51 protein-coding genes are annotated in these 57,424 nt (G+C 62.9%); 24 read left to right on the forward strand and 27 right to left on the reverse strand.

Features of this window, described 5'->3' with window-relative positions; genetic code table 11:
* Positions 1-199: 199 nt before the first annotated feature.
* Positions 200-1,420 carry a CaiB/BaiF CoA transferase family protein gene (locus tag DGA31_RS25635; protein WP_109514410.1) on the reverse strand — a complete coding sequence of 407 codons (1,221 nt, stop codon included), beginning with the start codon at positions 1,418-1,420 and terminating at the stop codon, positions 200-202.
* 21 nt (positions 1,421-1,441) lie between these two features.
* On the reverse strand, positions 1,442-2,623 hold the full coding sequence (locus DGA31_RS25640) for an acyl-CoA dehydrogenase (RefSeq protein ID WP_109514411.1): 1,182 nt from the start codon (positions 2,621-2,623) through the stop codon (positions 1,442-1,444).
* A 156-nt stretch (positions 2,624-2,779) separates the two neighbouring features.
* Between DGA31_RS25640 and DGA31_RS25645 the strand changes: the two genes are divergently transcribed.
* The 10 genes from DGA31_RS25645 to DGA31_RS25690 all read left to right on the forward strand — a co-directional run bounded on the left by DGA31_RS25645 (position 2,780) and on the right by DGA31_RS25690 (position 12,629).
* Positions 2,780-3,697, forward strand: a complete 918-nt coding sequence (locus DGA31_RS25645) for a LysR family transcriptional regulator (protein ID WP_056840833.1) — start codon at positions 2,780-2,782, stop codon at positions 3,695-3,697.
* Positions 3,698-4,111: 414 nt separating this feature from the next.
* Positions 4,112-5,233, forward strand: coding sequence for a Re/Si-specific NAD(P)(+) transhydrogenase subunit alpha (locus tag DGA31_RS25650; protein WP_056840834.1), 1,122 nt, complete (start codon positions 4,112-4,114; stop codon positions 5,231-5,233).
* Positions 5,234-5,244: 11 nt separating this feature from the next.
* Positions 5,245-5,562 carry an NAD(P) transhydrogenase subunit alpha part 2 gene (locus DGA31_RS25655; RefSeq protein WP_056840835.1) on the forward strand — a complete coding sequence of 106 codons (318 nt, stop codon included), beginning with the start codon at positions 5,245-5,247 and terminating at the stop codon, positions 5,560-5,562.
* Complete coding sequence (locus DGA31_RS25660) at positions 5,559-7,004, forward strand: NAD(P)(+) transhydrogenase (Re/Si-specific) subunit beta (RefSeq protein ID WP_109514412.1); 1,446 nt, start codon at positions 5,559-5,561, stop codon at positions 7,002-7,004. Before DGA31_RS25655 ends, DGA31_RS25660 begins: the two co-directional genes overlap by 4 nt.
* Before the next feature lie 179 nt (positions 7,005-7,183).
* On the forward strand, positions 7,184-8,677 hold the full coding sequence (locus DGA31_RS25665) for an acetyl-CoA hydrolase/transferase family protein (protein WP_109514413.1): 1,494 nt from the start codon (positions 7,184-7,186) through the stop codon (positions 8,675-8,677).
* A 320-nt stretch (positions 8,678-8,997) separates the two neighbouring features.
* Complete coding sequence (locus DGA31_RS25670) at positions 8,998-9,210, forward strand: DUF1127 domain-containing protein (RefSeq protein ID WP_056840838.1); 213 nt, start codon at positions 8,998-9,000, stop codon at positions 9,208-9,210.
* A 397-nt stretch (positions 9,211-9,607) separates the two neighbouring features.
* A complete protein-coding gene (locus tag DGA31_RS25675; RefSeq protein ID WP_056840839.1) occupies positions 9,608-9,925 on the forward strand; it encodes a DUF2388 domain-containing protein in 318 nt (105 codons plus the stop codon).
* An 87-nt stretch (positions 9,926-10,012) separates the two neighbouring features.
* Complete coding sequence (locus DGA31_RS25680; protein WP_109514414.1) at positions 10,013-10,318, forward strand: DUF2388 domain-containing protein; 306 nt, start codon at positions 10,013-10,015, stop codon at positions 10,316-10,318.
* A gap of 32 nt (positions 10,319-10,350) precedes the next feature.
* Positions 10,351-10,671 carry a DUF2388 domain-containing protein gene (locus DGA31_RS25685; RefSeq protein WP_056840841.1) on the forward strand — a complete coding sequence of 107 codons (321 nt, stop codon included), beginning with the start codon at positions 10,351-10,353 and terminating at the stop codon, positions 10,669-10,671.
* Positions 10,668-12,629 (forward strand): DUF7844 domain-containing protein, encoded by a 1,962-nt coding sequence (locus tag DGA31_RS25690; protein WP_109514415.1) that lies wholly within the window; start codon positions 10,668-10,670, stop codon positions 12,627-12,629. Before DGA31_RS25685 ends, DGA31_RS25690 begins: the two co-directional genes overlap by 4 nt.
* Positions 12,630-12,891: 262 nt before the next feature.
* Here the strand turns inward: DGA31_RS25690 and DGA31_RS25695 are convergent, their stop codons facing one another.
* The 4 genes from DGA31_RS25695 to DGA31_RS25710 all read right to left on the reverse strand — a co-directional run bounded on the left by DGA31_RS25695 (position 12,892) and on the right by DGA31_RS25710 (position 14,795).
* Positions 12,892-13,272 (reverse strand): helicase, encoded by a 381-nt coding sequence (locus tag DGA31_RS25695; protein ID WP_109514445.1) that lies wholly within the window; start codon positions 13,270-13,272, stop codon positions 12,892-12,894.
* A gap of 156 nt (positions 13,273-13,428) precedes the next feature.
* The gene (locus tag DGA31_RS25700) at positions 13,429-13,869 is read right to left on the reverse strand and encodes a hypothetical protein (RefSeq protein ID WP_109514416.1); all 441 of its coding nucleotides are present in this window, start codon (positions 13,867-13,869) and stop codon (positions 13,429-13,431) included.
* Positions 13,870-14,096: 227 nt separating this feature from the next.
* Complete coding sequence (locus DGA31_RS25705; protein WP_056840844.1) at positions 14,097-14,372, reverse strand: HU family DNA-binding protein; 276 nt, start codon at positions 14,370-14,372, stop codon at positions 14,097-14,099.
* A 255-nt stretch (positions 14,373-14,627) separates the two neighbouring features.
* Positions 14,628-14,795, reverse strand: coding sequence for a rubredoxin (locus DGA31_RS25710; protein WP_056840845.1), 168 nt, complete (start codon positions 14,793-14,795; stop codon positions 14,628-14,630).
* A 134-nt stretch (positions 14,796-14,929) separates the two neighbouring features.
* Here DGA31_RS25710 and DGA31_RS25715 point away from each other — a divergent pair, with 134 nt between their 5' ends.
* From DGA31_RS25715 to DGA31_RS25735, 5 genes are all read left to right on the forward strand, one after another.
* A complete protein-coding gene (locus tag DGA31_RS25715; RefSeq protein ID WP_109514417.1) occupies positions 14,930-15,490 on the forward strand; it encodes a chorismate--pyruvate lyase family protein in 561 nt (186 codons plus the stop codon).
* Positions 15,490-16,380, forward strand: coding sequence for a 4-hydroxybenzoate octaprenyltransferase (ubiA, locus tag DGA31_RS25720; protein WP_109514418.1), 891 nt, complete (start codon positions 15,490-15,492; stop codon positions 16,378-16,380). Before DGA31_RS25715 ends, ubiA begins: the two co-directional genes overlap by 1 nt.
* Before the next feature lie 91 nt (positions 16,381-16,471).
* Positions 16,472-17,161, forward strand: a complete 690-nt coding sequence (phoB, locus tag DGA31_RS25725; RefSeq protein ID WP_056840848.1) for a phosphate regulon transcriptional regulator PhoB — start codon at positions 16,472-16,474, stop codon at positions 17,159-17,161.
* Positions 17,162-17,245: 84 nt separating this feature from the next.
* Complete coding sequence (gene phoR / locus DGA31_RS25730) at positions 17,246-18,532, forward strand: phosphate regulon sensor histidine kinase PhoR (protein ID WP_236709472.1); 1,287 nt, start codon at positions 17,246-17,248, stop codon at positions 18,530-18,532.
* A 111-nt stretch (positions 18,533-18,643) separates the two neighbouring features.
* On the forward strand, positions 18,644-19,984 hold the full coding sequence (locus DGA31_RS25735) for a hemolysin family protein (RefSeq protein WP_056840850.1): 1,341 nt from the start codon (positions 18,644-18,646) through the stop codon (positions 19,982-19,984).
* A gap of 265 nt (positions 19,985-20,249) precedes the next feature.
* Here DGA31_RS25735 and DGA31_RS25740 read toward each other — a convergent pair whose 3' ends face one another.
* The 9 genes from DGA31_RS25740 to DGA31_RS25780 all read right to left on the reverse strand — a co-directional run bounded on the left by DGA31_RS25740 (position 20,250) and on the right by DGA31_RS25780 (position 36,013).
* Complete coding sequence (locus DGA31_RS25740; RefSeq protein WP_109514419.1) at positions 20,250-21,152, reverse strand: peptidoglycan DD-metalloendopeptidase family protein; 903 nt, start codon at positions 21,150-21,152, stop codon at positions 20,250-20,252.
* Positions 21,153-21,269: 117 nt separating this feature from the next.
* Positions 21,270-26,477 (reverse strand): deaminase domain-containing protein, encoded by a 5,208-nt coding sequence (locus tag DGA31_RS25745; protein WP_109514420.1) that lies wholly within the window; start codon positions 26,475-26,477, stop codon positions 21,270-21,272.
* Between the two features lie 102 nt (positions 26,478-26,579).
* Positions 26,580-27,452, reverse strand: a complete 873-nt coding sequence (locus tag DGA31_RS25750; RefSeq protein ID WP_056840853.1) for a response regulator — start codon at positions 27,450-27,452, stop codon at positions 26,580-26,582.
* 308 nt (positions 27,453-27,760) lie between these two features.
* A complete protein-coding gene (gene phoU, locus DGA31_RS25755; RefSeq protein ID WP_056840854.1) occupies positions 27,761-28,522 on the reverse strand; it encodes a phosphate signaling complex protein PhoU in 762 nt (253 codons plus the stop codon).
* 70 nt (positions 28,523-28,592) lie between these two features.
* The gene (pstB, locus tag DGA31_RS25760) at positions 28,593-29,426 is read right to left on the reverse strand and encodes a phosphate ABC transporter ATP-binding protein PstB (RefSeq protein ID WP_056840855.1); all 834 of its coding nucleotides are present in this window, start codon (positions 29,424-29,426) and stop codon (positions 28,593-28,595) included.
* A gap of 68 nt (positions 29,427-29,494) precedes the next feature.
* The gene (gene pstA / locus DGA31_RS25765) at positions 29,495-31,111 is read right to left on the reverse strand and encodes a phosphate ABC transporter permease PstA (RefSeq protein WP_109514446.1); all 1,617 of its coding nucleotides are present in this window, start codon (positions 31,109-31,111) and stop codon (positions 29,495-29,497) included.
* Positions 31,112-31,217: 106 nt separating this feature from the next.
* Positions 31,218-33,479 carry an ABC transporter permease subunit gene (locus DGA31_RS25770; protein ID WP_109514421.1) on the reverse strand — a complete coding sequence of 754 codons (2,262 nt, stop codon included), beginning with the start codon at positions 33,477-33,479 and terminating at the stop codon, positions 31,218-31,220.
* 99 nt (positions 33,480-33,578) lie between these two features.
* Positions 33,579-34,574: a phosphate ABC transporter substrate-binding protein PstS family protein gene (locus DGA31_RS25775; RefSeq protein ID WP_109514422.1), complete on the reverse strand. Its 996-nt coding sequence runs from the start codon at positions 34,572-34,574 to the stop codon at positions 33,579-33,581.
* Between the two features lie 149 nt (positions 34,575-34,723).
* Positions 34,724-36,013: an MFS transporter gene (locus DGA31_RS25780; RefSeq protein ID WP_056840858.1), complete on the reverse strand. Its 1,290-nt coding sequence runs from the start codon at positions 36,011-36,013 to the stop codon at positions 34,724-34,726.
* Between the two features lie 388 nt (positions 36,014-36,401).
* On the opposite strand from DGA31_RS25780, the gene DGA31_RS25785 reads away from it, so the two are divergent.
* Together DGA31_RS25785 and DGA31_RS25790 are read left to right on the forward strand one after the other, a co-directional pair.
* On the forward strand, positions 36,402-36,800 hold the full coding sequence (locus tag DGA31_RS25785) for an acyl-CoA thioesterase (protein WP_056840859.1): 399 nt from the start codon (positions 36,402-36,404) through the stop codon (positions 36,798-36,800).
* A 129-nt stretch (positions 36,801-36,929) separates the two neighbouring features.
* Positions 36,930-37,829, forward strand: coding sequence for a D-hexose-6-phosphate mutarotase (locus DGA31_RS25790; protein WP_109514423.1), 900 nt, complete (start codon positions 36,930-36,932; stop codon positions 37,827-37,829).
* A 192-nt stretch (positions 37,830-38,021) separates the two neighbouring features.
* On the opposite strand, the gene DGA31_RS25795 is transcribed toward DGA31_RS25790, so the two are convergent.
* The 4 genes from DGA31_RS25795 to purE form a co-directional block, all read right to left on the reverse strand.
* Positions 38,022-38,555 (reverse strand): DUF3299 domain-containing protein, encoded by a 534-nt coding sequence (locus DGA31_RS25795; RefSeq protein ID WP_056840861.1) that lies wholly within the window; start codon positions 38,553-38,555, stop codon positions 38,022-38,024.
* Between the two features lie 80 nt (positions 38,556-38,635).
* The gene (locus tag DGA31_RS25800; protein ID WP_056840862.1) at positions 38,636-38,884 is read right to left on the reverse strand and encodes a GlsB/YeaQ/YmgE family stress response membrane protein; all 249 of its coding nucleotides are present in this window, start codon (positions 38,882-38,884) and stop codon (positions 38,636-38,638) included.
* Between the two features lie 118 nt (positions 38,885-39,002).
* Positions 39,003-40,085: a 5-(carboxyamino)imidazole ribonucleotide synthase gene (locus tag DGA31_RS25805; RefSeq protein WP_056840863.1), complete on the reverse strand. Its 1,083-nt coding sequence runs from the start codon at positions 40,083-40,085 to the stop codon at positions 39,003-39,005.
* Positions 40,086-40,095: 10 nt separating this feature from the next.
* Positions 40,096-40,587: a 5-(carboxyamino)imidazole ribonucleotide mutase gene (gene purE, locus DGA31_RS25810; protein WP_056840864.1), complete on the reverse strand. Its 492-nt coding sequence runs from the start codon at positions 40,585-40,587 to the stop codon at positions 40,096-40,098.
* Between the two features lie 689 nt (positions 40,588-41,276).
* On the opposite strand from purE, the gene DGA31_RS25815 reads away from it, so the two are divergent.
* Positions 41,277-41,939 carry a zinc metalloprotease gene (locus tag DGA31_RS25815; RefSeq protein WP_109514424.1) on the forward strand — a complete coding sequence of 221 codons (663 nt, stop codon included), beginning with the start codon at positions 41,277-41,279 and terminating at the stop codon, positions 41,937-41,939.
* 17 nt (positions 41,940-41,956) lie between these two features.
* On the opposite strand, the gene DGA31_RS25820 is transcribed toward DGA31_RS25815, so the two are convergent.
* Complete coding sequence (locus DGA31_RS25820) at positions 41,957-42,877, reverse strand: LysR substrate-binding domain-containing protein (RefSeq protein ID WP_056840866.1); 921 nt, start codon at positions 42,875-42,877, stop codon at positions 41,957-41,959.
* Between the two features lie 165 nt (positions 42,878-43,042).
* Between DGA31_RS25820 and aspA the strand changes: the two genes are divergently transcribed.
* From aspA to DGA31_RS25835, 3 genes are all read left to right on the forward strand, one after another.
* Positions 43,043-44,467: an aspartate ammonia-lyase gene (gene aspA / locus DGA31_RS25825; RefSeq protein ID WP_056840867.1), complete on the forward strand. Its 1,425-nt coding sequence runs from the start codon at positions 43,043-43,045 to the stop codon at positions 44,465-44,467.
* Between the two features lie 302 nt (positions 44,468-44,769).
* Positions 44,770-46,221 (forward strand): alanine/glycine:cation symporter family protein, encoded by a 1,452-nt coding sequence (locus DGA31_RS25830; protein WP_056841494.1) that lies wholly within the window; start codon positions 44,770-44,772, stop codon positions 46,219-46,221.
* An 18-nt stretch (positions 46,222-46,239) separates the two neighbouring features.
* A complete protein-coding gene (locus tag DGA31_RS25835) occupies positions 46,240-47,241 on the forward strand; it encodes an asparaginase (protein WP_109514425.1) in 1,002 nt (333 codons plus the stop codon).
* 255 nt (positions 47,242-47,496) lie between these two features.
* On the opposite strand, the gene DGA31_RS25840 is transcribed toward DGA31_RS25835, so the two are convergent.
* From DGA31_RS25840 to pdxR, 5 genes are all read right to left on the reverse strand, one after another.
* Positions 47,497-48,603 (reverse strand): DUF2314 domain-containing protein, encoded by a 1,107-nt coding sequence (locus DGA31_RS25840; protein WP_109514426.1) that lies wholly within the window; start codon positions 48,601-48,603, stop codon positions 47,497-47,499.
* Positions 48,604-48,645: 42 nt separating this feature from the next.
* On the reverse strand, positions 48,646-49,551 hold the full coding sequence (locus DGA31_RS25845) for a hypothetical protein (RefSeq protein WP_109514427.1): 906 nt from the start codon (positions 49,549-49,551) through the stop codon (positions 48,646-48,648).
* 211 nt (positions 49,552-49,762) lie between these two features.
* Positions 49,763-50,656, reverse strand: a complete 894-nt coding sequence (locus DGA31_RS25850; protein WP_056840871.1) for a bestrophin family protein — start codon at positions 50,654-50,656, stop codon at positions 49,763-49,765.
* A 96-nt stretch (positions 50,657-50,752) separates the two neighbouring features.
* Positions 50,753-51,964, reverse strand: coding sequence for a YeeE/YedE family protein (locus tag DGA31_RS25855; RefSeq protein WP_109514428.1), 1,212 nt, complete (start codon positions 51,962-51,964; stop codon positions 50,753-50,755).
* A gap of 254 nt (positions 51,965-52,218) precedes the next feature.
* Positions 52,219-53,805, reverse strand: a complete 1,587-nt coding sequence (gene pdxR / locus DGA31_RS25860) for a MocR-like pyridoxine biosynthesis transcription factor PdxR (protein ID WP_109514429.1) — start codon at positions 53,803-53,805, stop codon at positions 52,219-52,221.
* Between the two features lie 91 nt (positions 53,806-53,896).
* On the opposite strand from pdxR, the gene DGA31_RS25865 reads away from it, so the two are divergent.
* Genes DGA31_RS25865 through DGA31_RS25875 form a run of 3 tightly spaced genes read left to right on the forward strand, consistent with a single transcriptional unit; the run spans position 53,897 to position 55,671 of the window.
* A complete protein-coding gene (locus DGA31_RS25865; protein WP_056840874.1) occupies positions 53,897-54,520 on the forward strand; it encodes an FMN-binding negative transcriptional regulator in 624 nt (207 codons plus the stop codon).
* Between the two features lie 10 nt (positions 54,521-54,530).
* Positions 54,531-54,977 (forward strand): GNAT family N-acetyltransferase, encoded by a 447-nt coding sequence (locus tag DGA31_RS25870; protein WP_056840875.1) that lies wholly within the window; start codon positions 54,531-54,533, stop codon positions 54,975-54,977.
* Positions 54,978-54,993: 16 nt separating this feature from the next.
* On the forward strand, positions 54,994-55,671 hold the full coding sequence (locus DGA31_RS25875; RefSeq protein WP_056840876.1) for a GNAT family N-acetyltransferase: 678 nt from the start codon (positions 54,994-54,996) through the stop codon (positions 55,669-55,671).
* Between the two features lie 15 nt (positions 55,672-55,686).
* Here the strand turns inward: DGA31_RS25875 and DGA31_RS25880 are convergent, their stop codons facing one another.
* Entirely contained in the window at positions 55,687-55,965 is a 279-nt protein-coding gene (locus DGA31_RS25880) for a helix-turn-helix transcriptional regulator (RefSeq protein ID WP_056840877.1), read from the reverse strand.
* Entirely contained in the window at positions 55,962-57,287 is a 1,326-nt protein-coding gene (locus DGA31_RS25885) for a type II toxin-antitoxin system HipA family toxin (protein WP_109514430.1), read from the reverse strand. Before DGA31_RS25885 ends, DGA31_RS25880 begins: the two co-directional genes overlap by 4 nt.
* Positions 57,288-57,424: the final 137 nt, after the last annotated feature.

A 57,424-nucleotide genomic window follows, 5' to 3' on the forward strand; every position in this document is an offset into this window, starting at 1 on the left:
CACCCCCTCGCCGATTTCTTATCCAACTCATTGATATTCAAGGAGTTTTCAGTTTCTTCCGCGGCGGGAATGGTGCGCATTATAGAGCGCTGAGACAGGGCGTCAACACTTAATTTCAATAATGTGAAATTAACGGTTAATCGCGTCCTGAAAGAGCTTCTCTTTATATAGAAGACGATGGACCACCCTATGGACACCTCTATAGAACCTGCCCTTCACGCAACAAGGCGATCGCCTCATCGCTCAGGCCCAATACATCGCGCAACACCGCCTGGGTATGTTCGCCCAACAAAGGCGGCGCCCGACGATACTCGACTGGCGTCTGCGACAAGCGTATAGGGCTGGCCACCAACGGTACGGTCCCGCCCAATTCATGAGGCAGTTCGATCGCCAGCCCTCGCGCCACCACCTGAGGATCGGCAAACACTTGAGCCAGGTCATTGATCGGCCCACAGGGCACGCCGGCCGCCTCCAGCTCGGCCACCCATTGCACTGTGGTCTTGAACACCGTGACCTGGCGAATCAACGGAATCAGTTCGGCGCGATGAGCCACGCGCAATGTGTTGCTCTTGAAACGCGGATCGTCAGCCCACTCGGGCCGACCCGCCACTTCGGCGAATTTCCTGAACTGACTGTCGTTGCCCACCGTCAGGATGAAGTCGCCATCGGCGGTCGGGAAGTCCTGATAAGGCACGATGTTCGGATGCGCATTGCCCAGCCGACGAGGCGCCACCCCGGTGCTCAGGTAGTTCATCGCCTGATTGGCCAGGCACGCCACCTGCACGTCCAGCAAGGCCATATCGATGTGCTGCCCCTCACCGCTCTGATCGCGATGCGCCAGGGCCGCCAGAATGGCCGTGCTCGAATAGAGCCCGGTCAGGATATCCGTCAACGCCACGCCCACCTTGACCGGCCCCGCCCCCTCTTCTGCCTCGGCGCGCCCGGTCAGGCTCATCAGCCCGCCCAGGCCTTGAATCATGAAGTCGTAGCCGGCACGCCTGGCATAAGGCCCGCTTTGTCCGAACCCGGTGATAGAGCAATAGATCAGTCGAGGATTGATCGCCTTGAGCGTCGGATAGTCCAGGCCATAGGCCGCCAGCCCGCCCACCTTGAAATTCTCGATCAACACATCAGAGCGGGCCGCCAGCTCACGCACCAGCGCCTGCCCCTCGGGCCGGGTAAAATCGATGGTCACCGACTGCTTGTTGCGATTGGCCGACAGGTAATAGGCCGCCTCACTGGTGTCGTGCCCGTTTTCATCCCTGAGGAAGGGCGGCCCCCACGCCCGGGTGTCGTCGCCGCTGACCGGGCGCTCGACCTTGATCACATCGGCGCCCAGGTCGGCCAGGATCTGCCCCGCCCAGGGACCGGCCAGTACCCGCGACAGGTCCAGCACTCGAATATGCGACAGCGCACCCATGGCCAGCCCCTTGTGCGTCTATTAATAGAAAGCCTGAATACCGGTCTGCGCACGCCCCAGAATCAGCGCGTGCACGTCATGCGTACCCTCATAGGTGTTGACCACCTCCAGGTTGACCAGATGCCGCGCCACGCCGAACTCATCGCTGATGCCATTGCCGCCCAGCATGTCACGCGCCAGCCGTGCGACCTCCAGGGCCTTGCCGCAGGAGTTACGCTTCATGATCGAGGTGATTTCCACCGCCGCAGTACCTTCATCCTTCATCCGCCCCAGGCGCAGGCAGCCTTGCAGGGCCAGGGTGATTTCGGTCTGCATGTCGGCCAGCTTTTTCTGGATCAACTGGTTGGCCGCCAGCGGACGTCCGAATTGCTTGCGATCCAGCGTGTACTGTCGCGAGGTGTGCCAGCAGAACTCCGCCGCCCCCAGTGCTCCCCAGGCGATGCCATAACGAGCAGAGTTAAGGCAGGTAAACGGCCCCTTGAGCCCGCGCACATCAGGAAAGATGTTCTCTTCAGGTACAAAGACATTGTCCATCACGATCTCGCCGGTGATCGAGGCGCGCAAGCCCACCTTGCCATGAATGGCCGGCGCACTGAGCCCGGTCCAGCCCTTCTCCAGGATAAAGCCACGAATATCCCCGGCGTCGTCCTTGGCCCAGACCACGAACACATCGGCGATCGGGCTGTTGGTGATCCACATCTTGGCGCCGCTCAGGCGATAGCCACCCTCGACCTTGCGTGCCCGGGTCACCATCGCACCCGGGTCGGAGCCATGGTCGGGCTCGGTCAGGCCGAAACAGCCGATCCATTCACCATTGGCGAGCTTCGGCAGGTACTTCTGCTTCTGCGCTTCGGAGCCGAACTCGTTGATCGGCACCATGACCAGCGACGACTGCACGCTCATCATCGAGCGGTAGCCGGAGTCGATACGCTCGACTTCACGGGCAATCAGCCCATAACACACATAGTTGAGGCCGCTGCCGCCGTAAGCTTCGGGGATGGTGGCGCCCAGCAGGCCGATCTCACCCATCTCACGGAAAATACGCGGATCGGTCTGCTCATGACGAAAGGCCTCAAGCACGCGTGGCGCCAGCTTGTCCTGGGCAAACTGCTCGGCGCTGTCGCGCACCATGCGCTCTTCTTCGGTCAGTTGCTGATCCAGCAACAGCGGGTCGATCCAGTTAAAGCTTGCCTTGCCACTCATGATTGATGCCTCGCCCGAAATTCAATGTCGTGGCACAAGCGTAGTCGTGCATCGCGCAGCGGACAAACGACGATTATGCAAGCTGTTGTGCTAATTTCTCACTCCGTAAACCCTTCAGCCTTTTGATTACTGACTGACCAAGTGAGGACTTTGTATATGCGGCGCAAAATTCCCAGTACGGCAGCGCTGGTCAGCTTCGAATCGGCCGCCCGCCATGAAAGCTTCACCAAGGCCGCCCAAGAGCTGTCGCTGACCCAGAGTGCCATCTGCCGGCAGATCGGCAGCCTGGAGCAGTTTCTCGGCATCGAGCTGTTCAAGCGCTCCAGGCGCGGGGTCAAGCTCACCGACGCCGGCCTCTCCTACAGTCGTCGGGTCGCGGCGCAACTCGATGCGGTCGAGCGCGACACGCTGTCGGTCATGGGCCAGCAAGGCGCCAGTGTCATCGAGCTGGCCGTGGTGCCCACCTTCGGCACGCAATGGCTGCTGCCCAGGCTCAAGGACTTCCAGCGATGCCACCCGGAAGTCACCGTCAACCTGACCAACTGCACGCGTCCCTTCCTGTTTGCCGACACCGACTTCGATGCCGCGATCTATTTTGGCGACGCCGACTGGCCCGGCACGCAGGCCTACCGCCTGATGGGTGAAAACCCCATGCCCGTCTGCAGCCCTGCACTGCTGAACGGCCAGGCCAGCCTGAGCGCCGCGCAGATTGCCGAACGGCCCTTGTTGCAACAGACCACCCGTCCCTATGCCTGGCGACAGTGGTTCAACGATCGTCAGTTGCAGGTGCCGCGGGACATGACGGGGCCGCGCTACGAGCTATTCTCGATGCTGGCCCAGGCCGCCATGCACGAGATGGGCATTGCCCTTATTCCGCCTTTCCTTATTCAGCGCGAACTGCGAGAACAGCGCCTGGTCATCGCCAACCCCCATGAATTGACCAGCATAAAGGCCTATCACCTGATGATTCCGGAGCGTAAAACCCAGACTGTATCGCTGCAGGCCTTTCGCAACTGGCTGATCGACCAGGCAAAGCGTTACAGATTGCCGCAAGAGCAGGACGAAAATCGGTAGTAACACGCAATAAAGCACTACAGATATAACAAATTGTCGCTATTTCAAATCTGTCATCAGACCACTCTTAAAACCGGCCACAGGCCTTTATTTACAAGGCTTTCAGCCCGTTTTTCCATTGCACTTTGGTCGTGAACGAAAAATTATTGTTTTCCACAATAACTTCATGGAATTTGCTGCAAGCCTTACAAATAAAGGCGTCCAGCAAAGTGTTGCGACAATAGGTCACAGGATGACTTGTAGTTAATTTCCAGTCTCGTTACAGAATGTGTTGAAGGCCCGCTATTCTCAGCGGCACAATGCGCCGCGCCCGGCCTGCCGGGGCCAAAGCTCATTGTTACCCGCCGTCAACGCACCCGCCGCAGTTCGTTGGCCCACTCATGAAGACAAGAAAGATCGCGCAGGAGACTTGCCGTGCATATTGGTGTTCCTCTTGAAACCCATGCGGGCGAAACCCGGGTCGCCGCCACCCCGGAAACCATCAAGAAACTGATTACCCAGGGCCATACGCTGACGGTCCAACAGGGCGCCGGAATGTGTGCCGGTGTCACCGACAGCGCCTATGAAGCCGCCGGTGCCGTGATCGGCGGTGCCAGCGACGTGTTCAGTGCCCAACTGATTCTCAAGGTGACCCCACCCGACGATCAGGAACTGGCGCTGATTCAGCCTGGCACCGTGTTGATCGGCATGCTCAACCCGTTCAGCAACGAGACCATTGCGCGCATGAACGCACGGGGCATCACGGCCTTTGCCCTGGAAGCCGCCCCGCGCACTTCCCGCGCCCAGAGCCTGGATGTGCTGTCGTCGCAAGCCAACATTGCCGGCTACAAGTCGGTGCTGCTGGCCGCGCACCATTACCCGCGCTTCATGCCGATGCTGATGACCGCCGCCGGCACCGTAAAGGCCGCCCGGGTGCTGATCCTTGGTGCCGGCGTGGCCGGCCTGCAGGCGATTGCCACCGCCAAGCGCCTGGGCGCCGTCGTGGAAGCCTCCGACGTGCGGCCGGCGGTGCGCGAGCAGATCGAGTCACTGGGCGCCAAATTCATCGATGTACCCTACGAGACCGATGAAGAACGCGCGTGCGCCGAAGGCGTCGGCGGCTATGCCCGGCCCATGCCGGCCAGCTGGATGCAGCGCCAGGCCGTTGCCGTGCACGAACGCGCCCGGCAATCGGACATCGTCATCACCACCGCACTGATTCCCGGCCGCAAGGCACCGGTGCTGTTGAGTGCCGACACCGTAGCGCAGATGAAACCCGGCTCGGTGGTCATCGACCTGGCCGCCGCCCAGGGCGGCAACTGCCCGCTGACTGTGGCCGACCAGGTCGTGGTCGAGCACGGCGTGACCCTCGTCGGCCACACCAACCTGCCGGCACTGGTGGCCGCCGATGCCTCGGCGCTGTATGCCCGCAACCTGCTGGACTTCATGAAGCTGCTGTTCGACAAGGACGCCCAGCTCTCGATCAACCTCGAAGACGACATCGTCGCCGCGTGCCTGATGTGCCGCGACGGCCAGGTCATCCGCAAAAACGGCTGAGAACAATCACCATGCAAGAGCTGATCTCCCCCGGTATCTACAACCTGATCATTTTCGTCCTGGCCATCTACGTGGGTTACCACGTGGTCTGGAACGTCACCCCGGCCCTGCACACGCCGTTGATGGCGGTCACCAACGCCATCAGCGCCATCGTGATCGTCGGCGCCATGCTCGCCGCCGCCCTGACCGTCACGCCGCTGGGCAAGGTCATGGGCACACTGGCCGTGGCCCTGGCGGCGGTCAATGTGTTCGGTGGCTTCCTGGTCACCCGGCGCATGCTGGAAATGTTCAAGAAGAAAGCCAAGGCCAAGGATGAGGTGCAGAAATGAGCATGAACCTTGTCACCCTGCTGTACCTGGTTTCGGCGGTGTGCTTCATCCAGGCGCTCAAGGGCCTGTCGCACCCGACCACCTCGCGTCGCGGCAACCTGTTCGGCATGCTGGGCATGGGCCTGGCGGTCCTGACCACCATCGGCCTGGTCTACAAGCTGGCCAGCACCGTGGGCACCAGCGCCGGCATCGGCTACATCCTTGTGGGCCTGCTGGTCGGCGGCACCGCCGGCTCGATCATGGCCAAGCGTGTCGAGATGACCAAGATGCCGGAACTGGTGGCCTTCATGCACAGCATGATCGGCCTGGCGGCGGTGTTCATTGCCATCGCCGCGGTGGTCGAGCCCCAGTCACTGGGCATTGTGGCCCATCTGGGCGACGCCATCCCGGTCGGCAACCGCCTGGAACTGTTCCTGGGCGCAGCCATCGGCGCCGTGACTTTTTCAGGTTCGGTCATCGCCTTTGGCAAGCTCTCGGGCAAGTACAAATTCCGTCTGTTCCAGGGTGCACCGGTGCAGTTCGCCGGGCAGCACAAACTGAACCTGGTCCTGGGCCTGGCCACGCTGTTCTTCGGCCTGACCTACATGTTCAGTGGCAACCTCACGGCGTTTGCGATCATGCTGGTACTGGCCTTTGTGATTGGCGTGCTGCTGATCATCCCCATCGGCGGGGCCGACATGCCGGTGGTGGTGTCGATGCTCAACAGCTACTCGGGCTGGGCCGCAGCCGGCATCGGTTTCTCGCTGAACAACTCGATGCTGATCATCGCCGGCTCGCTGGTCGGCTCCAGCGGCGCCATCCTGTCGTACATCATGTGCAAGGCCATGAACCGCTCGTTCTTCAACGTGATCGGCGGCGGCTTCGGTGCGACGGCCGATGCCGGTGCCAGCGCTGGCAGCCAGGAACAGCGTCCGGTGAAGTCAGGCTCGGCCGATGACGCCACCTTCCTGCTGACCAATGCCGACACGGTCATCATCGTCCCCGGCTACGGCCTGGCCGTGGCCCGCGCCCAGCATGCACTCAAGGAACTGACCGAGAAGCTGGTGCACCATGGCGTCACGGTGAAATACGCCATTCACCCGGTGGCCGGGCGCATGCCGGGGCACATGAACGTGCTGCTGGCCGAGGCCGAAGTGCCTTACGACCAGGTGTTCGAGATGGAGGACATCAACTCCGAATTCGGCCAGGCCGACGTGGTGCTGGTGCTGGGCGCCAACGACGTGGTCAACCCGGCGGCCAAGAACGATCCCAAGTCGCCGATTGCCGGCATGCCGATTCTGGAGGCCTACAAGGCCAAGACCATCATCGTCAACAAGCGCTCGATGGCCAGCGGCTATGCCGGCCTGGACAACGAACTGTTCTATCTGGACAAGACCATGATGGTCTTCGGTGACGCCAAGAAGGTCATCGAAGACATGGTCAAGGCCGTCGAGTCGCACTGACAAAACGGCTCCAGAAAAGCCCCGGCCTGCTCGCAAGCCGGGGCTTTTTTACAACTTTCGTAACGGTGTTTTGCGCTGAAAGCCGCTAATTAGAGGCCTCGCGTACGACCTTGGTCGGGGGACGAAGCTGCCGGCAGCCACTAGACTTGGCGCTCGTTTCCACCCCCGAGACCATGACCATGTACCGTGATCGTATTCGCATGCCCGGCCTGATGAGCAAGGTGATGAGCGCAGCCGACGCCGCCGGCCTGATTGAAGACGGCATGACCGTCGGCATGAGCGGCTTTACCCGCGCCGGTGAAGCCAAGGCGGTGCCGCACGCCCTGGCCGAACGTGCCCGCCAGTCACCCCTGAAAATCAGCCTGATGACCGGCGCCAGCCTGGGCAACGATCTGGACAAGCAGCTGACCGAAGCCGGCGTGCTGTCGCGGCGCATGCCGTTCCAGGTCGACAGCACGCTGCGCCGGGCGATCAATGCCGGCGAAGTCATGTTCATCGACCAGCACCTCTCCGATACGGTCGAGCAACTGCGCAACCGGCAGATCAAGGCGGTGGACCTGGCGGTCATCGAATGCGTGGCGATCACCGAGGACGGTCACCTGGTGCTGAGCACCTCGGTCGGCAACTCGGCCAGCTTCGCCATCCTCGCCGAAAAGGTGATTATCGAGATCAACCTGTCGCAACCCCTGGCGCTCGAAGGCCTGCACGACATCTATATCCCCAGCTACCGGCCGACGCGCCTGCCGATCCCGGTGCTGGAAGCCGATTCACGCATCGGCAGCCCTGCGGTGAAGATCGACCCGGCCAAGATCATCGGCATCGTCATCAGCGACCAGCCCGACTCGCCGTCGACCGTGTTGCCGCCGGATGTCGAGACCCAGGCCATCGCCAATCACCTGGTCGAGTTCTTCAAGAGCGAAGTGCGGGCCCAGCGCCTGACCGAACGCCTGATGCCATTGCAGGCCGGCATCGGCACCATCGCCAATGCGGTGATGCACGGCCTGCTGGACTCGCCCTTCAAGCACCTGACCATGTACTCCGAAGTGCTGCAGGACTCGACCTTCGACCTGTTCGACGCCGGCAAGCTCGATTTCGCCTCGGGCAGTTCCATGACCCTGTCGGCGCCCAGGCACGCTCAGGTGTTCGCCGACTTCGAGCGCTACAAGTCACGGCTGGTGCTGCGCCCGCAGGAAATCTCCAACCATCCTGAAGTGATCCGCCGCCTGGGCATCATCGGTATCAACACGGCCCTGGAGTTCGACCTGTACGGCAATGTCAACTCCACCCATGTGTGCGGCACGCGGATGATGAACGGCATCGGCGGCTCGGGCGACTTCTCGCGCAACGCCCACCTGGCGATCTTCGTCACCAAATCCATTGCCAAGGGCGGTGCCATTTCCAGTGTTGTGCCGATGGTCAGCCACGTCGATCACACCGAGCACGACGTTGATATTCTGGTCACCGAGCAGGGCCTGGCCGACCTGCGCGGCCTGGCACCGCGCGAGCGGGCACGGGTAATCATCGACAACTGCGTGCACCCGGACTATCGCCAGGCGCTCGACGACTACTTCAGTGCGGCTTGTGTGCTGGGCGGCCACACCCCTCACCTGCTGCGTGAAGCACTCAATTGGCACATGAATCTGGAAGAAACCGGGCGCATGCTCCCGGCGTGAAATACACAGTTCAACCTGTGCAACACACTTTTCCGGTACAGCGTCCTTACCGAAACAGGGCACTGACAAAAACTGTACTGCTGTACTGGTCAAAAATCGTCTTTTAACAACAGAAATACGACATGACCGATCAATAGTGCACCATTAACGTGCATAGCAGTACAGTTGCCCCATTTTTGAACAAAACAGTGCCCATAAACAGTTAACTGAACTCTCACAATACAAGTGAACTGTGTCTATGGAATGGCCCTGCACGAGAGGAAGATAGGCACCAGTCAAGCCAATCTCTAATCCCGCCATAAGCGGAAGGAAGTCACACCATGGAACGTACAATCAGTTCCGAGCTGTTCAGCGAAAGCACCGTTTCGAACCAGTCTGCCCTGCCTCTGCGCGCCTTCGCGACCCTGATGCTGTGGCAACGTCGCCTGTCGAGCCGCCGTCAACTGGCTCGTCTGGACACTCGCCTGCTGGCTGACGCCGGTATCAGCGAATCCCAGCGCTACGAAGAACTGAGCAAACCGTTCTGGCGTTGATACGGCGCGAACCGGCGCAGGCCTGAAGGCCATCCAGCCAGTTCACCCGAATCCCCCCAAAGCCCGTCGCAGGCAACTGCTGACGGGCTTTGTCGTTTCGGCCTGCCGCCCAGCAAACACTGGGCCTCAGTAGGAGCGCGCTTGCCCGCGACCGGCTGCGTTAGCAGTCGTAAATTTTCAGCGTCTACACAATTTCTGCGAGCGCTGCGCACTCGGTCGCGGGCAAGCGCGCTCCTACCGCAGCCGTCCGAAAACAAGTACAGTTTACAATATGCCCAATAAAGACCATAACAGTTAAAGCGACTGGCCAAGCGCTGCGATAGCACGCGGCAATTACCTGCGATAGGCTAGCGGGCACACCTTCACGATCTCTTCATTTATTAGACGGAACACCACCATGTCCTTTCTGCGTATTCTGGGTACCGCTGTGCTGTTGACCGCCGCTGCCGGTGCCCACGCCAGCAGCTTTATCGTGACCACCGACACCGTGGTCGGCGCCGTCGCCGCCTCCACCGACGCCACCTCCGATATCAGTTCGTCGTTTCGTGACGACAAGATCGTGCGTGCTGCCCGCGACGACGCCGCCAGCTTCGTCGGCAGCGCCGGCGAAATCCGTGGCGTGCGCCTTGAAGGCGCCCTGAGTCACATCCGCCAGCTGCAACCATCCCTGCAAGCCACCGACACCCAACTGGCCCAGGCCATCCTGGCCCTGTAAGTCAGCCCCCCCGCCGGCCAGCGGGGTAGCCCTGCCCAAGGCGTTGCGTTAGCCTTGGGCTTCGTTTCTGCAATGCTTTGAATACTCATGCGCTTACTGTATCTGTTGCTTCTGGCTCCGCTGGCCAGCCTGACGTTCACCGGCCAGGCCCAGGCGTTCGACACCAGCACCCAGGGCGTGGTCGTCAGTGGTTATGTCACCAGCCAGGTCACCTCGGCTCCTTTCGATGACAAGCTGATCCTCGCCGCCCGCGACGAAGCGGCCGCCTTTGTCGCCAGCGACGGGCAGTTACGCGGGGTACAGCTCGAATCGGCCCTGTTGCACCTGCGCCAGCAGCACACAAAACTTCGTGCCAGCGACCTTGAACTGGCGCAGGCAATCCTCGTCCAATAATCACTTTTTCTGTTCGGTACTGGAGACGTTACATGCGCACCCCGTTGATCGCCGCGACCCTGGGCATGCTGCTGATGGCCGACCTGGCCCAGGCACAGACCGTAGTGGCCACCAGCAACATCATCGTTCGCGCTTTTGGCCGCTCCATCGACTTCACCTCCGACACCACCACCTCGATCCGCGACTCCAAGGTCGTGCAACAAGCCCGTGACGACGCCGCCAGCTACGTGGCCAGCGGCGGCGACATTCATGGCGCCCGCCTCGACGCGGCGTTCGACACCCTGCGCAGCCGCGTGCCTGAAGCGCGCACCGCCAGCGATCAGGCCCTGGCCGAAGCCATCCTCGCACTGTGAGGCGCCTTGGCGTCTGGCTGCTGGCCTGGGGGCTGAGCCTGGCGGCGACACCTGTGCTCGCCGACCTGCAGTTGCACCTGCAAAGCGAGTCCCTGAACCCGGCCCAGCGCCAGGCCAGCCAGGCGCTGCTCGATGAAGCCCTGCAGGCCTTGCCGCCGCGCTTTGTCAAAGACCTGGACCGGCCTATCGATGTGAGCTGGTCCAGCGACATGCCGGACAATGCCTACGGCCAGGCCGCAGGTCCTTACCAGCTGTACCTCAATACCCGCCTGCTGGCACCGCTGACCGATGGCTCTGCCGCCACCGAACCCACTGGCCGGCCGCATGGCACCGTGCGCCGCGAATTGCTGGCAACGGTGCTGCACGAGCTGACCCACGTCTACGACCGCGCCCGCCTGTGGTCCGGCGCCGACCGCAGGCTGATCCTGCGCTGCGCCCGCCAGCACAGTTCGCTGGGCAAGGTCGGCCTGGCCGACGAATGCCGTGGCCAGACCGAACGGCGCTTCACCTTGAGCGACGACCCGCGCCTGCTTGATCTGGCCGGCTGGCAGCAGTATGTGGGCCGGCGTGGCGCACGCGAGCAGCACAACGGCCAGAGCGTGCGCAGCCCGGATGCCTATGAACTGAGCAGCCCGCTGGAATTTGTCGCGGTAAACATGGAGTACTTTCTGCTCGACCCGACCTACGCCTGTCGTCGTCCGGCCCTGTACCGCTGGTACAAAGAGCAGTTCGGCTGGGCGCCGCCAACGCAACAGGCCTGCCCGTCGTTCTATCCGTACCTGAACGCCGGCAACGATTTTGGCCGCGAGCCGTTGGGCAAGCTTGACCCCGAGCGCGTCTACGCCGTCGATTACCTGCTGGCCGAGGCCAACCAGAACATGATGAGTCGCTGGGGCCACAGCATGCTGCGCCTGGTGATCTGCAAGCCAGGCCGGCCACGGGGTCCGGACTGTCGCCTGGACCTGGACCAGCACCTGGTGCTCTCCTATCGGGCCTTCGTGGGCGATGTGCAGTTGTCGAGCTGGGACGGCCTGACCGGCGCCTACCCGTCACGGCTGTTCGTCCTGCCGCTGGCCCAGGTAATCGACGAGTACACCAAGACCGAGCTGCGCAGCCTGGCCTCGGTGCCGTTGAAGCTGTCACGCCCGCAGATCGACACCCTGGTCGAGCACGCTGCTGAAATGCACTGGAGCTATGACGGCGACTACTATTTCATCTCCAACAACTGCGCCGTGGAAACCCTCAAGCTGTTGCGCAGCGGCACTGATGATTCGCAACTCACCGGCCTGGACAGCATCCTGCCCAACGGTTTGCTGGAGGTGCTCAAGGGCCGCGGCCTGGCCGACACCCGCGTACTGGACGACCCCAAGGAAGCGCTGCGCCTGGGTTACCGCTTCGACTCCTACCGCGATCGCTACCAGGCCATGTTCACGGTGCTCAAGAAGAACCTGCCAATCCGGCAAGACTCGGTCGAGGACTGGCTGCAACAACCGGCCATCGAGCGGCGCCAGTGGTTCGCCCGCGCCGACCTGCGCACCAGCGCCGCCATCCTGCTGCTGGAGCAGGCCAGCCTGCGCCGCCAGTTGCTGCTGGCCCAGGACGAGGTCAAGCAGCGCTACCTCACGGCCCGGGAGCAACAGGACGGGCGCGTGTCGAAGGCCACCGGCACCTTGCAGGACATCCTTGCCAACAGCGGCTTTCTCAGTCGCCCGGCCGAATTGCTCGGCAGCGACGGCTATGGCTTGCCGCAAACCGAGGAATGGCAACGCCTGGAGACCCAGAGCAGCGAACGGCAGAAAACCCTCAAGCGCCTGACCGGCGACCTGGACAGTGAAGTGCGCGCCCTGCTGGAACCGGCCCGTGCCGCCGAAATCACCGCCAGCGAAGAAAACCTCAAACAGATGAGCGAACACCTGCGCGCCCTGCACAAAGCCGCCGGCGGCCTGCAACTGCCGTAAAATCAAACAGCTGAAGCGAGAAACGGTCGAAGTCGCGCTCGAGTCTGTTTTTAACGCAGCGATGACAACGCAGGTTGCTTTTAGAGGGGCCCTGAAGCCAAGTCGCCCTGGCTTTCATGCATGGCACCGGACCTGTGGGAGGCGGCTTGCCGGCGATGACTGACTTACAGCCGCTGCATATCTACCGCCCCATGCCAGCCTGATTGACGGGTCACCGTCCCGGCCATCATTCACCGCGTCGCCCTCGACTGAATGACACTCATCAGGCGCCGGTCTTCTTCCGGGGCTTGAGGTAGCGCATCAGGCCCTGGAACCACATCACCATGGCCGTGTTGCCCTTGATCTGGATGTGCTTGTCCTGGATGCCCTGCATAAAGGCCAGTTGCTTGTTGCTGGCCTGCAAGGTGGCAAAGCCATAGGCGGCATCCTTGAACACAATGCTGAAGGCCGGCTCCGGGGCCAGGCCACCGGCACTGCGCACGCGCTGGTCGCGCACCACATAATGCCGTGCCACTTTGCCGTCGGCGGTCTGCAACTGGAATGTCAGGTCCTTGTCGCCCAACTGCTGTTGAAAGGCGGGACTGTTGCGACTGGCCCGGGCCATCAGCAGGCCCAGTGCCCAGAGAAGAAAACGAAATTTCACGCGTACAGCCTCCGCCATGTTCAAGTAAAGACAAGCGGCGGCAGTCTAGCGGTTCGAAGCGACCACTACCTGCGTTTTCAGCGCAGATAACCGCCATTTCATAGCATCAGGACGTCAGGCACTGCTGTCAGAAAAACAGCGCCCGACGCCGGGCACTCAGCGGATGCTGCTGATATTGCCCTTGCTACCGGTCACTTTGACATCGACCTTCTTGAAGATGAAGTAGTCGGCCACTTTCACTTCATAACGCGGCGCCACGATCAGGTCGGCACCGGAGGTCTTGACCGCCTTGTAGGCGGCTGCCGCCTTGGTGGTGGAGACCGGATCCGGCAGGCCCAGGCCCAGGCCGCCACCGGCCGAACCACCATAGCTCACGCCGTCGGCATATTCGTTGTCGCCACCGAAGGCCAGGAAGTTGAAGAGGATATTGGTCGAGGACTCACCCGAGATCGGCCCGCCCACTTTGACATCGGCCTTAAGGTCGGTCTTGACGACGCCTTCAAGCGCCGCCGAAGGCTGGCTGACGTTGTAGCTGACACAACCACTGGTGGTCGCGATCAGAGTGGCGACGGCAGCAGACATCCATAACTTTTTCATCTTGTTTTCCCAGGTGCGTTTAAGAGGTGCAACGGACGCGCACTCTAAGGGGAGGAAGCGTGAAAAAAAGTCAGGCATTTCTGCGCAGAAAAGCGTTTCTTTACAAAAGCTTGTAGGATTTTTCCTACCTTATCGGTTCGAGCGCGAGCATAAAAAACGGGCACCCCATGCGACCGGGGTGCCCGTTCTTTCAAGCGGCTCGTCCTGTTCGGGGACGGGCAACAGGATCAGGGATTGACGGTGTCCTTGAGGGCCTTGCCAGGCTTGAACGACACGGTGTTGCTGGCCTTGATCTTCACAGGCTCACCCGTTTGCGGGTTCTTGCCGGTGCGGGCGCCACGGTGGCGTTGCAGGAAGGTGCCGAAGCCGACCAGGGTGACGCTGTCCTTGCGGTGCAGGGCGCCGGTGATTTCTTCAAGGATGGCGTTGAGAACGCGATTGGACTGGTCTTTGGTGAGGTCCGCTTTTTCAGCGATAGCGGCTGCTAGATCTGGTTTACGCATGTACTAAGCCTCTTGTACGGTTTTTTGTTTTTATGTCCCGTGCCACCCGCTTCGAGCAGCCATCAGGTAACCGCTGCGGCTCCTCGCAGCGGCAGTCGAATCGCAGAATGGCACGGCGCAAAGGCCCGCGCCAGTGGGGGTAGGCCGAATATTCAAATTAAACCGTACCCTGGCCGACAAAATGACCGGCAATGCCCCCAACGGTCGATCCTGCCTTTGCGCAAGCCCTCCACCGACAGGCATGAACCGGCAGGCTCAGCCGATCTCGATCATTTCGAAATCCATCTTGCCCACCCCGCAATCGGGGCACAGCCAGTCCGGAGGAACGTCTTCCCAACGCGTGCCCGGAGCAATATCGTCGTCAGGCCAACCGTCGGCCTCGTTATAGATCAGGCCGCAGACAATGCATTGCCACTTTTTCATGATTCGACTCTCTCAGGTTCAGGCTCACTCACAGCGGCTTTTTACGGACCCCGGGGCCGTGATGCAAGCCCGCCACGCCGGTACATCGGTCATGCTAAGCTCGGCGCCTCAATGATTGCCGCCCATGACCTGCCGTGACCCAGCCTATCCCTGCCTGTTTGCCCGATCAGTGGCTCGAACGCGAGCACCTGGCCTGCGCGCCCGCCCCCTTGACGCTCGACTGGTTGTTCAACCAGGACTCCCTGACCCGCCGCCTGACCCGCCTGTCCCGTGACCGTTTCAGTGTCACGCCGGTACTGGAAGGCTGGCAGCCCCTGCGTGACGACGAGTGCGCCGCCCTGGGCCTGCCGAACGCCAGTCTGGGCTGGGTGCGTGAGGTCTACCTGCGCGGCGATGGCTGCCATTGGGTCTTTGCCCGCAGCGTCGCGGCGCGCGAGGCGCTCCTGAACAGCGGCCTGCACATGGACGCCCTGGGCACCCGCTCGCTGGGCGAGCTGCTGTTCAGCGACCCGGCCTTCGAGCGCGGCCCGCTACAGGTACGCGGCTATCCGCCCCCGTGGCTGCCGGACGCCGACCGTGCCGAGGGCCTGTGGGCGCGGCGCTCATGCTTTCGACGCGGCGGCCTGAGCATCCTGGTCGCCGAGATTTTCCTGCCCGCCCTCTGGCAGGCGCTGAACAACGAGGACCGTTCCTGATGTACCTGTCGCTGCTCAAGTCACTCAACCGCCTCAACCCCCGCGCCTGGGACTTCGTCCAGTTGACGCGCATCGACAAGCCCATCGGCATCTACCTGCTGCTGTGGCCGACGCTCTGGGCACTGTGGATTGCCGGCAACGGCAGCCCGTCGCTGGCCAATGTGCTGATCTTCGTCATCGGTGTGTTCCTGATGCGTGCAGCGGGTTGCGTAATCAACGACTTTGCCGACCGCAAGGTCGACGGCCACGTCAAGCGCACGCAACAGCGCCCGCTGGCCAGCGGCAAGGTGACCTCGCGTGAAGCGCTGGTGCTGTTCGCCGTGCTGGTGACCTTGAGCTTTCTACTGGTGCTGCTGACCAATGCGGCGACCCTATGGCTGTCGTTCGGTGGCCTGGCACTGGCCGCCTGCTACCCGTTCATGAAGCGCTACACCTATTACCCACAAGTGGTGCTGGGCGCGGCCTTCTCGTGGGGCATGCCGATGGCCTTCACTGCCGAGACGGGCAACCTGCCGGCGATCGCCTGGCTGTTGTACATCGCCAACCTGCTGTGGACCGTGGCCTACGACACCTATTACGCCATGGTCGACCGCGACGACGACCTCAGGATCGGCGTCAAGTCCACCGCCGTGCTGTTCGGCGATGCCGACCGTACCATCATCGTGACCCTGCAAGGCCTGGCCCTTGGCTGCCTGCTGCTGGCCGGCGCCCGCTTCGGCCTGGGCCTGCCGTTTCAGCTGGGCCTGCTGGGCGCGGCAGGCTGTTTTGCCTGGCAATGGCACAGCACCCGCAAGCGTGACCGGGACGCGTGTTTCAAGGCGTTTTTGCATAATCACTGGGCCGGGCTTTTGATCTTTGTCGGCATCGTCGCCGACTACGCCGTACGCTGAGCGCCAGAGGATGATGGACAGATGTCACACGACTGCAATAATTCCGTTATCTAATGCGCCCCAAGACAGTTAAATGACAAGAGGTTCGAGCATGGTTGGCAGGAGCATTCTGATCGTTGACGACGAAGCGCCCATTCGTGAAATGATCGCCGTTGCGTTGGAAATGGCCGGCTATGACTGCATCGAAGCCGAAAACTCCCAACAGGCCCACGCGATCATCATCGACCGCAAGCCGGACCTGATCCTGCTCGACTGGATGCTGCCCGGCACCTCGGGCATCGAGCTGGCGCGGCGCCTCAAGCGCGATGAGCTGACCGGTGATATCCCGATCATCATGCTCACCGCCAAGGGCGAAGAGGACAACAAGATCCAGGGCCTTGAAGTCGGCGCCGACGACTACATCACCAAGCCGTTCTCGCCGCGCGAGCTGGTGGCGCGTCTCAAGGCCGTGCTGCGCCGCACCGGCCCGACCGACGGCGAGGCGCCCATCGAAGTCGGTGGCCTGCTGCTCGACCCGATCAGCCACCGCGTCACCATCGACGGCAAACCAGCCGAGATGGGACCGACCGAATACCGCCTGCTGCAATTCTTCATGACTCACCAGGAACGCGCCTACACCCGTGGCCAGTTGCTCGATCAGGTCTGGGGCGGCAACGTCTATGTCGAAGAGCGCACCGTCGACGTGCACATCCGCCGCCTGCGCAAGGCCTTGGGCGATGCGTACGAAAACCTGGTGCAGACCGTACGCGGCACCGGCTACCGGTTCTCGACCAAGAGCTGACCTGCGCTTCGAACCTGCCGCGCCGTACAGACAAGGACGCATCTCCAATTGAACCCGAACTGGCACGGCACCCTGATCCGCCACATGCTGCTGTTGGTGACCGTCTGCCTGCTGGTCGGCCTGATCAGCGGTGAATACGGCTGGAGCCTGTCGATCGGGCTGGGCCTGTACCTGGCCTGGACCCTCAAGCAACTGTTGCGCCTGCACGCCTGGCTGAGCAGCCACAAGGCCGATGAGCCACCGCCGGACGGCTACGGCCTGTGGGGCGACGTGTTCGACAGCATCTATCACCTGCAGCGCCGCGACCAGCGCGTACGCGGGCGCCTGCAAGCGGTCATCGATCGCGTGCAGGAGTCCACCGCCGCCCTGCGCGACGCGGTCATCATGCTCGACGCCGAAGGCAACCTGGAGTGGTGGAACCGCGCCGCCGAGACCCTGCTGGGCCTCAAGACCCCGCAGGACAGCGGCCAGCCGGTCACCAACCTGGTACGCCATCCGCGCTTCAAGGAATACTTCGCCCAGGGCAACTATGCCGAGCCGCTGGAGATTCCCTCCCCCGGCAACGACCGCCTGCGCATCCAGTTGCTGATCACCCGCTACGGCAACAATGAACACCTGATGCTGGTGCGTGACGTCACGCGCATCCACCAGCTGGAGCAGATGCGCAAGGACTTCGTGGCCAACGTCTCCCACGAACTGCGCACGCCGCTGACGGTGATCTTCGGCTACCTGGAAACCCTGCTCGACAACAGCGAAGAAGTGAACCCGCGCTGGGTCCGGGCGCTGCAGCAGATGCACCAGCAAGGCAGCCGCATGCAGACCCTGCTCAACGACCTGCTGCTGCTGGCCAAGCTGGAAGCCACCGACTACCCCTCCGACAGCCAGCCGGTGCCTGTCAGCGCCCTGCTCAAGACCATCGCCCACGATGCCCAGGCGCTGTCGGGCAGCAACAATCACCAGATCACTCTGGACATCGAGAGCGACTGCGGCCTCAAGGGCAGCGAAAGCGAGCTGCGCAGTGCGTTCTCCAACCTGGTCTTCAACGCCGTGAAATACACCCCGGCCGCCGGCACCGTGCGCATCCGCTGGTGGCGCGACACCCGTGGCGCGCACCTGAGCGTGCAGGATTCCGGGATCGGCATCGACGCCAAGCACCTGCCGCGCCTCACCGAGCGCTTCTACCGGGTCGACACCAGCCGCGCCTCCAACACCGGCGGCACCGGCCTGGGCCTGGCGATCGTCAAGCATGTCCTGCTGCGCCACCGCGGCACCCTGGAGATCAACAGCGTCACCGGCAAGGGCAGTGTGTTCGTCTGCCACTTCGCTCCCGCCCAACTGGCCGACCTGGACGATGAATTCGACGATTTTTGATATACGTTGTCACACTTGAACGCAGCCGCTACATTGCCCTGCTCATGGCCTTACGTGTTGAAAGGTCAAACGCCCCCTTCTCGATCAAAACGGACACTGTAAAACTCCATCATGGACCCTTCCCCCGCTCTCGATCTGGCTTCTCTGTTCGCCGATTTCGGCATGATTCTCTTTGCCCTGGTACTGGTGCTGCTCAACGGCTTCTTCGTGGCGGCCGAATTCGCCATGGTCAAGCTGCGCTCGACCCGGGTCGAGTCCATCGCCGACCAGCACGGCTGGCGCGGCAGCATCCTGCGCAAGGTCCACGGTCAGCTTGATGCCTACCTGTCGGCCTGCCAGCTGGGCATCACCCTGGCCTCGCTGGGCCTGGGCTGGGTCGGTGAGCCGGCCTTCGCGCACCTGCTTGAGCCCCTGCTGGCTGCTGCTGGCGTCGACACTCCGGAAATTATCAAGGCCGTGTCGTTCTTCACCGCCTTCTTCATCATTTCCTACCTGCACATCGTGATCGGCGAGCTGGCGCCCAAGTCCTGGGCCATCCGCAAGCCCGAGCTGCTGTCGCTGTGGACCGCGGTGCCCTTGTACCTGTTCTACTGGCTGATGTACCCGGCCATCTACCTGCTCAACGCCAGTGCCAACGCCATCCTGCGCATCGCAGGGCAAGGCGAGCCCGGCCCGCACCACGAGCACAGCTACAGCCGTGACGAACTCAAGCTGATCCTGCACTCCAGCCGTGGCCAGGACCCCAGCGACCAGGGCATGCGCGTATTGGCCTCGGCGGTGGAAATGGGCGAGCTGGAAGTGGTCGACTGGGCCAACTCCCGCGAAGACATGGTGACCCTGGACTTCCATGCCCCGCTCAAGGAAATCCTGGCGCTGTTTCGCCGTCACAAGTTCAGCCGCTACCCGGTCTACGACGCCGAGCGCAACGAATTTGTCGGCCTGCTGCACATCAAGGACCTGCTGCTGGAGCTGGCCGACCTTGAGCACATCCCCGAATCGTTCAACCTGGCCGACCTGATCCGCCCACTGGAACGCGTCTCGCGGCACATGCCGCTGTCGCACCTGCTTGAGCAGTTCCGCCAGGGCAGCGCCCACTTTGCCCTGGTCGAAGAAGCCGACGGCAAGGTGATCGGCTACCTGACCATGGAAGACGTGCTTGAAGTGCTGGTCGGCGACATCCAGGACGAACACCGCAAGGTCGAACGCGGCATCCTGGCCTACCAGCCCGGCAAGCTGCTGGTGCGTGGCGACACCCCGCTGTTCAAGATCGAGCGCATGCTGGGCATCGACCTGGACCATATCGAGGCCGAGACCCTGGCCGGGCTGATCTACGACTCGCTCAAGCGCGTGCCCGAGGAAGAAGAACAGATGGAAATCGAAGGGCTGCGCATCATCATCAAGAAGATGAAAGGCCCGAAGATCGTCCTGGCCAAGGTGCTCAAGCTGGATTGACGCAGACTGACACAGCGCCAAGGCCGCCCGCGGTCGCGCAGTAAACATGGGCCGGTGTAGGAGCGCGCTTGCCCGCGACCGAGTGCGTAGCGCTCGCAAAATCTGCGAAACGCCACAATTTTACGACTGCTAACGCAGCCGGTCACGGTAGTCCGGCATTCCGGCAAGCGCGGTCCTGCCGGAATGAATTTCAAATTCAATAACTTATTTTTCAATGATGAGAGCAGCTTCAGCCGGAAAGTCCATTTCCCGGCTGAAGCCGGTCCTACATCCCGCCCACGGCAAAATCGGGCAGGCTCTGCAGCGGCTGGGCGAACTCGTAGGGGATCGACACCAGCGCCTGGCCGGTGTTGCGCTGCACCACGAAGTGCAGGTGGGGACCGGTGCTGTTGCCGGTATTGCCCGAGCGCGCCAGCGAGCTGCCGACACTGACCCGCTGGCCTTCGCTGACCACCACCGAGCCGCGCATCAGGTGCAGGTAGACGCCCATGGTGCCGTCTTCATGCAGCACCCTGACGAAGTTGCCTGACGGGTTCGAGCCACGGCCGCTCTGGTCGTTTTCGACCTTGATCACCGTCCCGGCCCGGGCAGCGATGATCGGCGTGCCCTCGGGCATGGCGATGTCCATCGCATAACGGCCCTTGGGGTCGGTATGGCTGTACTTGCCGCCCGGTCCCTGGGTCAGGCGAAACGGCCCGCCCACCCATGGCAACGGGTAGCGGTAGGCATTGACCGCCAGGTTCGGCGCGCCGAGGGTCGAGTCCAGCTTCGCGCTGTAGCGCATCGGCTGGCCGGGCTGCCTGGGGCTGAGCACCAGCAGCCGCTCGGTACTGCGCGCCGGTATCGTACGGCGCAGGGTCCTGGTACTGCCTTCGACCCCCAGCACGTTCTTCAGGCCCGACAGGCGCAATTCGATCTCGACCGGTGCATACAGGTCATTGCGCACATGCAGGCTGTCGTTGCCCTCGGCCTTGCGCACGTCCAGATGCACCTGGCGCTCGATACGCTCGACCATCCGGTCCCTGAACACCACCACCGCCGCTCCCGGCGTGGCCCGGTCGCTGAACGACACCACGCCGTCGGCGTTGGTGGTCTTGTAGATCGTGATCGCCGCAGCGGTCTGGGTGGCCAGCATCAGGGCGCACAGGATCAATGAACGTTCAAGCATTGGCGTTATCAGGGCGGGTGGGTGATGGGCTGCAAGCCTAGCAGTGTTGCCGGCAAAGAAGCACTTATCGGTCTCAATCATCGCCTGCCCAGGCGTCAATAACCCAGCGTCATGACCTCAGGACCACGTGTAATCCCTCAGGTACGTCACGGAAAACTGTGCCTGCGCAAAGTCGAGCTTCAGGCGCGGCAGCACAAACCCGCCACACGAGCGACAGGTGTCCATCAAGGTAAAGACCCTGATATGGCTCAGCCGGGTCGAGGCCAGGTCCTCCTTGAACACGGTCGCAATCAAGCGCTCTGAATCAAGCTCGCGGCCAAAGTCGCGGATCATCACGCGACTGGCATCCCTGACCACCGGCAGGCTGGTAAACGCGGGGTCCGGCGCGCGACCGGCCATGCGCGCCCGGGCATCGCGATAGATCACCCCGTCGATGACCCGCTCGGTACTTTCAGCCACATCAAGCTGCAACTGGATAGCCTTGGCCTTTCTGCCGCCGGAAAGAGCGTAATACACGATCCGCTCGCCCGACTCGGTGTAGGCCTGCACAAAGGACAGGTTGGCCCCCTTGATGTGCTTGATAATGGTTTTCCCGGCATCAGCGCTTACGATGCTTTCCAGTGTCAGTACGTCCCATTTGTCTGTGGTCCCCTGGATGGGCAACAGATTATTGAGCACCTCGACAATATGCTGCTGCTCGGGAATGCTGCGTTCGGCCACTTTTCTGAAGTCCGGAATGCTTTGCCGGGCCAGCGCGACGAATTTTTTCTGGGCCTCTTCGCCGGCCAGAATATTGCCGGCAAACGCCAGCAGCTCGTTTTTCTGACCGCGGGCACTGCACCAGGCCACATAGTCGTCATAGGTCACGTTCTCGGTGCCCCAGGCAAAAGCCAACTGCGCCTGTTCGGCCTCATCGCGCAGATCAAACAGCAGCCGGGCGATATTGTCCCGGTCCGTGAACACGCCCGGGCGCTCGCGAACCAGCCGGTACTGCTCGGCCAGGCGCATGAACGTGTTGATCTCGTCCACGCGCTCGACGCGCGAAAACCTCAGGGCCAGGCTGCCATCGGCTGGAACCGGGGCCTTGTAGAAGGCACCGGTATCAGCCTCGATAAAGACCCAGTCGGCCTCGCTCATGGTCATGCGAATACCGCGCAGGGTGCGGGCATCCTCGATGTGCGCAGCGATCGGTCCCAGCTCGATGACCGGGGCATGCTCATAAATCCAGCGAGCATCCTCCAGCCCGTAGTTGTCCGGCAGGCCAAAGTGGCTGTCCCTGGCCAACAGCCCGTCTATCTGTGCCCGGTAAACCGGGGCGTCATGCAGCGAGAACAGCACGCGTTCCGACTCCGACAGCGCGATGACGGCCTTGCCAGGGACCGACGCCGAGCCACTGGCCCTGGGAGAGTCGGCCCATTTGCAGAACTTGCCCTCATGGACAAAGACGTCGGCGGTCTGCGAGGCCGCATCCCCACCGGCAGACACCCTGGCCAGGGTGAACTCACGAGCGCCCATCGCCTGGCTGGGGTATTTGCCGCTGCGCCTGGGTGAGGTCGATCCGTCGGCGATCGGCTCGGGTGCTGGCGTCGAAAGTTTCACGCCGTTGTTGCAAGGCACGGGAATCAGGTCGCGGCGCAGGCGGCACAGGTTCTCGGCCTCACGCAACAGCCCGGTTTCAGACGACAGCCTGCTGCTGGCCAGCGTGCGCAAGGCCACGTCGGGTGCGGTGGTGTCGAGCTGGTAAGCCTGCTGGTCGATCAGCAGATCGAAGACCCCGTCCTGCCTTTCGATGGCGTGTACGTGGCAACGCTCGGCAATGTTGATCTTTCGCACACCGTCCAGGCTCGGGGCCACCGGCAAAATGGCCGGGTAATGGCCGGGTTCGATCCGGTCGGCTGCGGACAGCATGGCAAGCTCCAGCGGCCCGGTGGCAGAAATGACCGTCAGCGAGGGGCCGAACACGGCATTGGCCTGCGGGTCGAGCAGCCTGAAATCGGTGGCAGCAGGCGTACCGAGGTTGCGCACCGCCACACCGGGCCTGCCATCGACCGTGGCCTGCGCCTCCAGCGGCCAGGCAGACCGCGCATGCTCGGCCAGGCGGTATACGCCCCTGTCCAGACAGAGGCCTCGGCTGAGCAAGGCGTCATGGGACAGCAGCCTTTTCAGCGCCGGGACCTCACGCAACAAGGTTTCCCACCCCAGCCGGCCGGCCAGCAAGGTGATTTTCCCCAGGTCATGCAAGGCAAACACCGTACTTTGTTGCGCCAGGCCCTCGATCAACCGGCCGAGCGCCGCGCCGGTCAGCCGCAGCACCGAGACCACCCCCAGCTTGCCGGCCTTGACGATGATTCGGGCGGTGGCGCCGACAAAGGTGCCCACCGGAATCAACGCAAAGGCCACATCCATGACGCAGCCAATGATCACTCCGGCGGAGTGCTCGCCTTGCGTCAGGTCCTCGACACAGCCATAGAACGGAATGATCAAGCGCGCAGCGAGATCCGCGTAGGCACGCTCTTTGGCCCAGCGCTCTTCCCAACCGGTGGCATGGCTATGCTCGGCCTTGCTCTGCTCCAGAAACGGGGCAAACAGATGACGGGCCGCCTGCTGCGCCAACGTGTCGAGCCGGTCCTGTTCGCTGCCGTCGACCCGGTAGACAAGGTCGGCATCGGGCACCAGCACCCCGTGTTGCGGCTGGTGGTACTGCGTCGCCGAGCGCGAGGCGCGACCGTGCAGGTAGGCATCGCTGTCCAGCGGCAACAGGGGTGTGATCCGGGCCGTGGCAATGCGCTGGGCATGGCGCTCCTGTTTGTCCACGGTTTCGGCGATATTGCCGCTCAGGTCTGTTTCAGGGGGAACGGTGTAGTCAAAGCGCTGCGTGACCGTGCGCACCACACCGCCTGCCGGAATCAGCTCCAGGAACCCTTCGGCAGCCCCGTGCTCATGAAAGTCGCTGCGGTGATCGCCACGCTGGTAGCGGATAAACACCCCGTGACGGCCTTGGCCGGCCTTGAAGCTGACGCGGCTGACCTCACAGGTCGAACCCAGCAGCACGTCGCGGTCGTGCGGGTTCATTTCCGATAACAGCCGGCTGATTACCTGGCCCTGGGCCTGCACCAACGTCTGGCGAAACGCCTCGAAGGCACTGGCATACGCCTCGGGAATCGTCGGCTCACCGGCCCTGTACGCCTCGCCCATCATCACCAGCTCCACGACCGTGGCCTGCGGGCGGCCCAGCGCCAGTAAACGGTCGAGCGAATACGCACTGGCGAGCGTGAAACCGTGCGCCTGCAGGACCGGCCAGTGGGTGACCTCGATGGCCTGATCCCACAGCAAACGGGGCACACCGGCCTCGGTCAGCGTCTGTTGCGCCAGCTGCCTGCGGTCCGGCGCCTTGAGGCCCAGCAGGGTATTGAGCGCCTCGGCCTGCCGGGCCTGCTGGTCCTTGAGGTGGTTCAAGGCCTGGCCAACCTGCACCGCCGTGGCCTGCTCGATGTCGTCATGGCCGCCCCACTCGATCACACCGTGCGCCGTGGCGTAGCGCAGCGCCGGGACTTGCAGGGTGCTGGCCCACACGGCCTGCAGGGCCGGATCGCTCGACTGGGCCAGGTCCGCGCTGAGGGTGATCACCTCGTCGAACCGTGCATGGCACGCCCGGCCCGGCGCCAGGGCTTCGAGCAAGGCCACACCGTGGATCAAGGCCACGCTTTGCAGGGCGCGGCCGTACTGAAGATGATCGGGCACGCCATCGACCAGCAGCTCGGGCAAGGTTTCGCGCAGCAACAGGTAATGCAGCATGTCCACGGTGCTGGACGCAGCCTCGGGCTGGCGGGCCTGGATGTCGCGCCGAACCCTGGCCGCCAGTTGCACATGGCTGTACTCGCATACCCACGCCTTGCGCAGCGTATCGGCCAGCGGTTCGGCAAAGGCGGCGGTGGCGCCCAGGTAATGATCAATGATTGTCCGGCCGGCCAGCGCCTGGGTGACCGGCACGGCTGCCGGGCCCTGCACCCCGCCGGCGTACCACTGCAAGTGCCTGAGCAAGGGCGCAAACAGGGTCTGGAACTGACCGGTCTGGATCAACGCATGCCAGGTCTGTGCCGCAGGCCGGCGCAGCCCCTGCGCGGCATCACAGGCAACGCACAGCAACTCGATGCCCATCTGCCGGAACAGCTCATCGGCCCCGGGCGGGGTGCGCCAGGCTTGCAGGCCGGGCACCTGCACATTCAGAGCCCGCGCGGTGGGTAGCGCCTCGTCGAGCACGGGCCGCCTGTGCAGCACCGGTCTGAGCAACACGGCAGCCAGCGCCATGGCCGGCTCAAGCATCAGGTCTGCGTGCCTGCTGCGCAGTTCACCGGCCAGCGACAACAACTGCATGCCCGGCGCCTGGCGCGCACGGGCGATGGCCCGCGCCAGCCAGTCCTCATCGGTCGGGTTCAGTACGTAAGCGGCGATCTTGCGCAGGCACTCAACCCGGCTGTTGATCGAGGTCGGCGTCAGGACATCCAGCTGCAAGCGGCTGTCGGGATGATCGCGCTCGGCAATCGCCTGCAGGTCGAACACGATCGACAACCAGGTCGGCAGTGTCCCCAACTGATATTCAAGCGCGTCCGATACCGCCTGGTCATGATAAGCACCCGCCGGGACCATGGCCGCCACGACCTCGCTGAAGACACTCATGGCCGAGCGCCCGGCCTCATGGCGCTGGGCAAACAAACCGCTGTAGAGCGCTCGCCCGGAACTGCGCGCGATCCATTCGCCCATGGGCATCAGGCGTGCACCGCGCTTGAACTGCACCATCCAGTGACGCAGCTCTTCAGGCACCGGCCCGAGCAGCTTGTCGAGCAGCGGATAGTCCTCCAGGTCCACGACCGTGTCCGCCTCCCGGTAAGGCCGCAGTCCATAGACAAACGCTTGCAACTGCGCGCGCGCCGCCTCGGTGGTCACGGACGCTTCGTCGAGCCAGGCCATACGGGCAAAAAACTGATGCACCAACCAGGGTGTGACTTCGGACAGCGGCACGCCCACGGCATCGGCGCACAGTGCCCAGGCCTTTTCGCCCTGGTAAAGCTGCGCCAGCCGGTGCTCCTGGGCCGCATCGGGCAGCGCAGGGTTGCCATTGGCAAAGCCTGTGTCCTCACCCAGCACATGGGTCAGTACCAACCGGGCAATCCGAAAGTACTCCTGCGCGGGCACCTCAGTGGTGTCTGCGTAGCGTTCGGCGGAAACAGGGTATCGAACAGTCCCCAGCGCCAGTTCGATGTTGAGGAACAAGCGTGCGGTCTTGAGGGTTTGCAGCGTAGAGGGTTGCAGCACAGTGGCAGACATTGGCAGTTCTTCCAGTCATTGATGAAGTGACTGGAGGAACGCAATAGACATTACCCGGCCAGTGCAATCAGGCCGACCGGATGCATGCCGTAGGAAAGATCATCAGGCCCCGGGGATGAACTTCTTGTGGCTGGTGCCGCGAGCGATCAGGCGTGACAGGTAGTCGAGCTTCTGGGTGTCCTGGTCGACGAAGCGGAAGGTCACTTGCAGCCACTCGCTGTCAGGCTTGGGCTCATGGGCCATGATCGCGTGCACATAGCCATTCAGGCGTGCCACCTCATTGCTTTCACCCTGCTCCAGGTCCAGTACGGCGCTTTCGAGGATCTGCGGCAGGCTGTCGCTGCGGCGAATCACCAGCTGGCTTTCCTTGAGGGTCAGGCTCTTGATGATGCAGGTCTGGTTGCCACTGGGCAGGCGCAACTGCGCCTGGCTACGGCCGTTCAGGCTCTGGCTGCCCACCGGCGGTGCCGAAGGTGCCGCCGCAGACACGGGACGCACCACCTCGGCCCTGCCGCCGGTCAGGGCGTTGAGCGAGTCATTCAACGGTGAGCTGGCACGCGCAGGGCCGGTGGACATCACCGACTCGATCTTGCCGGCCTTGACCAGCGCCTTTTTCACCTTGCCGAGCAATTGCTCGTTGGTGAAGGGTTTGCCCATGAAGTCCGAAACACCGGCCTGGATCGCCTGCACGACGTTTTCCTTGTCGCCCCGGCTGGTGACCATGATGAACGGTACGGTCTTGAGGTGGTTTTCCTGCTGGCGGCACCAGGTCAGCAGCTCAAGGCCTGACATTTCCGGCATTTCCCAGTCACACAGGATCAGGTCGAACGACTCGCGACTCAACATCAATTGCGCCTTGCGGCCGTTGACTGCTTCATCGGTATGAATACCGGGAAAATAATTGCGCAGTCCTTTTCTCACCAGATCACGAATGAAGGTCGCGTCATCCACAACCAATACACTGACTTTACTCATCGACGCTCCTGCGGACGTATTCACCTAGCGGGTGAAGTGCGGTATGCCCCGCACGCCCCTTGTTTCGGCAAGCATAGCGTTAGGGTCTGCACGTAAAATGGCTGCGCTCGCTCGCCGGTTTTTCGTACAGACCCTAGCTTATGGCCAACTGCCACATTGAATGACTGAACCCGGCTGCCGGGTTTTCACAACACTCGTCGACCAGGGGACGGGACGAGGGCACAAAGCCAGCACCGATCATGACGGTAAACGGCGATGCCCACAATGCAAAACGCCCGGCACAGGCCGGGCGTTTCAGGCAGGCAATCCTATTTATCGTCAGTTGCGTCCGGAACATGAGGGTTTTCATCAGCATGACCCTGCACTTCTTCACGCATGCGCTTGAGGCCCATGTGCCGCACGTCGGTGCCACGTACCAGGTAGATCACCAGTTCCGAGATGTTGCGCGCATGGTCGCCGATCCGCTCCAGCGAGCGCAGGACCCAGATGACGTTGAGTACGCGCGAGATCGAACGCGGATCTTCCATCATGTAGGTCGCCAGCTCGCGCAGCGCGGTCTTGTACTCGCGGTCGATGATCTTGTCGTACTGGGCCACCGACAGGGCCAGCTCCGGATCGAAGCGTGCAAACGAGTCCAGGGCGTCGCGCACCATGTTGCGCACCTGGTCGCCGATGTGGCGCACTTCCACGTAACCGCGTGGCGCTTCGCCTTCTTCGCACAACTGGATGGCGCGGCGGGCGATCTTGGTGGCTTCGTCGCCGATGCGCTCCAGGTCGATCACCGACTTGGAAATGCTGATGATCAGGCGCAGGTCGGAGGCAGCCGGCTGACGACGGGCCAGAATGCGCAGGCATTCTTCGTCGATGTTGCGCTCCATCTGGTTGATGCGGTCATCAACCTCGCGTACGCGCTGGGCCAGGCCCGAATCGGCTTCGATCAGCGCCGTCACGGCGTCGTTGACCTGCTTCTCGACCAGGCCGCCCATTTCGAGCAGGTGGCTGCGCACGTCTTCGAGTTCGGCATTGAACTGTTGGGAGATGTGATGGGTGAGGCTGTCTTTGTGGATCATGCTCGGTGTCCTTGAAACGTCCGGTTGATGCGAAATCGCAGCGGTAGCTCAGGCCTGACAACCCCTGGCCCTAGCCATAGCGACCAGTGATGTAATCTTCTGTCTGTTTTTTTGCCGGATTGGTGAACAACGTGTCCGTGTCACCGAATTCGACGAGTTTGCCCATGTACATGAAAGCGGTGTAGTCAGAGACCCGCGCCGCCTGTTGCATGTTGTGAGTGACGATCACAATGGTGTATTTGGATTTCAGTTCGTAGATCAGCTCTTCGACTTTCAAAGTCGAAATCGGGTCCAGCGCCGAGCAGGGCTCATCGAGCAGCAGCACTTCGGGCTCGACCGCGATGGTGCGGGCGATGACCAGGCGTTGCTGCTGGCCGCCGGACAGGCCCAGCGCCGACTCGTGCAGGCGGTCCTTGACCTCATCCCACAGCGCGGCCCCCTTCAAGGCCCACTCGACGGCCTCGTCGAGCATGCGCTTCTTGTTGATGCCCTGGATACGCAGCCCGTAGACCACGTTTTCATAGATGGTCTTGGGAAACGGGTTGGGCTTCTGGAACACCATGCCCACGCGCCGGCGCAGCTCGGCCACGTCCTCGCCCTTGCTGTAGATGTTGTGCCCGTACAGGTTGATCTCGCCCTGCACGCGGCAGTCGTCGACCAGGTCGTTCATGCGGTTGAAGGTGCGCAACAGGGTCGACTTGCCACACCCGGACGGCCCGATGAACGAGGTGACTTTCTGCCGCGGAATATCCAGGCCGATATCGAACAACGCCTGCTTGTCGCCATAGAACAGGTTCAGACCCGCCACCTCGAATGCCACCGGCTCGTTGGTCAGCGCCATTCCTTCCTGGCTGCGCCCCGAAGCGTTGATCGCGGCGCCACGGTTTCGGCTATGGTGTTGCATGCATGGCTCCTACAGGAACGATTCGTTGGGTCAGGCCGCACGCCGTATGGCGCAGCGACACGGGCCGATCAGTTATCCAGCGCCTTGTATTTCTCGCGCAGGTGGTTGCGTATGGCGACCGCCGACAGGTTGAGCAAGGCAATCACCAGCACCAGCAACAGCGCGGTGGCGTACACCAGCGGCCTTGCCGCCTCGACATTGGGGCTCTGGAAACCCACGTCATAAATATGAAAGCCCAAGTGCATGATCTTCTGGTCCAGATGCAGGTACGGGTAGTTGCCGTCCACCGGCAGGGCCGGTGCCATCTTGACCACGCCCACCAGCATCAGCGGCGCCACTTCGCCGGCCGCGCGGGCCACGGCCAGGATCAATCCGGTCATGATGGCCGGGCTGGCCATGGGCAGGACGATCCGCCACAGGGTTTCGGCCTTGGTGGCGCCCAGCGCCAGCGAGCCTTCGCGCAGGCTCAGCGGAATCCGCGCCAGGCCCTCTTCGGTCGAGACGATCACCACCGGCACGGCGAGCAGCGCCAGGGTCAGCGATGCCCAGAGCAGGCCCGGGGTGCCGAAGGTCGGTGCCGGCAATGCTTCAGGGAAAAACAGGCGGTCCAGCGAGCCGCCCAGCACATAGACGAAAAAGCCCAGGCCGAACACGCCATAGACAATGGCCGGCACCCCGGCGAGGTTATTCACCGCGATGCGGATCAGGCGCGTCACCAGGCCCTGGCGGGCATATTCACGCAGGTAGACCGCTGCCAGCACGCCGAACGGGGTGACGATCACGGCCATGATCATGGTCATCATCACGGTGCCGAAAATAGCCGGAAAGATTCCGCCCTCGGTGTTGGCTTCACGCGGCTCGTCGCTGAGGAACTCCCAGAGCTTCTGGCCATAGAAACCGGCCTTGGCCGCCACGCTCATGGCATTGGGCTGATAGGCATGTACCACCTTGCCCAGGTCGATCTCGACCTGGCGGCCTTCGGCATCGCGAGCCGTCAGGCTGTCGCGTGAAATGGCCTGGCGCAGCTCGGCCAGACGCGCCTCGGCCTCGCTGTAGCGTGCTTGCAGCCCGGCCCGCTCGGCAGCCATGTCAGCCTGGGCGATGGGATCGAGGCCGCCATTCGCTTCCAGATGGCGGGTTTGCAGGCGCAGGCGCTCGAAGCCGTGGTTGATGGCCACGATGTCTTTCTTTTCCAGGCGGTGCAGTTCGTGGCTCAAGCCCTGCACACGCTGCAGGCGGACACGCAGCTCCGGCCAGGCTGCCTCACCGTTGGCCAGCACCCGGCCACTTTCCTTGACGTTGACCAGATAACCATAGAAATTGCCCCACTCGCGGCGCTCCAGGGTCATCAGCTCGGCCGGCTTGTCGCGCAGGCTCAGCCAGTCACTGACCACCCAGGTGAAATCGTTGCGGGTCAGGTCACGGTTGCCGATCTTGAACAGCTCCCGGGTCATGAACTCCGTTCCCTCGGCCGCCACCGGCAACCCGGCACCCAGCACGCGGGCACGCGGCACCTGCTCGACCTCGACGCGCTCGCCGATCAATACCTGCGGCGCCTGGCCGGGCACGTTGTAGTGCGCGCGCACCAGATCCGCCGGCCAGAAATGCCCCAGCCCCCGTACGGCCAGCAACGTCAGCAGGCCAATGGTCAGGATCACGGCGATGGACACGGCACCGGCGCTCATCCATACGCCGGGCGCACCGCTGCTGATCCAGCGCTTGAGCGGGCTTTTGCGCGGGCCTTGGCGACCGCTGTCGAGAGAATGCTGTTTCACGTAAGTCCAGGTGTCCTCAAAGCGACGAGTATTTCTTGCGCAGGCGCTGGCGAATCAGCTCCGCAAGGGTGTTCATCACAAAGGTGAATATCAACAGCACCAGGGCGGCCAGGAACAGCACCCGATAATGGCTGCCGCCCACTTCCGACTCCGGCATTTCCACCGCGACGTTGGCCGCCAGGGTGCGCATGCCCTCGAACAGGTTCATGTTCATGATCGGCGTATTGCCGGTGGCCATCAGCACGATCATGGTTTCGCCCACGGCGCGCCCCATGCCGATCATCAGGGCCGAAAACAGGCCCGGGCTGGCGGTCAGCAGTACCACACGCGTCAAGGTCTGCCAGGGCGTGGCGCCCAGCGCCAGCGAGCCCAGGCTCAGGCTGCGCGGCACGCTGAAGATCGCGTCCTCGGCAATCGAGTAGATATTGGGGATGACCGCAAAGCCCATGGCCAGGCCGACCACCAGGGCATTGCGCTGATCATAGGAGATGCCCAGCTCATCGTTGAGCCAGGCGCTCATGTCGCCGCCGAACAGCCAGCCTTCCAGGTGCGGACTGACTGCCAGCGAGCCCCAGCCCACCAGCAGCACCACCGGAATCAGCAAGGCGCTTTCCCAGCCATCGGGCACCCGCAGGCGCACGGCGTCAGGCAGCCGGCTCCACAGGTAGCCCGCCAGCAGGATGCCGACCGGCGTCAGCAGCAACAGGCTGAAGATGCCGGGCAGGTGCGCTTCCAGGTACGGCGCCAGAAACAGCCCGGCGAAAAAGCCCAGGATCACCGTCGGCATCGCTTCCATCAGCTCGATCACCGGCTTGACCTTGCGGCGCATGCCCGGCGCCATGAAATAGGCGGTGTAGATGGCCGCGGCAATGGCCAGCGGCGCGGCCAGCAACATCGCGTAGAAGGCGGCCTTGAGCGTGCCGTAGGTCAGCGGCGCCAGGCTCAGCTTGGGTTCGTAGTCACTGTTGGCGGCGGTCGATTGCCAGACATGCCGGGGCTCGTCATAGCCTTCGTACCAGACCTTGTCCCACAGCGCGCTCCAGGAAATTTCCGGGTGCGGGTTGTCCAGGCTCAGCGCCTGCAGCGTGCCGGGGGTTTCGATCAGCAGGCGGTTGGCGCGGGGCGACAAGGTCAGCAGGCCGGCACTGTCGGCCACTTTCTCGACCAGCAAGGTGCGATGAGCGGTGCTGTGGAACACCCCCAGCCGACCGCTGCTGTCCAGGGCGATAAAGCCCTTGCGCCGCTGTTCGGCCCGGATCTGCACGATCGGGGCATTGTCGAGGTGAAAGTCGCGAATGCGCATGAAACGCGGCTCTTCGTCAGTGTCACGGGCCATGAACCACTGGCTGATCCCGCCACGCGAATCGCCGAACAGCAACGACACCCCGCCGGTCAGCTGGGTGCTGGCGGTGATTTCGGCGTTGGCGTTTTCCAGCAGCTTGTAGCGGCCGTTGAGGGTGCGGTCCAGCAGGCTGAAGACATCGGCCTGCGCCCGGCCGTTGATCACGTACAGCCATTGCTGGCGCGGGTCGATGTACAGCGCCTTGACCTCGGCCGACAGCTGCGGCAATTCGATGCGGCGCTGCTCGCGGGTGACCTCGCCGGTCAGCGGGTTCTCGCCGATTTCCAGCGCCTGGACATGCAACTGTGTACCGCTGGCGCCGGCCAGGCGCAGGTGAGTGCCGTTGACGCTGACCGTGACATGGTCGATGGCCTGGCCCTGCTCGCCCAGCACGAACGGTGCCTGACCATACGGCCAGGCGATGGCCGGGGTAATCAGCTTCTGGTTACCGGGGTACGTGACCTGATACGCATGGCGGAACACCATGACCTGGCCGTTGGACAGGCCCATGGCAATCAGCGGCGTGCCGGGCTGGTCCTTGCCGATGGCGGTGACGCTCACCCCGGGCGGCAGCGGCAGGTCGACCCGCTTGAGTTCAGTGCCGTTGGTGGCATCGAAGAAAATCGCCTGGCCCCGGGCAGAAACGCGCATGCCGACCTGGTTCTGCTCCTCGATGCTGATCATCAGCGGTTGTCCGGCCTCAGGCAGCCAGGCCGTTTGCAGGGGCGTGGCATCGTGCAGGCTGGCGCCCTTGAACAACGGCGCGACCACCCAGGCCAGGTAGAAGAAGATCAGGGTAATGGCGGCCAGCACGGCAAGGCCACCGACCGCGACGTACCAGCCGGTCAGACGATTGCCGAGCGCCCGCAGGCGGCGCTTGCGCTGCATCGCGGGAGTATTGAAGTCAATGCCTTCGGGGGCTGAACTACGATTCATCGGATCCTGTTCGACTGGTTCTTTGCGCCTGAACGCCACATGACGGAAAAATTGCAGAATTTTGACAACAACAAGGTGCAACCGCCTCTGAACCGCATTTCAACGAGCGCCGTTGACAGGCGCTTGCAGCCCCAGGTCCGCCAGCGCTTTTGCGACCACCGGCTCCGGCAGGGGAATGTAACCATCCTTGATCACCACTTCCTGGCCCTGGCGCGACAGTATCAGCTTCAGAAATTGCGCCTCCAGCGGTGCCAGCGGCGTATTGGGTGCCTTGTTGACATACACATACAGAAAACGTGACAGCGGGTAGCTGCCATTGAGAGTATTGGCCTCGTTGTCTTCGACGAAGTCACTGCCTGCCTCGCGGGCCAGGGCCAGCGTCTTGACGCTGGAGGTCTTGTAGCCGATCCCCGAATAACCGATGCCATTGAGCGAGCTGCTGATGGCGCTGACCACCGACGCCGAGCCCGGTTGCTCATTGACGTTGGCCTTGAAGTCGCCTTTGCACAGCGCCTCTTCCTTGAAGTAACCATAGGTGCCGGACACCGAGTTGCGTCCGAACAACTGGATCTGCTTGCCGGCCAGGCTGCCTGTGACACCCACGTCGCCCCAGGTCAGGGCCTGACGCTTGGCGCCGCACAGGCGGGTGGCCGAGAAAATCGCATCGAGCTGCTGCAAGGTCAGGCCCTGGATCGGGTTGTCCTTGTGCACGAATACGGCCAGGGCGTCGACTGCCACCGGCACCGCCGTCGGCTTGTAGCCGTGTTTCTGCTCGAAAGCCGCGACCTCACCATCTTTCATCCGGCGGCTCATCGGCCCCAGGCTCGCCGTGCCCTCGGTCAGTGCCGGAGGCGCGGTGGAAGAACCGGCGGCCTGGATCTGGATGTTCACGCCCGGGTATTCACGCTTGTAGGCCTCGGCCCACAAGGTCATCAGGTTGGCCAGGGTGTCGGAGCCGATGCTCGACAACGTGCCGGAGACACCGCCGACACGGGCATACGGCGCAATCGCAGGATCGACAGCCGCCACGGTCTGCGTGGCGCCCGCCAGGGTGGCCACGAACGACAAGGCCACTGTCCAATGCTTGAGTGTCATGCCCCGCGCTCCCGGCAAATGCCTACCCATGACGCCCTGCCTGCAGGACGGATGACTACTGTATGAACTGATTATGACAATAAGATGAAAAAGGGCTGTCACCTGACAAGGAGACAGCCCTTTCGCAAGCGTGCGTCGTATACCTGCAATCAGCGTTTCTTCGCCAACAGGAACACGCCAAGGCCGATGCCCAGCACACTCAGCGCCGCGACATACCACGAAGGCCCCATCGGGCTCTGCTTGACCAGCAGGGTCACGACCATCGGGGTCAGGCCGCCAAAGATCGCATAGGCCAGGTTGTAGGAGAACGACAGCCCCGAGAACCGCACCACGGCCGGGAAGGCCTTGACCATTACATAAGGCACCGCACCGATGGTGCCGACAAAGGCGCCGGTCACCGCATAGAGCGGGAACAGCCACTCGGGGTGGGCGCCGAGCATGTGGTAGAAGGTCCAGGAGCTGGCCAGCAGGCCGGTGCAGCCGACGATGAACACCCAGCCGGCGCCGAAGCGGTCAGCCAGGAGGCCGGCCACCACGCAACCGATGCTCAGGAACACAATGGCCAGGCTGTTGGCCTTGAGCGCCGTCGCCGCCGGAAAACCGAAGCCGGTCTGCAGGAAGGTCGGGGTCATCAGGATCACCACCACGATGCCGGCCGACAGCAGCCAGGTCAGCAGCATCGACAACACCACCGAACCGCGATGGTCACGCAACACCGTCTTGAGTGGCACTTCGGCGGCCAGCGCCTTGCGCTGCTGCAATTCGGCGAATACCGGCGTTTCGTGCAGCATCCGGCGCAGATAGACGCCCATCAGGCCGAACACCCCGCCCAACAGGAACGGAATCCGCCAGGCGTAGTCCGACACCTCGGTGGCGGAGTAAATACTGTTGATCAGCGTGGCCACCAGCGAGCCGAGCAGGATACCCGCCGTCAGGCCGGCGGTCAGGGTGCCACAGGCATAGCCTATGTAACGGGCCGGCACATGCTCGGAGACGAACACCCAGGCGCCCGGCACCTCGCCACCGATGGCTGCGCCCTGGATCACGCGCATCAGCAGCAGCAATACCGGCGCCCACAGGCCGATCTGCGCATAGGTCGGCAGCAAGCCCATGATCAGCGTCGGCACCGCCATCATGATGATGCTCAGGGTGAACATCTTCTTGCGCCCCAGCAGGTCACCGAAGTGGGCCATCACGATGCCGCCCAGGGGCCGGGCCAGGTAACCGGCGGCAAAGATGCCGAAGGTCTGCATCAGGCGCAGCCATTCAGGCATGTCGGCGGGGAAGAACAATTTGCCGACCACAGCGGCAAAGAACACGAAGATGATGAAGTCGTAGAATTCCAGGGCGCCACCCAGGGCCGACAGCGACAGGGTTTTGTAGTCGCTGCGGGTCAAAGGGCGCGAAGGCGGCGCGGAACTCGAAGTTACAGAGGACATGACAAGGCTTCTCTCGGGTACTTTCTATGAGGGGCGTGCGACGGCAACGCTGACTGCGATGCGGTGGCGCGCAGAAGCGAATGTCCGGGGCAATCGTGCGGGTGGGCATCAAAATTGCCTGTACGAGTAGTCTTGTTACCGGTACGGGTCAGGCAAGATAGCAAAATGTTGCAAAAAACTCATGGTAACGGGCGATGACTGTTACAAATGAGACCTGGACGGTCGTCGCACAGGGCCACGACCGATATACTCGCCACACCCTCGGGGTGTTGTGCCAAAGCGGTTCTATGGTCTGGCGGGGCTCTTTCCGGCAGGTTTGCACAGAGCAGTTTTGGCAGAAAATCCCTTCCGCCATTTATGAGAGTCATGGGTCAGAGGCACCCCAGGCATGATCGAGCTTGAACAAGAAGATCCAACCCCGCAGGGCGATCTGGCCTTGCAAATTACTGCATTGCCACGTGAAACCAACGGTTTCGGCGATATCTACGGTGGCTGGCTGGTGTCGCAGATGGACCTGGCGGGCACCGCCATGGCCAGCAAGATTGCCGGCGGCCGGGTGGCCACGGTCGCCATCGACCGCATGGCCTTCCTGGTGCCGGTGGCGGTGGGCGAACAGCTGACCTTCTATACCCGCACCCTGGAAGTTGGCCGCAGCTCGATCAAGATGCAGGTCGAGGTGTGGAGCGACGACCCGCTGACCAGCGAGTGGCGCAAGGTGACCGAGGCAGCCTTTGTGTTCGTGGCCATAGACCGCACCGGTCGGACCCGCTCGGTGCCCAGGCGCTGAGAGGACCACAAAGCCGGCCGTTGGCGCTAAACTCAATCGTTTTGGCACAGCCTGTAGTGGGTGCCTCTGAAAACACAGGCCGTTTTTAGAGGTGTCCTGTTGCCCCTGACCTTTGAGTGAGCCCTCCTTATGCCGACGCCCCAGGTTGAATCCGTTACCTTCGATGAGTTGAACTGCTGGCGCATCCGCCATGGCACTGCCGAACTGCTGGTCGCCCAGCAAGGCGCGCACATCCTCAGTTATCAGGTCGACGGCCAGGCGCCGCTGGTCTGGTTCAACGACAGCGCCATTTTCAAGCAAGGCACGCCCATCCGCGGCGGCGTGCCGGTGTGCTGGCCGTGGTTCGGCAACCTGGCCCGCAACCCTGACAGCGTCCAGGCCATGCGCCAGAGCAGCGAGCCGGCCAACGCCCACGGCGAAGCGCGCATCCTGGACTGGCAACTGCTGGGGATCGGCGAGGATGGCGACGCCCTGCTGATCGACTTCATCCTGCCCCAAGCCGAAGGCCAGTTGCCGGGCTGGCCGCACAACGTCGGCCTGAAACTCAGTATCCGCCTGGACCATGCCTTGAACATCAGCCTGGTCAGCTACAACGGCGGTCCCGATGAAGTCACCCTCAGCCAGGCGCTGCACACCTACTTCAAGGTCAGCGACGTGCGCCAGGTCAGCCTGCAAGGCGTCGACGGCCTGCGCTATATCGAGACCCTGGAAAACTGGGAAGAACGCCAGCAGGCGGGTGACCTGACCTTCGCTGCCGAGACCGACCGCATCTACCTCGACACCCCGAACGTGCTGGCCATCAATGACCCGGGCCTGAACCGTCGCATCCTGATCCAGACCCATGGTTCGAACTCGGCGGTGGTCTGGAACCCATGGGAAACCCGCGCCAGGGCCTTGCCCGACATGGCCGATGATGGCTGGCAGGGAATGTTGTGCGTCGAAACGGCCAATGTCATGAGCGACGTGGTGACCCTGGCACCGCAGGCCATGCACGTGTTGAGCGTCAGCCTGTGGAGTGAACCGCTTTAATCCGCAAGGCCGGCACACGTGCTGCGTCTGTCCCATCGCCATCGCCGGCAAGCCGCCTCCCACAGTCCGGTGCCAGGCACCAGACCTTGGGCGACATCAATCCTGTGGGAGGGGGCTCTGCCCCGGGCGGCGATCCGACGATGGGGCCAGTGCTGCCAGACCCACCTGTCGGAGCTGTACCGCAGCCCGGAATCACAGGTCCGATTCGACCACAACCCGGACCTTCGAGGCCTCCATCGCGTAGGCGGCATCGGCCAGATCGTTACTGATCTTCTCGACCTTGAGGGTGCCTACGACCCACAACGGCGTGTAGATGTCGTCCAGCTTCAGCCCCTTGGGGTAGCGCACCAGCACCAGTTGGTTGGGCGGCGGTGGCGGCACATGAATGCAGGCACCCGGGTAAGGCACCAGGAAAAACAGCGTGCTGTGGCCCTTGGCGTCGGTTTCCAGCGGCACCGGGTAGCCACCCAGGCGAATCGTCTTGCCGTTCATGGCCGCGACCGTCTTGGCCGAATACATCACCGCCGGCAGGCCCTTGCTCTGCTTGAGCCCGCCCTTGCTGTCAAAGGTGCCCAGCGTTTCCGGTGAGTTGTGCTCGATCTCTGGCATCGCTTCCAGGGCGCGCTGATCCGACGCCGGCATCAATTCCAGCCAGTCGGTTTCAGGAAGTTCGGCGAAAACCGGCGCAGACAACAACACCAGGGTCAGCAACAGGAGGCGGCGCATCGAAAAGCTCGGCAAGGCAAGGGAGAGCCGCGCATTCTAGTCCCCTGCACCTGCAAAGCAGAGGACCGGAATGCCAGGTTTCATGATTTCTTTTTAATCATGCCGTAGATCACCAGCAGGATGATCGCACCGACCAGTGCACCGAAGAAGCCGGCACCCTCGCCTGCCCGGTAGATGCCCAGCGCCTGACCGCCGTAGGTGGCCGCCAGCGAGCCGGCAATGCCCAGCACGATGGTCATGATCCAGCCCATGCTGTCATCGCCCGGCTTCAGAAAGCGCGCCAGCAGGCCCACGATCAAGCCGATAAAGATAGTCCCGATAATCCCCATAGCGTTTTCCCTCGTCTCAGTTGGCCATGCCAACACCAGATAACGGCATTGGCTTACCGCTATCTGAGGATGAGGGACGCGGATGGTTCCGGCCGATCCGGGACGCAATTACCGAGGGTCAACCTTTGACCAGCGCCTGCACCTGCCTGACCTGGCGATCAAGGGTGGCACGGTCAGCGCTGCGCACGGTAGCGTGACCGACCTTGCGGCCGGCCTTGAAGGCCTTGCCGTAGTGGTGCAGGTGGCAATCCTCTACCGCCAGCACTGCCTCGGCCGCCGGCACTTCACCGATGAAATTGATCATCGCGCTCTCGCCCACCTTCGCGGTGGAGCCCAGCGGCAGGCCGGCCACAGCACGCAGATGGTTCTCGAACTGGCTGCACTCGGCGCCTTCGGTGGTCCAGTGCCCGGAGTTATGGACCCGTGGCGCGATTTCGTTGGCCTTCAGGCCACCGTCGACCTCGAAGAACTCGAACGCCAGCACCCCGACATAGTCGAGCTGCTGGAGCACACGGCCCGCGTAGTCCTGGGCCAGCGCCTGCAACGGATGGTCGGTGCTGGCGATCGACAGGCGCAGGATGCCGCTGTCGTGGGTGTTGTGCACCAGCGGATAGAAGCAGGTCTGGCCATCACGGCCGCGCACGGCAATCAGCGACACTTCACCGCTGAACGGCACGAAGCCTTCCAGCAGGCAGGGCACGCTGCCCAGTTCAGCGAAGGTGCCGGTGACATCGGCCTGGCTGCGCAGGACCTTCTGGCCCTTGCCGTCATAGCCCAGGGTACGGGTCTTGAGCACCGCCGGCAGGCCGATGCGGGCCACGGCGGCGTCCAGGTCGGCCTGCGACTGGATGTCGGCGAACTCGGGGGTCGGAATCCCCAGGTCCTTGAACATGCTCTTTTCGAACCAGCGGTCACGCGCGATGCGCAGCGACTCGGCGCTCGGGTAGACCGGCACGAACTGCGACAGGAACGCCACGGTTTCGGCCGGCACGCTTTCGAACTCGAACGTCACCAGGTCGACTTCGTCGGCCAGCTGGCGCAGGTGATCCAGATCGCCGTAATCGGCCCGCAGGTGCTCGCCCAGAGCGGCCGCACAGGCATCCGGCGCAGGGTCCAGAAAGGCGAAGTTCATCCCCAGCGGAGTGCCCGCCAGGGCCAACATGCGACCCAACTGGCCGCCACCGATAACACCGATCTTCATGGAAAACACCTCAGGCGATGCGCGGGTCCGGATTGTCCAGGACGGTTTCTGTCTGCTCGGTACGGAACTGCTTGAGCGCGGCATGGAACTGCGGGTGCCTGCCGCCCAGGATGCTGGCCGACAGCAGCGCGGCGTTGATGGCGCCGGCCCGGCCGATGGCCAGGGTCGCGACCGGAATGCCGGCGGGCATCTGCACGATCGACAGCAGCGAGTCGACACCCGACAGCATCGACGACTGCACTGGCACACCCAGGACCGGCAGGTGCGTCTTGGCGGCGCACATGCCCGGCAGGTGAGCGGCGCCACCGGCCCCGGCGATGATCACTTCGATGCCACGGCCCTCGGCCTCTTCGGCGTACTGGAACAGCAAGTCGGGCGTGCGGTGCGCAGACACCACTTTGACTTCGTAGGGAATGCCGAGCTTTTCCAGCATATCGGCGGTGTGGCTAAGGGTGGACCAATCGGACTTGGAGCCCATGATCACGCCAACCAGTGCACTCATCGTCGTGCCTCTTCCATCGGGCGCCCGCAGGCGCGTCTAAAAACAACAAGCCACGCAGGAATCCCGGCGTGGCTTGTTGTACGAAAAATGACCGGTCGGGCCGGCCAAAGGCCGCGCAGTATACCTCAAAGTGCAGAAACAAAAGCACCTTGTACGACCATCTGTCCACAGCGCCACTCAAGGGCCGGAACAATCCTGCAAGGCGGATGGGCGGCGCTCATCAAACACAAAATAAATTATGGATGGCATTGGCTATTAAATTCCCCCGTAGGAGCGCGCTTGCCCGCGACCGAGTGCGCAGCGCTCGCAAAATTTGCGCAACGCCACAAATTTACGACTGCTACCCAGTCCGGGATCTATGAAACGCCACAAATTTACGACTGCTAACGCAGCCGGTCGCGGGCAAGCGCGCTCCTACAAAACGCTCTGCCATCGCCTACCAAAACTGACTGCGCGGCGCTCTGGCGGCACGGGGCCGCCCCCGGTGCGCAGCGCTCGCAAAATCTCGGAAACGCTGAAATTTTACGACTGCTGCGCACTCGGTCGCGGGCAAGCGCGCTCCTACAAAACGTTCTGCCATCGCCTACCGAAACTGACTGCGCGGCGCTCTGGCGGCACGGGGCCGCTCCCGATTAGGTGACACCCACGCGGACAAACGCCCGCAGTCACTGAAATGGAGTTCACAGACAATGCTGTACAGATACCACGCTCTTCTGTTGTGCCTGGCCTTATGCCTGGACGCCGCCGCTCAGGCCGTCCCTCGACCCACGTCGCTTGATCAGGTCGACGGCCCCGCCCCGCTGCGCCCGATCGTGCTGACCCTGTTTCTTCACGACCAGCTCACCCGTCAGGAAGTGAGCGACCTCAATGACGGCTACCTTGGCTGGTTCATCAAGGAGGTCACCGATATCACCGGACGACGGGTCAATGTGCTGTCCATTACCGGTCAGCCCGGTTACACCGACTTCGGTTATCGGCTCGGTGACGGCATACAGACGTTGCAGGCATGGAAGGAGCATGTACTCGATTATGTCGACCGCCATAACCTGCCCAGGCCCGGCCGGTATCACAAGTATGTATTGGTGACCCGCCACAGGCTGACGTCCGACATTCTGGGGATCTCGTTTTCCACCCAGGGTGTGGCCATTGCGTCATTGCGATCCTGGAGCACCATTGCCCATGAAGTGGGCCATACACTGGGGGCCCTTCATGAAAATGCGCAGACCCGCTACACACCGGGCCTCCCCTGCCAGACCCTCATGGCCCCGACCGAATCACTGATCCTGCCCAGTTGCTATGTCTTCAGCGACAGCAATCGCGAGGCTATAAAGGCTTACCTCGACAAGCCGTAGGCCGGCGGAAAAACCGGTCAGCCGCGCACCTCGCCAGGCGGGGCCGTGCCGCTTTCCAGCTTGCGCCACAGCAGGCGCACATTGGCCTTGCGCACCAGGGCGCAGCGGTACAGGCGGATTTCCAGCGGTACATGCCACTGCGCCCCGCCACACACCACCAGTTCGCCGCGCTCAAGCTCGGCGCGCATGCTCAGGCGCGGCACCCAGGCAATACCCAAGCCTTCCATGGCCATGCACTTGAGGCTTTCGGCCATGGCAGTCTCGTACACGGTGGTAAAGCGCAGGTTGCTCTGGCGCAGCAGCAGGTTCACCGAACGGCCCAGGAACGCGCCGGCGCTGTAGGCCAGCAGCGGCACGCTGTGGCCGTTGTCCAGGTCGTACAAGGGCTGGCCGTGTTCGTCGGCGGCGCAGACCGGCAGCATCTCGCTGTGCGCCAGATGCAGCGACGGAAAGATCTCGGCGTCCATCTGCAGCGCCGCATCGGGGTCATAGAAGGCCAGCATCAGGTCGCAGCCGCCTTCACGCAGCGCATGCACCGCCTCGCCCACATTGGTGGCCACCAGCCGGGTGGCGATGTTCAGCCCGTCGTTGCGCAATTGCGCGATCCAGCGCGGAAAGAACCCCAGCGCCAGGGAGTGGGCAGCGGCCACCTGGATCACCTCGCCCTGCCCGCCTTCCAGATGATGCAGGTGGCGCACCACCTCCCCCAGTTGCTCGACCACGGTCCGTGCCGTGACCAGGAATAACTGTCCGGCGGCGGTCAGTTCGATCGGCGTTCGCGAGCGGTTGACCAGCACCAGGCCCAGGGCCGCTTCAAGGCTGCGAATGCGCCGGCTGAAGGCCGGCTGGGTAACGAAACGACGTTCGGCCGCCTGGGAAAAACTGCGGGTCGCGGCCAGTGCGCTGAAGTCCTCCAGCCATTTGCTTTCCAGGTTCATTGCGTCCTCCCGGACATCGTTTGAGACACAATCATCGTCGAGTCACACGACATTATGCCGTTGTTGCATGGGGCAGTGTGTAACAGCATTAGTCAAGATTTGCCCAGAGGCCCACTATCGCGCTGTTCCGGCATCATTCATGCCTTTCCTGAGATGAGTTCTATCATGTCCTCGCCTGCATCATCGCGTATCGAAAAAGACCTGCTGGGTGTCCTCGAAGTACCGGCCAACGCCTACTACGGCATCCAGACCCTGCGAGCGGTGAACAACTTTCACCTCTCCGGCGTTCCTCTTTCGCATTATCCGAAACTGGTCGTGGCCCTGGCCATGGTCAAGCAGGCGGCCGCCGATGCCAACCATGAGCTCGGCCATCTCGACCAGGCCAAGCACGCGGCCATCAGCGAAGCCTGTGCCCGCCTGGTACGCGGCGATTTCCACGACCAGTTCGTGGTCGACATGATCCAGGGCGGCGCCGGCACCTCGACCAACATGAACGCCAACGAGGTCATCGCCAACATTGCCCTGGAAGCAATGGGCCATGAAAAAGGCGAGTACAAGTACCTGCACCCCAACAACGACGTGAACATGGCGCAGTCGACCAACGACGCCTACCCGACGGCCATCCGCCTGGGCCTGCTGCTCGGTCACGACGCCCTGCTGGCCAGCCTGGACAGCCTGATCAATGCCTTCAGCGCCAAGAGCGAAGAATTCAGCCACGTCCTGAAAATGGGCCGCACCCAGTTGCAGGACGCGGTGCCCATGACCCTGGGCCAGGAGTTCCACGCCTTCGCCACCACCCTGACCGAAGACCTCAACCGCCTGCGCAGCCTGGCGCCGGAGCTGCTGACCGAAGTCAACCTGGGCGGCACCGCGATCGGCACCGGCATCAACGCCGACCCGCGCTACCAGAACCTGGCCGTGCAGCGCCTGGCGACCATCAGCGGCCAGCCGCTGGTGCCGGCCGCCGACCTGATCGAAGCCACCTCCGACATGGGCGCCTTCGTGCTATTCTCCGGCATGCTCAAGCGTACCGCGGTGAAGCTGTCGAAGATCTGTAACGACCTGCGCCTGCTGTCGAGCGGCCCGCGTACCGGCATCAACGAAATCAACCTGCCACCGCGCCAGCCCGGCAGCTCGATCATGCCCGGCAAGGTCAACCCGGTGATCCCGGAGGCGGTCAACCAGGTGGCGTTCGCCATCATCGGCAACGACCTGGCGCTGACCATCGCGGCCGAAGGCGGCCAACTGCAACTGAACGTGATGGAGCCGTTGATCGCCTACAAGATCTTCGACTCGATCCGCCTGTTGCAACGCGCCATGGACATGCTGCGCGAACACTGCATCGTCGGCATCACCGCCAACGAGCAACGCTGCCGCGAGCTGGTCGAGCACTCGATCGGCCTGGTCACCGCGCTGAACCCTTACATCGGCTACGAGAACTCCACCCGTATCGCCCGCATCGCCCTGGAAACAGGCCGTGGCGTGCTGGAACTGGTGCGTGAAGAAGGCCTGCTCGACGACGACGTACTCGCCGACATCCTGCGCCCGGAAAACATGATCGCGCCGCGCCTGGCGCCGCTGAAAGCCTGATATGCAGGCTCGATACACATTGATCACCAGGCTGAGGGCCTAGACACCCCTCGACCTTTTGAGGGTCTGGAGCCGTGGCTTCAGGCCCTTTTTTTGAATATCGGATTCCGGATCTCAAGGAGGAAATCCAGGTTCGTTACACCGCTTTCGTACTGCCTTGACGAAAGCATTCGTCCGAATGCCGCAGATGAATATTCAGATACACAAGAAAGCGGCTACAGACGTTGACTATTTGCACCGGTATAGTGCGCCCCCTCAAAAAGTAGCGAGGAAATAATAAGATGCTGGAATTCATGAACCACGTGCTGGAAGTCACCAACGACTTCCTGTCCGGAAAAGTACTGATCGTACTCATTGTCGGCCTAGGCGGTTACTTCACCATCCGCTCACGCTTCGTGCAGTTCCGTCATTTCCTCCACATGTTCGCCGTGTTTCGCGACAGCCTGCGCAGCAGCTCGGGTCAGTTGAGCTCGTTCCAGGCGCTGATGCTCAGCCTGGCCGGTCGTGTCGGTGCGGGTAACATCGCCGGTGTCGGCCTGGCCGTGACCCTCGGCGGTCCTGGCGCGGTGTTCTGGATGTGGGTCACCGCTCTGGTGGGCATGTCCAGCAGCTTCATCGAGTGCTCCCTGGCGCAGTTGTACAAGCGCAAGGACTCCGAAGGCCAGTACCGTGGCGGCCCGTCGTATTACATCCAGTACGGCCTGGGCAAGCGCTGGCTGGGCAAGGTCATGGCCGTGCTGCTGCTGATCACCTTCGGCTTCGCCTTCAATGGCCTGCAATCGCACGCTGTCACCGACTCGCTCAATGGCGCCTTCGGCATCGACCACAAGATCACCGGCATCTGCCTGGCGATCCTGCTGGGCCTGGGTTTCATCGGCGGCATCAAGCGCATCGCGGCCATCTCCGACCTGCTGGTCCCGGTCAAGACCCTGATCTACATCGCCGTGACCGTCTACGTCATCGCCCTGCAGATCGAACACGTACCGGGCATGCTGATGACCATCGTCAAGAGCGCCTTCGGCCTTGACCCGGTATTCGGCGGCCTGATCGGCAGCGCCATCGTCATGGGCGTCAAGCGCGGCGTGTTCGCCAACGAAGCCGGTCTTGGCAGTGCGCCGAACGTGGCCGCCGTCGCTCAGGTCGAGCACCCGGTTGCACAAGGTGTGGTCCAGGCATTCAGCGTGTTCCTCGACACTTTCGTGATCTGCACCTGCACCGCCTTGCTGATCCTGCTGTCGGGCATCTACGACGTCGGCTACAGCGGCAACGGTATTGTCCTGGCGCAAAACTCGCTGGCCGCCGTGGTGGGTGACTGGGGCCGGATCTTCATCAGCGTGGCCCTGGCGCTGTTCGTGTTCACCTCGATCCTCTACAACTACTACCTGGGTGAAAACAGCCTGCGCTTCCTGTTCGGCGAGAAGGTCAAGGCCATCGTCGCCTACCGCGTGCTCGTCCTGGTGCTGATCCTGTGGGGTTCGATGGTCAACCTCAACACCGTGTTCGCCTTCGCCGACATCACCATGACCCTGCTGGCCTTCGTCAACCTGATCGCCCTGGCCATGCTGTTCAAGGTCGCCATGCGCGTGCTGCGTGACTACGATGACCAGCGCAAGGCCGGCATCAAGACCCCGGTGTTCGACTCCAGCAAATTCCCCGACCTGGACCTGGACCGCAATGCCTGGCCAGCCAACCCAGGGCTGAAACCCCAGGTCAAGACCGGCGAAGCCGTCGACCCTGTCCCCAGCGCCCGTTAACCCATAAGGAAAAGAACCATGACGCATGACATTCATCAACCCGCTCAGCGCGTGATGGTTCTTTACACCGGGGGCACGATCGGCATGCAGGCCAGCGCCAACGGCCTGGCACCGGCCTCGGGTTTCGAGGCACGCATGGCCGCGCAACTGGCCGATCGGCCTGAGACCGTCGTGCCGTCGTGGCGCTTTCGCGAGATGGCGCCACTGATCGACAGCGCCAACATGAGCCCGGCCTACTGGCTGCGCCTGCGTGCTGCGGTGATCGAGGCGGTGGATGAAGGCTGCGACGCGGTACTGGTGCTGCACGGCACCGATACCCTGGCCTACAGCGCGGCGGCGTTGAGCTTCCAATTGCTGGGCCTGGAAGCACCGGTGGTGTTCACCGGCTCCATGCTGCCGGCCGGCGTGGCCGACAGCGATGCCTGGGAAAACGTCAACGGCGCCTTGCAGGCCTTGGGCGGCGGTCTGTCGACAGGCGTACACCTGTATTTTCATGGCGAAACCCTCGACCCGACCCGTTGCGCCAAGATCCGCAGTTTCGGTCGCCATCCGTTTGCCGCCCTGCAACGCCTGCACGGCGGCCAGCCAGTGACGGACCTGCCTGACGCGCTGCACTACCGGCAGGTGAAGACCGAGGCCTCGATTGCGGTGCTGCCGCTGTTTCCAGGCCTGGGCATCGCCCAGCTGGATGGCCTGATCGACAGCGGTATCCGGGGCCTGGTGCTGGAATGCTTCGGCAGCGGCACCGGCCCCAGCGACAACCCGGACTTCCTCGCCAGCCTCAAGCGGGCGCAGGACAGCGGGATTGTCGTGGTGGCGATCACCCAATGCCATCAAGGTGGTGTCGAGCTGGACATCTACGAAGCCGGCAGCCGCCTGCGTGGCGCCGGCGTCCTGTCCGGTGGCGGCATGACCCGTGAAGCCGTCCTGGGCAAGTTGCAGGCCCTGCTGGGCAGCGGCTTGCCGGTGGACGACGTCCGCCGCCTGATCGAACTCGACCTGTGCGGCGAACTGCGCTGACCGGACGCCAGTACAGGCGGTACACAGGCGGCGCCTGCAGCTCACCTATCGCCGGCAAGCCGCCTCCCACAAAATCGAGTGCCTGACATGCAATCCGGTGTGACACCCGACCTGTGGGAGGCTGCTTGCAGGCGATGAGGCCAGCAAGGGCGGTACACAGGCAGGCACCTGCAGGTCAATCCTCGCCCGCCGCATCGCCAAACCGCCTCCCACAAATCCAGTGCCTGACATGCATCCGGTGCGGGCTTTGATCCCTCAAAAGCCGTGCAAGTGACTCTTCAACTGATCGTGCAGCAGGAACGCCAGCAGCACGCCCAGCAGCATGGCGCCTATATCCAGCGCCCGCGACTTGCCCCATAGCGGGGTGCGTTCGCGCAGGTTGAAATACCAGGGGCCGGTGCACGACACCAGGCCCATGCCCAGCAGCAGTACGGCACCGACAAAGCCCAGCGGGCTTGCGTCCAGCGCGCGCTCGCCATTGAGCGGCGGCACGATCATCCAGTACAGCCAGCCCAGTGCCGCTGCCACCAGCGCCAGGCCGATCGGCCACAGCGGGAAGCCCGGCACCAGCGCATCGACCAGACGCGGCCAGCCGGCCATCCTGGCCAGCATCAGCGGTGTATGGCCGTTGCGGTTCGGCTTCTTGTAGTCCGCGCCCTGCTTGGTCAGCGCACGGACAAATTCGAAATTGCCGGCCAGCACTTCACGGTGCAGCAGCGTCCAGCCCTCTTCGTCCTCATCGGTAACAAGCCCTGGGTTGTCACGCAGGTCCTGCCTGATCGCGTCCAGCGTAGCAACGCACATCGGGTGCTCGCTGTGTTCCAGCTTCGTCAGGGCCTCGCGGTCTTGCGGCGTATCCAGAGTGCGGCTGAAAAACACCGGCGGGTCCTGCCTCACCAGCTCAATGCGCCCGACCTCGCCAAAATCCAGCCCCCAGGCCTGGTCATGCTCGGCGCGCTCGGCCGGCCCCATCTCGCTGCGCAAGCCATCGATGGTGAAGCCGCCGTAGACCCGTCCGCAGCTGACGTACAGCCAGTCGCTCAGGTCGGCAAACGGCACCGAGACACGGTCGCCGGCCTGCAGCGAGGCGACCCAGCGCGGTTCGTTGATGAGCACGCCCGTCAGTTGCTCGCCGTCGAAGTCCAGATCGCTCATCCACATGTTTTCCGCCGACGGGATGGACGGGTCGTTGGCATCGAGCGCAAAGGCCACCTTGACCGCCGCCAGGTCCACCCCGGTGACAATCCGGCGCCGCTCCCACGACAATTCGCGCCAGAGGAACTTGAACGTCGCCTGGGCGCTGACCACCGCCGCCGCCGTGGCGTCACTGTTCTCTTGCGTGTAAATGGGCTGGTCAGTCATACGATGGGGCTCCTTGCCCTGTGGTCATGAATCGTCAACGGCTCAGGCCGGCAGCGGCGCCGAGGGCACGTACGGCGTGGGCTCGGCCTGCAACAGGGCATCGAGGGTATTGAGCAACAGGTCATGGCTCATGATCGCCGTGGCCACGGCCGACAGCACCGGCTTGCCGGCTTCATCCTTGATCACGACCTTCTCGGTCCAGGCATTGAGGTCGACACTGCGCAGCTGCGCAACCGGCACCTGGCGACCCTGGAACTCCAGATGGTTGCGGGTCAGGCGTAGCGGCTGGGTGGTGACGCTGAGGAAGTTGCCCACGATGCGCTTGAACCACAGCTGGCCGGTACCCATGCAGTTGAAGGTCACTGCAGATCCTGCCTGCAAGGCATTGAGCAGCACTGGCAAGCGTTCACGCACATACAGCTCGCGCACCTGCAGCTGGAAGTCTTCAAAGCCCTTGAGCGAAGCCGTGACCCGGCGAAACGGTTCGCTGGCATTGCGGCGCCAGGCCACGTTGGTGACCAGGCCGCTGGTCGCGGTCTGGCCCGAGCCGAACAGGTAGAGGTCTTCGATCTCGACATACGGCACGTAGTCTTTCTGCGCGCCGATGACCTGTGCAATGCCGTGCTCATACACTTCATAGGTCGGCCGGCGCAGCTTGCGCTGCGACAGATAGATGCCGAACATGCACGCCGCCACGAACGCCAGGAAGGCGGCGGTGCAGTAGATCATCATGCTCTGGCTGGAAAACTGCATCGTCATGCCGCGACGGCCACTGGACTCGACGATGACCGGGCCGGTGTCGGCCACCGGCAGGATGGTTTGCAGATACAAGACGAAAGCGGCCAGGCCCAGCATGAAAAGGCTGAAGCCCAGGGTAAAGATCAGAAACGCTTTGCCGTGTCTGTAAGTGGCGATCAACTGGCCCGCAGGCTGCGAGGACGACTGCATGATGGTTTTGCTTCCTTGTAAAAACACGTGAAATGCGCGCCTGCCTGGCAATGTTCGGCATCCGGCGCAGCGCGGCGCGAACCCCATGACGTCGTTGATGGCCAATACATGGCCCGCAACGACGGGGCTCCTATTGAGCACAGAACCACCGCTTGGTTCAGCCTCGAAGGCTCTGGGCCACAGGATTGTGACCCGGGTCTCATCGACGGCCTCAGCTGACCCGGCTCTGGCTCTCGACACCGCGCTGCATGGTGCCCAGGTTGTGCTCGATGTTCTCGCACAGGGCCTTCATCTGGATTTCATGTTCGCTGGCCTTGAACGGGCTTTGCAGGTCGGTGCCGATCTTTTCGATGGCCAGCAGCATGAAACCGACCACGGTCGACGCCAGCGGCGTGAACCATTCCAGGGTTTCGACCAGGCCGATCGGTACGATCAGGCAGAACAGGGTGATGAACAACCGTGGAAAGGCCACATAGGGATACGGCAGCGGCGTATTGGCAATGCGCTCCATGCCGCCCTGGCAGTTGGAGATGTCGACCAGGGTCGACTCGATGCGCGCCAGGCGGATGCTGTCCAGGCGCCCGGCCTGGTATTCGCGAGCGATCAGCATTGCCGAGACGCTGAGCAAATCGTTAGGGAAGTTATTGGTTTCATGACGGCGCTCGAACTCTTCAAGCGAGATCAGCCGCTCGACCTCCTCGCCACAGATACCGCCCTTCAAATGCGCCGACAGGCACTTCACATACGCCACATGACGGCGCAGCAGCACGGCCTTGACCGGATTGGGATGCTCTGGATCTTCGTCCTCGATCAGGGTCAGGACCTGGCGGGCGAAGCTGCGCGAGCTGTTGACCAGCGCGCCCCACAGGGTCCGGGCTTCCCACCAGCGGTTATAGGCGCTGGAGTTGCGAAAGCTGGTCAGCACCACCAGCGCCGAACCCAGCAGGGTCAGCGGCATAGCCGGGAAGGAGTATTTGTAATCGAGGAACAGCATGAAATCGACCGTGACGATCACGTCCCAGATCAATAGCCAGAACAGCGACCAGCCCACATAGCCAAACGTCTGGCCGATAAACCTGAATTTCTTGATGATCAAGCTCTGCAAAAGCCACCCCGTCGATTCGCCAAGTGAACGGGGCATCAGTCAAAGCCCCTCACAATTGCAAGAGACTTTGAATGCAAAAAGGGCAGATGGTTCGTTTCAGCAGCCGCTAAGTGTCGGTTTCATGCGCTCACCCGGAAAAAACACCGGCCGCAGGGCAACGCCGATGCAGTTGCCCATGTAGGCCGCGACCACCCACAGCCAGCCATGCAGGCTGCCCGAGGCGATACCGCTGAAGTAAGCGCCGATGTTGCAGCCATAGGCCAGGCGCGAGCCATAACCGAGTAACAGGCCACCGATGATGGCGGCCACCAGCGAACGCCTCGGGATGTCCAGGTTCGGCGCAAAGCGCCCGGCCAGCCCTGCCGCCAGCAGCGCACCGATCATGATGCCGATGTCCATCACCGTGGTAATGTCTTGCCACACCGGCGCGGCCAGTGCCTTGGCATTGCCGGCACTCTGCCAGAACGGCCAGCTGGCCACGTCCACCCCTGCCGCGGTGGCAATCTTCGCGCCCCACAAGGCAAACGCCGAGGTGATGCCCCAGGGACGACCCGCCAGCGCCAGGGTCGCGTAGTTCAACAGCGCCAGGGCCACCGCGCCCCAGACCAGCAACCAGGGGCCGCGCACGAAGCGCTGCCAGCCGCGCAGTTCGCTTTGCACCGGGCCTTCGAGCTGGCCATGACGGCGCTTCTCCAGGTGCACCGACAGCCAGGCAATCAGCGCAAACACGGTCAGGTTGAGCAACAGGGCCGGCAACCAGCCCAGGCTCTTGACCATCGAGATGGCCGGCAGGGACGGCAGGGCGAACCACCAGTGCACATGATGGGTGGCGATCAGCGAACCCAGGATGAAGAACACCAGGGTCACCAGCATGCGCGCATTGCCGCCACCGGCTGTGAAGAGCGTGCCTGACGCACACCCGCCACCCAGTTGCATGCCGATGCCGAAAATGAACGCGCCGACGATTACCGACACCCCGGCCGGCGCCACCAGGCCGTTGACCGGCTGGCCAAACAGGGTGCCGGCGGCCAGGGTCGGGAAGAACAGCACCACGGCCACCGCCAGCATGACCATCTGCGCCCGCAGCCCGGCGCCACGGCGCTCAAGGATGAACACCCGCCAGGCGGAGGTGAAACCGAACGCCGCATGGTAAAGCGTGACGCCCAGCGCCGCGCCGACCAGCAGCAACATCACCTGGCGCATGCCTACGCTGAGCAGCAGAAACTGCGTGCCCAGCAGCAACAGAAACAAGGCGGCCAACGGCGCGCCAAGCCGGCGCCCGGGCGTGGCCGAAAGCGAATTACTCATGGATTTTTCCAAGCCTGCCAAAAAAGAGCGCCGAGTATAAATAGCCCGCCGGCGTTCAGCCCACAATTAACGCACTTGTCACACTGGCCGGGGGTAGGAGCGCGCTTGGCCTGGGCCGCACTCGGACGACCGAGTGCGCAGCGCTCGCAAAATTTGCGCAACGCCACAAATTTACGACTGCTACCCAGTCCGGGATCTATGAAACGCCACAAATTTACGACTGCTAACGCAGCCGGTCGCGGGCAAGCGCGCTCCTACTGCGCTCCGGTGTGTTGTGTAGCTGGCGTTTGCCACGCTTTGCGCAGCCGCGCCAGGGCGTCGGCTATCGCCGGTTCCGGCACGGCGGCAAAGCCCAGTACCAGGCCGGCACGTTCATCGGCCGGCGTGGTCGAGTCCGGCAGCCAGTAATCGCTCAAGGGATTGATCTCCACCCCCACCGCCTCGGCCTGGGCGACCAGTTGCTGCTCGCGGGCCCGGCTGTCGACCTTGACCGCCACATGCAGGCCCGCCACCACCCGCGGCATGGGTTCGCAGCCGGGCACCTCCTGCGGCCAGCCCGCCAGCAAGGCATTGCGCCGGCTCAGGGCGGCGCGTCGCATGCGCCGGATATGCCGCTGGAAGTGCCCCAGGGCGATAAATTGCGCCATGACCGTCTGGGTTACCGCCTCGGAGTGGCGCATGTCCAGCGCCCGCCGCTGGCCGAAGGCCTCGACCAGCGGCGGCGGCAGCACCAGGTAGCCCAGGCGCAGGGCCGGAAAGGCAATCTTGCCGAAGGTGCCCACATACAAGACCCGCCCCTGGCCATCGAGGGCCGCCAGCGGGGCCAGGGGCGCGCCGCTGTAACGGTACTCGCCGTCATAGTCGTCCTCGACGATCCAGCCACCGGTGCGGTGCGCCCAGGCCAGCAATTCAAGGCGCCGTGCCAGACTCATCACCACCCCGGTCGGGTACTGGTGCGAGGGCGTGACATAGGCCAGCGAGCAGTCGCTAGCCTGCAGTTGCGCACAACACATGCCTTCACTGTCCACCGGCATGCCGTGCAATCGCGCCCCGGCAATCGCAAAGGCATTGGCTGCAGCGCGATATCCCGGGTTTTCCACTGCCACGGTCATGCCAGGGTCGAGTAGCAATTGTGCACAAAGGCTGATGGCCTGCTGGGCGCCACTGGTGATCACAATTTGTTCAACGGTACACGGCAGGCCGCGTGAAGAGCGCAGGTACAGGGCAATCAGTTCACGCAGGCGCCGGTCTCCGGCCGGTTCACCATACCCAAGCTGCTGCAAGTCGGGTTTACGCCAGAAAGCCCCGTACAACTTGCCCCAGATGGCAAAGGGAAACAGATCGAATGCCGGTACACCGACGCGAAACGCACGCGGTTCGCCGCTTTTCGGCGCGGGCAGACTGTGGGTCTGCAACAGCGCCAGCGCCGCGCTGTGGATAACTTTTTCGACTGGAAGTGGGGAAATTTCTGACGAGTTTGTGGATAAACCTGTCGATAACCCTGTGCGTAACCCTGTGGACAACTGAGTGGATAACTGTTTAGTGCCACGCTTGCCCAAGGTGGACGGGTCAGGCAGACGAGCGACGTAGGTGCCATCGCCCACGCGCCCTTCGGTAAAGCCTTCGGCGTACAACTGGTCATAAGCGCGCATCACGCTGTTGCGGGAAATGCCAAGCGCTGCTGCCAGGTCGCGACTGGCCGGCAGACGGGTGCCGCTGATCAGGCGTCCTTCAAGGATGCGCTGACGCAGCAGTTGATAGAGCTGGCGACTCAATCCCTGACGGCGGTCGAGTTGCAGGCCGGTCGGGTCGAAGGGGAATACCGAAGGCTGGCTGGTCACTGCAATTGGCCCTGTCAAATGATGCGTTAATGGCTCTTACCAAGAACCAATAGCCTGCCTAGGATTTACCTGCCCGCCAAGGAGAATCCACATGTACATCCCAGCCGCGTTCAAAGACGACGACCTGCACAGCCAATGGCAGCAGATCGACCAGTGTCGCCTGGCCTTACTGGTGACCGATGGCGAGTCCGGCCTGCAAGCCACCCACTTGCCCTTGCTGCTGCGCCGCGACCAAGGCCCGCATGGCACCCTTTATGGCCACCTGGCCAAGGCCAATCCCCAAGGCCGCGAACTGACCGGTGAGCGTGAAGTGATGCTGGTGTTTGCAGGCCATGATGCCTACGTCAGCCCGTCGCTCTACCCCAGCAAGGCCGAACACGGCAAAGCGGTGCCCACCTGGAATTACCTGGCCGTCCACGTGTGGGGCCGACCGCAACTGATGACAGAGCGGGCCGACTTGCGCCAACTGGTGGGCGCACTGAGCGAACGCCACGAGGCCGGCCGCGCCGCGCCGTGGTCCATCGACGATGCGCCGGCCGACTACATCGACAAGATGCTGGGCGCCATCACCGGTTTCGCCCTGCCCATCGAGCGCCTGCTGGGCAAGCGCAAGCTCAGCCAGAACCGCAGCGCCGCCGACATCCAGGGCGTGCGCGACGGCCTGGCGGCCAGTCAGGACCCGCACGACCAACACATTGCCCGCTTGATGAGTTAAGGACGCCCCAATGACCGATCTACAGATTCGCCCCGTCAGCCCCCAGGACCACGCGGCCTGGCTGGCGCTGTGGCAGGCCTACCTGCGCTTCTACCAGACCGAACTGAGCGACGAGGTCAGCGCCTCGACCTGGCAACGCCTGCTCGATGAACAGGAACCGACCCACGCCGCCCTGGCCTGGCAAGGTGCTCAGGCCGTGGGCCTGGTCAATTTCATCTTTCACCGCTCCAACTGGAGCATCGAAGACGCCTGTTATTTGCAGGACCTGTTCGTCGACCCGCACCAACGCGGCACCGGCGTCGGTCGACACTTGATCGAATACGTCTATGCCCGTGCCCAGGAACAAGGCAGCCGCAAGGTGCACTGGCTGACCCACGAAACTAATGCCACGGCGATCCGGTTGTACGAACGGATTGCAGAACGTGCCGGTTTCATTCAATTTCGCAAAACGCTCTGACTTCAGGATCGCCGTCATGTCCGATGCCCCGCTGAACTGGCAACCCGCCACCCTGCCGACCGTCCAGCCCCTGGAAGGCCGCTTCATTCGCCTGGAAAAACTCGACCCGGCACGCCACGGCGATGACCTGTGGAACGCGCTGGAAGGCCCGGGCTCTGACCGCGCGCTCTGGAACTATCTGCCTTATGGCCCCTTCCAGGCCCGCAGCGACTTCGACGCCTGGCTGCAACGCCATGCGCAGGACAGCGACCCGTGGTTCTACAGTGTGGTCGACCAGGCCACCGGCAAGGTCGAAGGCGTGATCAGCCTGATGTCGATCGTGGCCGCCCATGGCCGCATCGAGATCGGCCATGTCACCTTTGGCGCCGCCATGCAGCGCACGCCCAAGAGCACCGAGGCCATTTACCTGCTGGCGCGCGAAGCCTTCGCCCTGGGCAACCGCCGCCTGGAATGGAAATGCAACGCCAACAACGCCCGCTCCCTGAGGGCCGCCGAGCGCCTGGGGTTCAGCTTCGAAGGGATTTTCCGCCAGCACATGGTGGTCAAGGGCGTTAACCGCGACACAGCCTGGTTCTCGATCCTCGACCGTGAATGGCCGGCCGTGCAACAGGCCTTCGAGCATTGGCTGTCGCTGGACAACTTTGCCGACGGACGCCAGCTGAAAACGCTGGAAGCCCTGCGCGCCGACGCCTGACCGTCGACTCAAGCGTCAGCTGATCTGCCGCTGACGCCTGACCACCCCCATCTGCAAGCCAAAGGGCCGGAACACCGCATTCAGGGACTTGAGTGTCGGGTTACCCTCGCCCTGCTCGATCTGGATCAGGGTGCGCACCGAAATCCGGCACAACTGCGCATAGTCACTCTGGAGCATGCCCGCGCCTTCCACGCGCAGGCGCTTCACCGCCTGGCCCAGTTGCAGGCTGCCATCGGCAATGCCTTGCCGGACGCTTTCGATCAGCAATATACGGGCATCGATGGACAGGGTCATGACAGGTCCCAGTGGCGTAGACGTTGGTCCAGGCCGCCCAAGGCAATGGCCGGATGGTTGAAGACGGCAGGCGGCAAGCCATCGTCACGCAGACTATCCGGCAACGCCCGCAAGACCTCTGCATCCTGACGCAAGCGCTCGAAGGCTCGTTCCGGATCGAGAATGCCACTGAGCGCCTGGCAGGCCGCACGCCAGTCAACATCACCGGCACGTTCGATGGGCCTGGGCCACTTGGTCGTACGGGTCACGCCTTCGGCGTCCATGACCATGGGCGCCAGGTCATAGATCGGGGCCAGCCGCCAGGCATTGTCCTGCCGAATGATCGCAGTGTTGCGGCCATGATTGTCCGAATTGCCCAGAATCTTGTTGATCAGGTCACGGCGCAGGTAATCGGCCACCAGTTCAGGCACCTCGACCTGTTGCCCGGCCTGCGCCCACAGGGCGACCAGACGCTCGATGACCTGCACATGGTCCATCGGGCTGCCCGGCACGGTCACCCCGGCCAGCGAATACATCGACTCGACTGCCAGGCGCTCGACACCTTGCGCCGTGACACGCCGATCAAAACGCCTCATCCACAGGCTCGGCTTGCCGGCCTGCTCCAGTGCCATGTCGGCCGTGGCTACGGTCTCGATGCCCAGTGCCTGTAACGCGCGGTAGTACAGGAACTCAGCATGCAAAATGACCTGATCATTGTTCAGGGCCTGATTGCGCGCGAACTTGATAAACCAGTGCGCTTGCGCCTGCTCATCGGCCAGCACGGCATCGGGATACAACCGTCCGTTCACGTCTTGGGTCATCAGCAATTTTGGCGCCTCACCCCCGGCCCCGGTCGCCCCGCCAATTGCCGCCCCCTGCTCATGGGCATATTCAAGAAAGCGCTGATCGCGGCTGATCACATCCTGGCGGGTAAACCCCAAGGGGTCATCCTCTTGCAACGCCTCGACCGACTCCTTGATACGCAGATGCCCGATGGGCGCTGGCGTGCTGCGCCCCAGCAGGTACAGGTCGTCGCTCATGCCCTCCGGTTTCTGCAGACCGAAGAACTTCATCAGGAAGCGCTTGGCCGCACCGGCCGGCGCGATGTCATGCAGGAATGCCGGCGCATGGCTGAACAACAGCGGCTCGAAATCCAACGGCAAACGCGCGCTGACCGCCTTGGCAAAGGGCGTTTCGAACGCTTGCGGATGAGCATGCACGTAGGCGGACTTATAGGCGATACGGCACGGACTGCCAAAGCCCTTGGCAGGGTCACTGAAGGACAGGCTCATGGCGTCCTGCCAGGCACCGTCGGTAAACAGCTGAAGCGTAAGGTTATACATGCCTGATCTGCACTTTAATGCACCTGACCGCCGATTGAGCCGAGACTTTCTGCACTATAGTGCATTTTTTAGGGTTTGGACCGCCCATAGAGTGCATTTTAATGCAGACCGGTTTTTTCACGCCCATAAAAAAAGGG

Source organism: Pseudomonas ovata (assembly GCF_003131185.1).
Lineage (GTDB): Bacteria > Pseudomonadota > Gammaproteobacteria > Pseudomonadales > Pseudomonadaceae > Aquipseudomonas > Aquipseudomonas ovata.

Coding starts and splice junctions, on each gene's coding strand:
- DGA31_RS25660 (WP_109514412.1), top strand. CDS start 5,559: ATGAGCATGAACCTTGTCACCCTGCTGTACCTGGTTTCGGCGGTGTGC.
- DGA31_RS25740 (WP_109514419.1), bottom strand. CDS start 21,152: ATGCTTGAACGTTCATTGATCCTGTGCGCCCTGATGCTGGCCACCCAG.
- DGA31_RS25870 (WP_056840875.1), top strand. CDS start 54,531: ATGACCGATCTACAGATTCGCCCCGTCAGCCCCCAGGACCACGCGGCC.
- DGA31_RS25640 (WP_109514411.1), bottom strand. CDS start 2,623: ATGAGTGGCAAGGCAAGCTTTAACTGGATCGACCCGCTGTTGCTGGAT.
- DGA31_RS25770 (WP_109514421.1), bottom strand. CDS start 33,479: ATGAATCGTAGTTCAGCCCCCGAAGGCATTGACTTCAATACTCCCGCG.
- DGA31_RS25675 (WP_056840839.1), top strand. CDS start 9,608: ATGTCCTTTCTGCGTATTCTGGGTACCGCTGTGCTGTTGACCGCCGCT.
- DGA31_RS25800 (WP_056840862.1), bottom strand. CDS start 38,884: ATGGGGATTATCGGGACTATCTTTATCGGCTTGATCGTGGGCCTGCTG.
- DGA31_RS25840 (WP_109514426.1), bottom strand. CDS start 48,603: ATGACTGACCAGCCCATTTACACGCAAGAGAACAGTGACGCCACGGCG.
- DGA31_RS25835 (WP_109514425.1), top strand. CDS start 46,240: ATGACGCATGACATTCATCAACCCGCTCAGCGCGTGATGGTTCTTTAC.
- DGA31_RS25790 (WP_109514423.1), top strand. CDS start 36,930: ATGCCGACGCCCCAGGTTGAATCCGTTACCTTCGATGAGTTGAACTGC.
- DGA31_RS25665 (WP_109514413.1), top strand. CDS start 7,184: ATGTACCGTGATCGTATTCGCATGCCCGGCCTGATGAGCAAGGTGATG.
- DGA31_RS25710 (WP_056840845.1), bottom strand. CDS start 14,795: ATGAAAAAGTGGCAATGCATTGTCTGCGGCCTGATCTATAACGAGGCC.
- DGA31_RS25805 (WP_056840863.1), bottom strand. CDS start 40,085: ATGAAGATCGGTGTTATCGGTGGCGGCCAGTTGGGTCGCATGTTGGCC.
- DGA31_RS25655 (WP_056840835.1), top strand. CDS start 5,245: ATGCAAGAGCTGATCTCCCCCGGTATCTACAACCTGATCATTTTCGTC.
- DGA31_RS25820 (WP_056840866.1), bottom strand. CDS start 42,877: ATGAACCTGGAAAGCAAATGGCTGGAGGACTTCAGCGCACTGGCCGCG.
- phoB (WP_056840848.1), top strand. CDS start 16,472: ATGGTTGGCAGGAGCATTCTGATCGTTGACGACGAAGCGCCCATTCGT.
- DGA31_RS25645 (WP_056840833.1), top strand. CDS start 2,780: ATGCGGCGCAAAATTCCCAGTACGGCAGCGCTGGTCAGCTTCGAATCG.
- DGA31_RS25845 (WP_109514427.1), bottom strand. CDS start 49,551: ATGCAGTCGTCCTCGCAGCCTGCGGGCCAGTTGATCGCCACTTACAGA.
- DGA31_RS25865 (WP_056840874.1), top strand. CDS start 53,897: ATGTACATCCCAGCCGCGTTCAAAGACGACGACCTGCACAGCCAATGG.
- DGA31_RS25705 (WP_056840844.1), bottom strand. CDS start 14,372: ATGCGTAAACCAGATCTAGCAGCCGCTATCGCTGAAAAAGCGGACCTC.
- DGA31_RS25635 (WP_109514410.1), bottom strand. CDS start 1,420: ATGGGTGCGCTGTCGCATATTCGAGTGCTGGACCTGTCGCGGGTACTG.
- DGA31_RS25855 (WP_109514428.1), bottom strand. CDS start 51,964: ATGAGTAATTCGCTTTCGGCCACGCCCGGGCGCCGGCTTGGCGCGCCG.
- DGA31_RS25745 (WP_109514420.1), bottom strand. CDS start 26,477: ATGTCTGCCACTGTGCTGCAACCCTCTACGCTGCAAACCCTCAAGACC.
- pstB (WP_056840855.1), bottom strand. CDS start 29,426: ATGCAACACCATAGCCGAAACCGTGGCGCCGCGATCAACGCTTCGGGG.
- phoU (WP_056840854.1), bottom strand. CDS start 28,522: ATGATCCACAAAGACAGCCTCACCCATCACATCTCCCAACAGTTCAAT.
- DGA31_RS25875 (WP_056840876.1), top strand. CDS start 54,994: ATGTCCGATGCCCCGCTGAACTGGCAACCCGCCACCCTGCCGACCGTC.
- DGA31_RS25735 (WP_056840850.1), top strand. CDS start 18,644: ATGGACCCTTCCCCCGCTCTCGATCTGGCTTCTCTGTTCGCCGATTTC.
- DGA31_RS25785 (WP_056840859.1), top strand. CDS start 36,402: ATGATCGAGCTTGAACAAGAAGATCCAACCCCGCAGGGCGATCTGGCC.
- DGA31_RS25795 (WP_056840861.1), bottom strand. CDS start 38,555: ATGCGCCGCCTCCTGTTGCTGACCCTGGTGTTGTTGTCTGCGCCGGTT.
- aspA (WP_056840867.1), top strand. CDS start 43,043: ATGTCCTCGCCTGCATCATCGCGTATCGAAAAAGACCTGCTGGGTGTC.
- DGA31_RS25780 (WP_056840858.1), bottom strand. CDS start 36,013: ATGTCCTCTGTAACTTCGAGTTCCGCGCCGCCTTCGCGCCCTTTGACC.
- DGA31_RS25775 (WP_109514422.1), bottom strand. CDS start 34,574: ATGACACTCAAGCATTGGACAGTGGCCTTGTCGTTCGTGGCCACCCTG.
- phoR (WP_236709472.1), top strand. CDS start 17,246: ATGCTGCTGTTGGTGACCGTCTGCCTGCTGGTCGGCCTGATCAGCGGT.
- ubiA (WP_109514418.1), top strand. CDS start 15,490: ATGTACCTGTCGCTGCTCAAGTCACTCAACCGCCTCAACCCCCGCGCC.
- purE (WP_056840864.1), bottom strand. CDS start 40,587: ATGAGTGCACTGGTTGGCGTGATCATGGGCTCCAAGTCCGATTGGTCC.
- DGA31_RS25680 (WP_109514414.1), top strand. CDS start 10,013: ATGCGCTTACTGTATCTGTTGCTTCTGGCTCCGCTGGCCAGCCTGACG.
- DGA31_RS25885 (WP_109514430.1), bottom strand. CDS start 57,287: ATGTATAACCTTACGCTTCAGCTGTTTACCGACGGTGCCTGGCAGGAC.
- DGA31_RS25880 (WP_056840877.1), bottom strand. CDS start 55,965: ATGACCCTGTCCATCGATGCCCGTATATTGCTGATCGAAAGCGTCCGG.
- DGA31_RS25670 (WP_056840838.1), top strand. CDS start 8,998: ATGGAACGTACAATCAGTTCCGAGCTGTTCAGCGAAAGCACCGTTTCG.
- DGA31_RS25815 (WP_109514424.1), top strand. CDS start 41,277: ATGCTGTACAGATACCACGCTCTTCTGTTGTGCCTGGCCTTATGCCTG.
- DGA31_RS25750 (WP_056840853.1), bottom strand. CDS start 27,452: ATGAGTAAAGTCAGTGTATTGGTTGTGGATGACGCGACCTTCATTCGT.
- pstA (WP_109514446.1), bottom strand. CDS start 31,111: ATGAGCGCCGGTGCCGTGTCCATCGCCGTGATCCTGACCATTGGCCTG.
- DGA31_RS25685 (WP_056840841.1), top strand. CDS start 10,351: ATGCGCACCCCGTTGATCGCCGCGACCCTGGGCATGCTGCTGATGGCC.
- DGA31_RS25700 (WP_109514416.1), bottom strand. CDS start 13,869: ATGAAAAAGTTATGGATGTCTGCTGCCGTCGCCACTCTGATCGCGACC.